Source organism: Nocardiopsis protaetiae (genome assembly GCF_045446735.1).
GTDB classification, from domain to species: Bacteria; Actinomycetota; Actinomycetes; order Streptosporangiales; family Streptosporangiaceae; genus Nocardiopsis; species Nocardiopsis protaetiae.
In genome coordinates this window covers 1-44,044 of the sequence record NZ_JBJJBV010000020.1, presented here as the reverse complement: position 1 = coordinate 44,044, position 44,044 = coordinate 1, and the positions used below count along the sequence as shown (strand labels likewise).

Genomic DNA, 44,044 nt, shown 5'->3' with positions numbered 1-44,044 from the left:
GGGCTCGGCCGCGCCGGCCCACCGCCGACCCGCTACGGCAGGAGTGCCGGCTGGTCCACGACCCACAGCCACGTTCCGTCCGGCTGGCGCCGGGCGATCTCGACGCTCACGTCGCCGTTGGTCTGTTTGGCCACGGTCAGCGCCAGGTCGTCGCCTACCAGGGCCGCGTGCTGTTCACCGTGCTCCAGCACCGGGGCGGCCGCGGCGAACTGCTCGAACACCTTGCGGATCTCCGCGTGCCCGGTCGCCAGGCTGCCCGGCGGGAACGCCAGCACGGCGTCCGGCTCGTACAGCGCCACCAGCCCGTCGACGTCGCCGGCGTTGCCGCGTTCGATGAAGTACCTGCCCAGGTCGTTCGGCTCGGTGGCCGCTTTCTTGTTCGTCATGCAGACCAGTCTCACCACAAATCACGACATCCTCTGTCAGGTATTTCTGTAAGGTTTTCTCCATGCGCGCGGATCGGTTGGTGTCGCTGGTTCTGCTGCTGCGTCAGCACGGCCTCCTGTCGGCGACCGCGCTCGCCCGCGAACTGGAGGTGTCCACCCGCACCGTTCTGCGCGACATCGAGGCGCTGTCCGCGGCCGGTGTCCCGGTCTACGCCGAACGCGGTCGGCACGGCGGTTTCGCGCTGCTGCCCGGCTTCCAGACCGAGCTCACCGGCCTGAACCACGACGAGGCGCTCGCCCTGCTGGTCGCCGGATCGCGGCGCGGGGCGCAGGCCTTCGGCCTGGGTTCGGCGCTGGCCTCGGCCATGCGCAAGGTGGTCGACGCGCTGCCCGAAAGCGATCGGGCCACCGCGGCCGGTGCGGCCCGGCGGCTGCTCATCGACCCGGAGACCGACCTCCTCGAACGCCGGCTCACCGCCGAGGAGGTGCCCGACGCCGTGGTGGCCCAGATCCGGCGCGCGGTGTTCGCCGGGCACCGGCTGCGCATCCACTACGCGGCCGCCGACCGGGCGCCGCAGTGGCGCACGGTGGATCCGATCGGCCTGGTCACCGTGCGCGAACAGGGTTATCTGCTGGCCACGCGGGCCGGCGCGGATCGCACCTACCGGTTGTCCAGGGTCCTGGCCGCCGAGGCGCTCGACGAGCCGGCGCAACGCCCGGACCGGGTGGACCTGGACCGGGTCTGGCAGGAACGCGGCGCGCGGTTCCGGACCGGCGGCGACCAGGTCACCGTGTCGGTCCGGGTGACCCCGGAGCGGCGGGAGGAGCTGACGGGCACCGCGCTGGACGTCCGCGAGGCGGGCGAGGTCCGCGAGGTGGAGGGCGCGGACGCGGACGGCCGCCTCCGGCTGGAGGTGACCTTCCAGGACCCCCGGCATGCCGAGTGGGCGCTGTGGCAGCTGGCCGCGGACGCTGAGGTCCTGGCGCCGGAGTGGTTGCGCACCCGCCTGCACGACCGCGCCGCCGCGATGGCCGCCCGCTACGGAACACCGCCCTGAGAGACGGTGCCGAGGCGTGTTCCGTGCATGCTTCCGATCGGTTCGGCGCTCGTGCCGGGTGACGCGAGCGGCCGTCCGAGCGCAGGCCGCCGCGGGAGGCGGACCGGCGGCCGCGGCGCGGCCCGGGAGGCCCGGGAGGCCCGGGAGGCCCGGCGAGAGCCGACGGACCCCGGTCGGCACACACGGACCCCGGTCGGCACACGGCGCGGGGCCCCGGGATCACTCCCGGGGCCCCTCTCCCACGTCGGCCTCTGGCGTCAGCCCTTGACGCAGACCACCTGGCGCAGGTGCGCGACCACGCGCACCAGGTCGGTCTGGGCGGCGATCACCGACTCCAGGTCCTTGTACGCGGCCGGGATCTCGTCCACGACCCCCGCGTCCTTGCGGCACTCCACACCCTCGGTCTGGGCGGCCAGGTCGGCGGCGGTGAACGTCTTGCGCGCCTTGGTCCGGCTCATCCGGCGCCCGGCGCCGTGCGAGGCGGAGTTGAACGAGTCCTCGTTCCCGAGCCCCTTCACGATGTACGTGCCCGTCGCCATGCTGCCCGGGATGATGCCGTACTCACCCGCGCCCGCGCGGATCGCGCCCTTGCGGGTGACGAGCACGTCCACCCCGTCGTAGGTCTCCTCCGCCACGTAGTTGTGGTGGCAGGAGATCCACTGCCCGAACCCGGTGCCCGGCATCTGCTCGGCCAGCACCTTGCAGGCCAGCCCCATCATGACGTCGCGGTTGCGGCGGGCGTAGTCCTGGGCCCAGTACAGGTCGCGGCGGTAGGCGTCCATCTCCGGGGTCCCGGTGAGGAACACCGCCAGGTCGCGGTCGGGCAGGTCCTGGTTGTGCGGCAGGGCGCGGGCCTGCCCGATGTGGTGTTCGGCCAGCTCCTTGCCGATGTTGCGCGACCCCGAGTGCAGGACCAGCCAGACCGTGTCGTCGTCGTCCAGGCACACTTCCAGGAAGTGGTTGCCGCCGCCGAGGGTGCCCATCTGGCGCAGCGCCCGCTCGCGGCGCGGGTGGACGGCCTCGGCGAGGTCGTCGAACCCCTGCCAGAACGTGTCCCAGCGCGCGCTGCGCAGCCCGGGGACGGCGGCGGGGTCGACGGCCTCGTCGTGGAAGTTGAACCCGACGGGGATCGCGGCCTCCAGGGCCGAACGCAGCTTGCCCAGGTCGTCGGGCAGGCGGGAGGCGGTGAGGTCGGTGTGCACGGCGGTCATGCCGCAGCCGATGTCCACGCCGACGGCGGCCGGGCTGACGGCGTCGCGCATGGCAATGACGGATCCGACGGTGGCTCCCTTGCCGAAGTGGACGTCGGGCATCACGGCCAGGCCGTGCACCCAGGGCATGCCGCTGACGTTGCGCAGCTGGTTCAGGGCGGCGTCTTCGACCTCGTCCGGGCGGGCCCACATGCGGATGGGGATCCGGGCACCGGGGATCTCGGTATAGGACATGACAGGCCACCTCCCTTTCACGAACGGCCTGTTCTCACGGGTCGGGCGCGGTCACGCCCCGCATCATTGAGCCGTAGAAGGGCCTGTCCGTCCACTGGTTTTCCCGTGGCGAGGCCCCGGATCGGCCAGTCGGCCAGTCGGTCAGTCAGCCGGCCGGGCGGTCGGGCGGTCGGCCGCCGACCGCGGCCACGGGCCGGCCGGTCGGCCGAACACCCGTCAGGCACCCCCACCCGTGCGGCGGCCCTCGCTCCGGGCGATCACCCGGACACGGAAAGGCCCCATTTCCGACACCCCGAGAACCCCGCCCCCCAAAGATGTCGCACGAGCAGACGAACAAGGACGGTCACGCCATTTTAGTATTCGGACATCAAATCCATGACAGCACAGCATAAAAACGGTCACAAAACATATATCATCACCCTTGCCAGCATTTTCGCGGCGGTATACGATGTTCGGGCTTCGCAAGTGCGAGGCATCCCAGGACGAGGTGATGCACTTGCGAGCCCTGATCACATCCCTGACGCTGGCGACCGCCATGCTGACGGCCTGTAGCGGCACCGGCGACAATGGAGACCCGAAAAACAACTCCCCCGAAGAAACCACCGGGGAACGGGAGGAGACCTCCCAGGATCGGGAAGTCGAAATCCACTCGATCACCGATACGGGCTGGGAAACGGTCCCCCCGCACGGCGTCATCCTCACCCAGAACGCGGCGGGCGGCTGCGTGGTCCTGCGCCGGACCTCGGACGGCGAGGTCGGCGAGGTGGCCCGTTTCGACCCGCCGGCCGAGAGCGCCGAGCTCCAGCCGTGCCACGAGCGGGACAGTTTCAACCGGGACTACACCGTCATGCTGGCCGTGGACAAACCGCAGTTCAACCAGGACGTGGTGGTCGCCGTCGGGGCCGACGGCACGTCGCTGCCCATCGGCTCCTCGCCCTCGGGCACCCAGCTCTCCCCCGTGTTCCATCCGGGCGACGACCGGGTCTACTACTGGTCGGTCGACGGCCTCGAACACGAGCTGCGGTCGGTCAACGCCGACGGCACCGACGACCGCGGCCAGGACGACTTCACGAGATCGGTCTCGGACGGGTACGACGAGACGGCGAACGTGCTGCCCAGCGACCACTTCACGTTCTTCGGCGGCGAGATGTTCAACACCACCTACCTCGCCGACGCGACCGTCGAGCGGGCGACGACGCTGGAGGACGGTTCCCTGGCGGTGTACCGCGACGAGGGTTCCCCGGCGTTCCGGGTGGGGCCGGTCGCGACGCTGCGGACGAACCCGGAGTACACCACCACGGGCACGGGCCACACCTTCACCCCCAAGGCGATGGTCGACGCCACCACGGTGGTGGGCGCGAACGGGTCGGAGATCTTCGTCGGCCGCATCGACGGCGCCGCCCGGACCGTCGAGGTCCAGGCCCTGGTGCAGCCCGATCAGCCGCTCTCCGACATGGCGCGCGTTCCGTTCGTCGCCGGCGACGGCGCGGTCTACTATTCGGTGGTCACCACCCTCGAACCGAATCAGCCGCAGTATTCCTATCTCGTCGAGGTGGGTTTGCGCGATGCCACGGCCACACCGATCCTCGGAATCGAACTCACCGATGGCGGAAACGGCTATGCCGTTCCCATCGAGGTTCGTTAGAAAACCCTCCGGCCCGCACCCCGTAAGGCTCCGCGGAAAAGGCACGGAGTCCGGTCCTCCGCTCCCCGAGAGCGCGAAGGCCCCCCATCGGGAACACGGTGCGTGTCGCCATCGACCCGCTACGGAACCGACGTGTTCCGATGAAATCCATATCAGAAGAATTCCTCCGGGGAGAAACATGCGTACACGCGCCCTTGGCCTCACGACCGCCCTGATCGCCGCTTTCTCGTTGACGTCCTGTAGCGGCGGACCGCAGGGGACGCCGGAGGAGTTCATCGACTACCTGGCCGCCCAGGGGGTCGGTGAGAAGTACCTGGAGGACGCTCGGCCCGAGGTCGTCGAGCGTGACGGCCGCGAGGTCTATTACGTCAACATCAAGGTCCACAGCAACTGCGACCTCGGCATCGTGGGCGACACGGAGGGCGCCTACTTCGAGAAGGTCGGCATGCTCAACCTGCAGACCGAGACCGGCGAGTACGTCCCGGTGGTCGACATCTCCTCGGAGGGTTCCGAGAGCAGCGACACCATGAGCCTGGGCCGGGTCTGCGGCATGGTGTAGGAAGGCCCGATGGCGAGGGGCCCGGCAGAGAAGAACACCGTGGAGAAGGGCCCGGTGGAAAGGGGCACGGTACAGAGCGCTTCCCTTCGCTCCACGTGCCCTTCACGCAGGCCGCCACCGATGGGGAACGGTCCTCCGCGTCGATCCCTGACCTCTGCACGGGAGAGGACAGGAAACCCCCAGCGCACCGGGCGGCCCGCGCAGGCCACCGCTGATGGGGGCGGTCCCTCCAGGTCGCCCCCTGGCTTCTGCACGGGAGAAAGCAGGGACCTCCAGCGCTCCGAACGGCTCGCACGGGCCGCCGCCGAGCCGGGTGCTCCCGCCGCCCCCGTGCGGGCGCGGGCCGGACGCCCGGCCCGGCCGCCCCTCAGCCGCCGATCGCGGACATGGGCCGGGCGGGCTGGAGGAACCCCGGGTCGTCGATGCCGTGCCCGGGGAACTTGCGGGCGACCGCCGCCGTCCAGCGTTCGGCGATCTCGGCGTCGGTGGCGCCCTCCCGCAGCGGGGTGCGCAGGTCGGACTCCTCGCGGGCGAACAGGCAGTTGCGGATCTGTCCGTCGGCGGTGAGCCGCACCCGGTCGCAGGTCCCGCAGAAGGGCCGGGTGACCGAGCCGATGACGCCGACGGTGGCCTCGCGCCCGTCGGGGAAGGTGTGCCCGAGGACCCGGAAGAGTTCGGCCGGGGCGCTGCCGCGCGTGTCCGGGTCGGCCTCGGCGAGGTCGAACGCGGCCCCGAGCCGGTCGAGGATCTCGTCGGCGGTCACCATGTCGTCGCGCCGCCAGCCGTGCTGGGCGTCCAGCGGCATCTGCTCGATGAACCGCAGCTCGTAGCCGTGCTCGATGCAGTAGCGCAGCAGGTCGGCGGCCTCGCCGTCGTTGACGCCGCGCATGAGCACCGCGTTCACCTTGACCGGGGTGAGCCCGGCCTCGGCGGCCGCGGCCATGCCCTCGATGACGTCGTCGAACCGGCGGCGGCGGGCGAGGGTCTCGAACACGTCGGGGCGCAGGGTGTCCAGGGAGACGTTGACGCGGTTGAGACCGGCCTCGGCCAGGGCGGGGGCCATCCGGGCCAGGCCGATGCCGTTGGTGGTGAGGGCGGTGTGCGGGCGGGGGCGCAGGGCGGCGGTCCCGGCGATGATGGCGGGCAGGCCGCGGCGGAGCAGGGGTTCGCCGCCGGTGAAGCGGACCTCGGTGATGCCCAGGCGGGTGACACCGATGTCGATGAGGCGGAGCAGTTCGTCGTCGGTGAGGAGTTCCGGTTTGGGCAGCCACTCCAGGCCTTCGGGGGGCATGCAGTAGGTGCAGCGCAGATTGCACCGGTCGGTGAGTGAGACCCGCAGGTCCGTCGCCACTCGCCCATAGGAGTCGGCCAGCACGGGCGTCACCCTCTCCAGTCGAAGTCGTCGAGCAGAACGCCACCGGCACCACTCGCGGGATACCCGAAGGGATACCCACCTGTTCAGCCTAGAAGATTCACTTTCGTGTGGAGTAGTCCCGATCACACCCTTTGAACTATTTCGTCGGCGCGCACGAGAGGACCCCGCCGTTTCCGGAGCATCCTCCGGACGCGGCCCCCGCCCCGCCGGGCGAAGCCCCTGCCCCGCCGCCGCCCCCGGGTTCCGTGCCGGAACCGGGACCGGGCACCCTGACCGGGCACGTCACCGACCACGGTGCCGCGTCCAGGAGACGGCGCCGGACGGCCCCGCCCGGGGCTCCGCCGACGGAGCGGGACCGTGTTCTAGGGTGTCGAACGCCACGGGCGACCATCTCCGCGATCGTCGCAGACGCGCAGGCCGATGAGGAGGCAGGACACGGTGATCACCACACGCACATGGGGACTGGCAGGCGGACCGAACGGCTCGGGCAGGCTGGCCGCCCGCGCCTGGGCCCCCACCGAGGGCGAACCCGCCTGGCTGGCCGTCCTGGTCCACGGCTACGGCGAGCACCTGGGGCGGTACGAGCAGGTCGCCGCCGACCTGGTGGCCGCCGGGGCGGTGGTCTACGGCGCCGACCACCGGGGACACGGCGGCTCCTCCGGCGAGCGTGTGCTCATCGACGACTACGCGGAGGTGGTCCAGGACGTGCACCGGGTCGTCACCCAGGCCCGGACCGCCTACCGTTCGCTGCCGCTGGTCCTCATCGGCCACTCCATGGGCGGCCTCATCGCCTCCCGCTACGCCCAGACCCACCCCGGGGAGCTGACCGCGCTGGTGCTGTCCGGCCCCGTGCTGGGCCGCTGGGAGGTGCTGGAGGCGCTGGCCGCCGCCGAGGAGATCCCCGACATCCCCATCGACCCCGCCACCCTCTCCCGCGACCCGGCCGTCGGCGAGGCGTACGTGGCCGACGAGCTGGTGTGGCACGGCCCGTTCAAGCGGACCACGGTGAACGCGATGCTCACCGAGATCGACCGGGGGCTCAAGGCGGGCTCGCTCGGGGCCCTGCCCCTGCTGTGGGTGCACGGCTCCGATGACCGCCTGGTGCCGTTGGCCGGGACCCTCACGGGCATCGAGGCGGTCCTCGGCTCGGACTTCACCGCCCGGATCTTCCCCGGGGCCCGCCACGAGGTGTTCAACGAGACCGACCGCGACGAGGTGATCGGCGAGGTCGTGCGCTTCGCCCACCGCTTCACCGCCTGAGGCGCCCCGCCGCCGGGCCTGGGACCGGCACCGGCCCCGGGCGCTCCTGCTCCTGCCTCCCGCTTCCCGCACGGCCGCGGTCGCGGCTGCGGCCGTGCACAACACCCGGCCCGGCCGCGCTGCCGCCCCACCCCGGCCCCGCCGGTCAGACGTACAGCTGGCCGTGGGGCTGGGCCGGGTGGGCCAGGGTCTCGGCGTAGGCGGCCGCCAGCCGGTCCACGGCGTCGGCGAGCACGTCCGGCGGGCGCGTGTAGGACAGCCGCAGGTAGCGCTCCAGGGTCCCGTCCGACCCGAACACCGGCCCCGCCGCCGGGTGCACCCCGTGCCGGACCGCCGTCGCCGACAGCGCGCTCGCCACCGGCTGCGGCAGCGCCGCCCACAGCACCAGGCCGCCGCCGGGCACGTTGGGCCGCCAGTCCGGCAGCCGGTCGCGCAGCGCCGCCAGCAGGGCGTCGCGGTTGCGGCGCAGCCAGCGGCTGCGTTCGGCGCGGATGCGCATCACGTCGGCCAGCAGGTGGGTGGTGGTGAGCTGGTCCAGCACCGCCCCCGCCAGGTCGAAGCGCTGGCGCACCGCCATCAGCCGGGCCACCATCGGCGGGGTGGTGCGGATCCAGCCCACCCGCAGCCCGCCCCACAGCAGCTTGCCCACCGAACCGACCGTGATGACCCGGCCGTCGGTGTCGTGGGCGGCCACCGGTGCGGGCAGGTCGCCGGAGTCGATGGCCAGCTCGGCCACCGACTCGTCGACCACCAGGTGGGCCCCGGCCCGGCGCGCCTCGCGCACCAGCACCCGCCGTTCGTCGTCGTCCATGAGGGCGCCGGTGGGGTTGTGGAAGTCGGGGATGAGGTAGGCCAGCGAGGGCCGCCACTGGCGGAACGCGTCCACCAGGTACTCCATGTCCCAGCCCTGCGGGGTCACCCCCACGGTGCGCACCCGCGCCCCGCTGCGGCGGACCGCGTCCAGGGCGTGCGGGTAGGTGGGCGACTCCACCAGGACCTCGTCGCCCGGCTGGACCAGCAGGTCCAGGAGCAGGGCCACCCCCTGCTGGGAGCCGTTGGTGACGAAGATCTGCTCGGGGGTGGTGGGCAGTCCGCGTTCGACGTAGCGGCGGGCGATGGCGTGGCGCAGTTCGGGCAGCCCGTACGGGTAGTAGCCGAGGCCGCCCACGTGCGCGGCCAGCTGCTCTGCGGCCCGGAACGCGGCGTCGCGCAGGCCCTCCACCGCCGGGGGTCCGGCCACGCCCAGGTCGATGTGCTCGACGGCCCCGGACAGGAACGGGGACGGGGAGGGGTCCCCCGGGCCGGCGTCGGGCAGCACGGTCCAGCTGCCCGCGCCCTGACGGCTGTCCAGGAACCGGTTGTCGCGCAGCCAGGAGTAGGCGGCGGTGACGGTGTTGCGGCTGACGCCCAGGGCGGTGGCGAGGTCGCGTTCGGCGGGCAGGCGGGTGTTGGTGGGCACCCGGCCGTCCAGGACCAGGCCGCTGACGGCGCGGGCGATGGAGAGGTAGTAGGGGCGTTCCACCGGGGCCTCGCCGATGAGGCGGGCCAGCAGGCGGCCGTTGATCCGGCGGGTGCCGCCGCCGGCCGTGGAACGCTCCGCCGTTCGGAGCACGCCGCCCTGTCGTGACGCCATGGTCGCACTCCCCCGTGCTCGTTTCCGTGGATGTCCGCGCGCCCTCGTGGGGCCACTTTCTGGAATTGGCACTTTGAGTAAGGTGCCACATGGGCCAGGATACCGATGTGGCACCACTGCGGCACGGGGGATCGCGGTGGCGCCGGAAGGTGCCCCGGGTTCCCGGAGGAGTCCGCACCGCCCGATCCGATGATCCCCCCTTTTCCCGAAAGGACGGGTCCGTGGACGAACGGCGCGACCTCGACCCCGCTGAGTCCGGCCCCGGCGGGTTCCGCCCCGAGGGGTCGGAGGGCCCCGGCGCCCCGGCCCCCGCCCCCCGCGCCTCGCCGCTGGGCCGGGTGATGATCACCCCGCTCCTGCCCCGGCCGCGGCTGCGCCGCCTGGTGCGGCTGTACGTCGGCCTGTCCCTGTACGGGCTCAGCATCGCCCTGCTCATCAAGTCCGACCTGGGGGCCATGCCCTGGGCCGTACTGGACCAGGGACTGGCCCTGCGCACCGGGCTGTCCATCGGCACGTGGACGATCATCATCGGGGCGCTGATCATGCTGCTGTGGATCCCGCTGCGGCAGAAGCCCGGGATCGGCACGCTGAGCAACGTGGTCATGGTGGGCGCGACCGCGGACCTGTTCCTGTGGCTGCTGCCCGAGACCGGGACGCTGTGGATCCGCGTCGGCGAGCTGCTGCTGGGGATCCTGGTGTGCGCGCTGGCCACCGGCTACTACATCGGTGCGGCGCTGGGCCCGGGCCCGCGCGACGGGCTGATGACCGGCCTGGCCGAACGGGGGCTGTCGGTGCGCCTGGCCCGCACGGTGATCGAGGTGACGGTGGTGATCACCGGGTTCCTGCTGGGCGGCACGGTGGGTGTGGGGACGCTGGTGTTCGCGGTGGCGATCGGCCCGCTCACCCAGATCTTCCTCCCCCTGTTCCGGATGTCCGAGAACCACCCGGAAACACCGATCCGATCGGGGAACCGGTGACCCCGTAGCCATTAGTTGATCACCACGACATAACTTCTGCCCTGACAAACTCCCCCAATTGACCACATACCGCCCTGCACTCTCCGATGCACGTGCAATTGCGGGTGGCGCACCCCCCGGCGAGGGGGGAAGATGGGGAACCGCGGTGAACGGAAAGGACCGTTTCGGAGCGGCTCCTCTGAGTCGACCTTTGTGTCAGCCCCGACCTGGGCACATACCCGGGTACAGGGGAAGACGGCACGTGGTTGCGAGGGGAGCGGCCGTGATCCGAACGGCGCCCCTGCCCGCGGTGGGCACCGCCCCGCCGGAACGGGCCGGGAGAAGCACCCCGACGGGGCGTGCACACGGGCGTGCGCGCAGCGGGCCGCCACGGAGCACCGCACCACCCCCCGTCCGGAGGCGAGAGTGCCAGCGCCGACCGCAAGGACTCATGACGACGTGTTGGGGGTGAGCCGCGTGCCCGGCTGGATTGAAGACTACGCAATGATCGGCGACATGCAGACCGCCGCGCTGGTCGGGCGCGACGGTTCCATCGACTGGGCGTGTCTGCCCGATTTCGACTCCTCCGCCTGTTTCGCCGCGCTGCTGGGCGACGAGCAGAACGGCAACTGGATCCTGCGCCCCGCCGACGGCGACCCCCGGGCCACCCGGCGGCGCTACCGGGGCGACACCCTCATCCTGGAATCGGAGTGGGACACCGAGACCGGGACGGTCCGGGTCATCGACTTCATGCCGCCCCGCGGCGGCGCCCCGCACATCGTGCGCATCGTGGAGGGGGTCAGCGGCCGGGTCACCATGAGCACGGTCATGCGGCTGCGGTTCGACTACGGGCACGTGGTGCCGTGGATGCACCGGGCCGGGACCGAACTGGTGGCGATCGCCGGGCCCGACGCGGTCTGGCTCAGCACCCCCGTCAGCCTCCAGGGCCACAACTTCACCCACGACGCGACCTTCACCGTCACCGCCGGCCAGCGGGTGCCCTTCGTCATGACCTGGCACCCCTCCCAGGTGGAGGAGTCCGACCACCTCGACGCCGAGAAGGCGCTGTCGCGCACCGAGCGGTTCTGGGAGAAGTGGGTGGAGCAGTGCACCTACGAGGGCCCCTACCGCGAGGCCGTCATCCGCTCCCTCATCGTGCTCAAAGCGCTCACCTACCGGCCCACCGGCGGCATCGTCGCCGCGCCCACCACCTCCCTGCCCGAGGAGATCGGCGGCGTCCGCAACTGGGACTACCGGTACTGCTGGCTGCGCGACGCCACCATCACCCTGGAGGCGCTCATCCGCTCCGGGTACAAGGACGAGGCGCTGGCCTGGCGCGAATGGCTGGTCCGGGCGGTCGCCGGCGAACCCCAGCTGATGCAGATCATGTACGGGATCCGGGGCGAGCGGCGGCTCACCGAGTGGGAGGCCGAATGGCTGCCCGGGTACGAGGCGTCGCGGCCGGTGCGCATCGGCAACGCCGCCGTCGGCCAGTACCAGCTGGACGTGTACGGCGAGGTCATGGACGTGCTGCACCTGGCGCGGCGGCACGGGATCCGCGGCGGCGACTACCTGTGGGGGTTGCAGCGGTCCCTGGTCAACTACCTGGAATGGTGCTGGGACGAACCCGACGAGGGGTTGTGGGAGGTGCGCGGGCCGCGCCAGCACTTCGTGCACTCCAAGGTGATGGCGTGGGTGGCGGCCGACCGGGCGGTGCGCAGCATCGAGGAGTTCGGCAAGGAGGGGCCGATCGAACGGTGGAAGGCCCTGCGGGACACCATCCACGCCGAGGTGTGCGAGTACGGGTACGACCCGCAGCGCAACACGTTCACGCAGTACTACGGCAGCAAGGAGCTGGACGCGGCGCTGCTGCTGATCCCCGAGGTCGGGTTCCTGCCCTATGACGACCCGCGGGTGATCGGGACGATCGAGGCGGTGCGCAAGGACCTGATGGTGGAGGGGTTCGTGCTGCGGTACCGGACGGACCTGGAGAACTCGGCCGACCAGCTGCCGGGGGACGAGGGTGCGTTCCTGGCGTGCAGTTTCTGGATGGCGAACGCGCTGCTGTCGATCGGGCGCCAGGACGAGGCGCGGGAGCTGTTCGAGCGGCTGCTGGCGCTGCGCAACGACGTGGGGCTGCTCGCCGAGGAGTGGGACCCGCGGATCGGGCGGCAGGTGGGGAACTTCCCGCAGGCGTTCAGCCACGTGCCGCTGGTGACGACGGCGCTGAACCTGGCCGACCGGCAGGGCGGCTGGCGCGCCGAGTAGGTGTGCGTGGAGGTGCCCCGCGGCCGGCCGGAAGCGGCCGCGGGGCACCGGTGCGCGCGAGGGCGGGTCTCGACGCACGCCGAGCTGACCGCGGAGCCGATCGGGGCACGGGTGTGCGCGGGGCGGGTCAGGCGGTGAGGGTGGGGTCGGCCCAGACGGGGTAGATGCCGCGGCCGTCGCTCTCCACCTCGATGCGCAGGCGCAGGGCGTCGCGCACGTCGACGTCGATGTCCAGGGTCTCGCCCAGCTTGAGCGTCTCGGTGACCTCGGCCTCGCCGTCGACGTAGACGGTGAAGGTGGTGGTCGCCGAGGCGCTGGAGGTGTCGTCCACGCCGATGGTGGCGGTGAAGGCGGTCCACTTGCGGCCGAGGTTGTAGTCGGCCCAGCCGGTGCAGGTGTCGTTGTACTCCTCGCAGTTGACGGAGATGAGCGCCCGGCTGTAGGCCTGCCCGTCGACCTCGGCGCGGCCGGTCTCCGGTCCCCAGTAGCCGTCCTGGTCGACGATCGGCATCTGGGTGAGCAGGGTGGTGTCTCCTGCCGTCGGGGTGCCGGGGTCGTCGCCGGGGTCGGTGTCCGGCTCGGAGGCGTCGTCCTTGGGGGCGCCGGTGGGCTGGGCGGCCATCGGCGGTGCCTCCTCCGCGGTCTCGGAGGCGGCGGCGGGCGGCTCGGCGGGGTCGTCGGCGGCGACCTGCTGGGCGCCGTCCGACAGGAAGGGCAGGCCGCGGTCCATGACCACGTAGGTGAGGGCGGAGCCGCCGATCATGCAGAGCACGGCCAGGGCGGCCAGGCCGATGAGCAGGGGCTTGCGCGACTTCTTCCCGGGCTTGGGCGGCTCGGGGGCGGGCTGGTGGCCGAAGGCGGGGAAGGCGCCGGTGCCCGTGGGGGGCGGCGGCGGACCCCAGGCGGGCTGGGGCTGTGCGGGCCGGGGTTGCGCGGGCGGCGGGCCGCCGTAGGCGGGGCCGGAGTGCATCGGGCCCGAACGGACGGGGCCGGAACCGGGCGGCGGCATCGGCGGGCGCGCCATGCCGCCGGGCGGGGTGGGACCGCCGGGACGGCCGGGCGGCGGCCCGGCGGGGGCGGGCGGGGCGCTCGGCTGCGAGGGGCCGGAGGTGGGGCGCAGTGGCGCGGGGCGCCCGCGCATGCCGCCGACCGGCCGGTGCGGCATCTCCTCGACCCCGGGGCCGTCCTGGGGCAGGACGGCGGTCGACTCCGTGTCCGAGGACACCGCGGGTGTCCCGGACGCAGGAGTCCGCCCGGCCGCGGGCGTACCGAACGCCGGGGTCCCTGCCGCGGGCGTCCCGGCCCCAGGCGTCCCGAACTCCGGAGCAGGTCCGGCCACGGGTGCCCCGGTCGGCGGGGGCGGCGGCAACACCACGGTCGCGTCCGTGCCCTGCCCGCCGGGAACAGCGGGGACACCCGAGGCCGGTGTGCCGCCGGGGACGGCCGGGGCAGGTGCGCCAGCGGAGACAGCCGGGCCCTGGGCGCCGCCGGAGGTGGCTGCGCCCTGTGCGCCGGGGTGGGCGCCCGGGACCTGCGAGGTGCCGGGACCGGACGGGACACCCGAGGCCGGAGTGCCGACCGAGGCGCCCGGGGGCTGCGGGCCGCCGGGGGGACCTGCGGCAACGCCGGAGGTAGGCGAGAGAACAACCGTCGCATCCATACCCTGCGCACCACCAGCAACAGCCGTGGCCGAAGCATCAGCCGAGGCGGCCGTGCCCTCTGGGGCGCCCGTGCCGGATGGGGCTCCCAGGGCCGGAGCGCCGGTGGGGACACCCGAGGCCGGAGTGCCGACCGAAGCGCCCGAGACCTGTGGGGCGCCGGAGCCGGATGGGACACCGGAGGCCGGAGTGCCGACCGAGGTTCCCGGGGGCTGCGGGCCGCCGGGGGGACCTGCGGCGGCGCCGGAGGTAGGCGAGAGAACAACCGTCGCATCCGTACCCTGCGCACCACCAGCAACAGCCGCAGCGTCGGCCGCAGCGGCCGGGGCCTGCGCGGCACCGGAGGCGGATGGGACGCCCGGGGCTTCTGGGGTTTGCGGGCCGCCAGGGGGCGGCGAGAGGACAACCGTCGCGTCCGTGGCCGACCCGCTACCGGGGGCGTCCGGAGCTGAGGCGGCGGAGGCTTCTGGGGTCTGCGGGTTATCGGAGGCCGGGGCGTCGGGTGAGGCCTGGGAGGCGGGTGGGGGACCGGCGACGGCCGGGCCCTGGGGGAGGCCGTCGGGGGCGGCGGGTCCGGGGAGGACGGCGCTGAAGAGCGAGGCGGCGAACACGGCCGAGGTGCCCGGGTCACCCGCCGGGTCGCTGCCCGGGCCCGTCCAGGGCACGGAGGTGGCCAGGGTGCGCAGCGCGCCCACCCAGGCGGAGGCCTCGGGCCGGTCGGCCGGTTCGGCCGAGAACATCGACACCACCAGGGCGCGGGTGCGCTCGTCGGCGTCGGCGAGCAGCGGCAGCGCCGCGAAGCGTTCGCGCAGCTGCTCCGGGGCGGTCGGCGGGTCCTCGCCGGTCAGGGCGTAGAACGCGACCGCGCCGAACGCGTAGCGGTCGGTGGCCGGGCTGTACTCCCCGCTGAAGATCTCCGGCGCCGCGTACCCCGGCGTGAACCACGGCCGGGCCGTCATGTGCCGGGCCGCGATCCGGCTCAGCCCGAAGTCCACCAGCGTCGCCTGCCCGTCGGCGTCGATCATGATGTTGCCCGGCGACAGGTCGCCGTGCACCACCGGCCGTCTGGACGGCGTGGCCCGCCCCGCGTGCAGCAGGTCCAGCACCTGGGCGACCTGCTCCAGGTACCGCAGCACCTCCCGTTGCCCGCGCTCCCCCTCCTGGGCGTGCTCGGCGCGCCAGTCGCGCAGGTCGAGCCCGTCGACGTGGTTCATCACCAGGTACAGGCAGCGGTCGGTCTGCTCCCCCGCGCGGTCCTGCGGGTGTTCGGGCGCGCCCTCGAAGTGCTCGCGGACCCCCACGACGCCGAGCCGGTTGATGAAGCGCAGCAGTTCCGCCTGTTCGGCCCAGCGGGAGCTCAGTTCGGCGAACTGCGCGGAGTCGGCGGTGATGTCGGCGTTCAGCGCCTTGACCACGACCGGTTCCGTCTGCCCCGCCAGAGTGACCTCGGCGAGGTAGAGGGTCGCCTCGCCGCCGCGCCCCACAGAGCGGACCAGGCGATACTTGTCCGGCTGGGAGTCCGGACCGACGTAGAGACTCAGGCTCACGACTGTGGTACTCGATTCCACGTGGGGGCTGCGACATGGCCCTCGGCGGGGGTTCGGCCTGCGGGCAGGGGGGACCACATTAACGCGGACAACTGTACTCTTACGCCCTGTACGGCCCCATTGGCCGTGAACGGCCGTGGGAGCGGCGTACGGACTCCGGGACGGTGAGGAACGGGAATGGCCGAGGAACGGATTCTGGGCGGCCGCTACCGTCTGCTCTCCCGTCTGGGCCGGGGCGGCATGGGCGAGGTGTGGCGGGGCGTCGACGAGCTCCTGGACCGCCCGGTCGCGGTCAAACTGGTGCGCGCCGAGCGGGGCGAGTCCGACGAGGCCGCCGCCCGGTTCCGCCGGGAGGCGCGGGTGACCGCGCGCCTGGCCGGCCACCCCAACATCGTCATCCTGCACGACTTCGGCCAGGAGTCCGACGGCTCGGTGTACACGGTCATGGAGCTGGTCGCCGGGCGGCCGCTCGCGGACGTGCTGCGCGACTCCTCACCGCTGCCTGTCGAACGCGCCGCCGACCTGATGTCCCAGGCCGCTTCCGGGCTGGGTGCGGCGCACGCCGCCGGGATCGTGCACCGCGACGTCAAGCCCGGCAACCTGATGGTGATCGGCGAGCGGGCCGAACTGTACGGCGGCACCCTGAAGGTCCTGGACTTCGGCATCGCCGCGCTCACCGCGTCGGAGCAGAGCCGCCGCCTCACCCAGACCGGCCGGGTGCTGGGCACCCCCCTGTACATGGCCCCCGAACAGGTGCGGGGCGAGCGGGTGGGCCAGGCGGGCGACCTGTACTCGCTGGGCGCGATCCTGTACCAGATGCTCACCGGCGAGCCCCCGTTCTCCGGCGACGACCCGCTGGCGGTGCTCCGCGGCCACCTGCGCAAGAAGCCGCGCCCGGTGGCGTCCCTGCGCCCCGAGCTGCCCGGGCCGCTGGCGGAACTGGTGGACTCCCTGCTCGCCAAACAGGCCGAGGACCGGCCCGCCTCCGCCGAGGAGGTGCGCGAGCGGCTGTCGCCCTTCGCGGTACCCCGGCCCTCGCGCCCGGTGGTCGGGCCGGAGACCGGGTCGCTGCCGGTCCCCGAGACCCGCCCCTACACGAAGGTCGCGCCGACCCGCAGGCACACCGAGCGGGCCCCCGACCGGAGCCCCGCGCGGGCCGATGACCGGGGCGGTGAACGGGGTGACCGCCGGGCCGGTGCCCGTGCCGACGAGCGCGCCGACGACCGGTCGGCGCTGCGTTCGCTGGTGGCGCGGGCCCAGGAGACGGCGGGCGAGGGCCGGTACGCGGAGGCGGCGGCGCAGCTGCGTCCGCTGCTGCCCCGGCTGCGCACCGCGTTCGGGCCCGACGACCCCGAGACGCTGCGGGCCCGGCGCCGGGAGGCCTACCTGACGGGCAAGGGCGGCGCGTACGCGCGGGCGGCGGAGTCGATGGAGGCGCTGCTGCCGGACATGCTGCGGGTGCACGGCCCCCGCCACCCGGAGACGCTGACGGTGCGCTACTACCTGGCGACCAACGCGGGCCGGGCGGGCGACCACGCCAAGGCGGCGCGGGTGCACGCCGAACTGCTGCCGGACCTGGCGGCCATCTACGGCTCCGACACCGAGCGTGTGCTCACCACCCGGCTGTACCTGGCGTTCGAGACCGGGGAGGCGGGCGAGCCGGACCGGGCGGTGGAGGTCCTTGAGGGGCTGATCCCCGAACTGGAGCGGGTGCTGGGCGAGGACCACCCGACGACGCTGCGGGCCCGCCACTACCAGGCCGCCTACCTGGGGCACGCGGGCGACCCGGCGGAGGCGGCCCGGCGGTACCGCAAGCTCGTGGCCCGGCACGTTCGGCTGTTCGGGGAAGAGGACCCGGAGACCGTGCGCGTGGCCGCCCACCTGCGCCGCTGGCACGCGCTGGCCAAGCGGGACCGGCCCAAGGCCTGAACCCTCGCACGTCCATGCCTTCGATCGCGGGTCCTCATCGACGAATTGTGTCGTTCCACCCCTGACCGGTGCTCTTCATCTCTATCGTCAGGTCGCATGGAACGCGATAAGGCCGTGCCGCCGCCGGGTCTCGTGCTGCTTCTCGGGATCGAAGTCGGCCTGGACGAGGACGTCCTCTCGATCAGGGATCCCGCCCTGCACACCCTCACCGTTGAGCATCTGCCGACGACGGTGGAGTTGGGGGCCGCGCTCATCCCTGCCCCCACCCTCGTCGGGGAGAACGAGGACGACCACCTCAGACTGGAAGTCCTTCGTCCTTCGGGGAGCGCGGCGCTGAGTCTGAGCGATGCGCTGACAAGCTCGGCTCCCCATCGGAACCGGCTGTGGGCCCGCACTCTACGAGTGGTGGTCGACGAAATCGGTATCTGGCAGGTCTCCGCCAGAGTCGGGGAGGCGCAGGCCCACCGACCGCTCAACGTGGTGACGGGGGGCGGGAGCTGATGCCGCCGCGTTTCACAGACCATCTGCGCGCGAGGATGCGGCGAAGGCGTATCACCGAGGAGGACGTCCGGACCGTTCTCCAGCGTCCGATGGACGAGGTCTACGACCCCGAGAACCGTTCCTACAAGCTGTACGGGCGGACCACGGACGGGCGCAAGATCTACATCGCGATCAAAGACACGACCTTGGGTACGGACAACCCTGTGATCAAGAGTGTGGTGGAGGTAGGTTGACTTGCATGGCAGCGGACACAGGCCGGAACATCACCATCGACCAGGAAGCCGATGCCGGATACCTGACCCTCGATGACAGCCCGGTGGAGAAGACCGTCGATCACGGGGGCTTCCTCATCGACCGCTCTCCCGGCGGCCGACCGGTCGGCGTCGAGGTACTCACCCTCCAACGCCCTCTCGACACCGAGGCCGTGATGGAGGCGCTCACCGAGGATGGGGCGGTTGTGGACGCGGAGATCCGGTACTGGGTCGAATCGTTCGCCGCTCAGATCCGAGACCTGGACGATCGAGTCCCGGCACCGGTGCCAACGCTGCGTAACCGGCCTGAACGATCGCGTTGGGGTTCCACGCCCCCTCTGGAAGAGACGCCATTCCTGACCGTCGCCGAGGTCGCCACGATCATGCGGGTGTCGAAGATGACGGTGTATCGCATGGTGCATTCCGGTGTGCTGCCCGCCATAAGGGTCGGCCGTTCCTACCGTGTGCCCGAACGGGCAGTTCACGACTACCTTCGGGAGGCGAGTGCCGACCTTCGGGCACTCGGCTGATCGTCTGCCCTCACGCCGTTGGGGGTGTCCGTTCGGGGGTCGATCGACCGGAACGGCCGTGGATGTCGCCGCCGAACGCTAATGTTCTGGCCATGGCCACCAAGGACCTCAACGAAATCATGGAAGCCGGGTGGGCGAAGGCCCTGGAACCGGTCGCACCGCAGATCACCGCCATGGGTGACTTCCTCCGGCAGGAGGTCGCCGAAGGGCGTACCTACCTGCCCGCCGGCGAACACGTCCTGCGCGCGTTCCAGCAGCCGTTCGACGACGTGCGCGTGCTCATCGTCGGGCAGGACCCCTACCCCACGCCCGGCAACCCGGTGGGGCTGAGCTTCTCCGTCGCCCCCGGCGTGCGGCCGCCCGCGAGCCTCAAGAACATCTACAAGGAGATGAACGAGGACCTGGGTCTGGAGATCCCCAAGACGGGCGATCTCACCCCGTGGACGGAGCAGGGCGTGCTGCTGCTCAACAGGGTCCTGACGGTGCAGCCCGGTTCGCCCGCCTCCCACAAGGGCAAGGGCTGGGAGGCCATCACCGACCAGGCCATCCGGGCGCTGGCGGAGCGGGGCGGGCCGCTGGTGGCGATCCTGTGGGGGCGCCAGGCGCGCGACCTGCGGCCGCTGATGCCGGGGGTCCCGTGCGTGGAGTCGGCGCACCCGAGCCCGATGTCGGCGCGGAACGGGTTCTTCGGATCCAAGCCGTTCAGCCGGACGAACGCGATGCTGGAGGAGCAGGGCGCGAAGCCGGTGGACTGGAGCCTGACCTAGCAGCCCGCGCTCTCGCGCACATCCCCCATCACCCATACCCCTGTTGACCTGCGGACTCGGCACCGACCCCCGGTGCCGGGTCCGACCCGTGTTCCGCCCCCGACGACGGAAAGGTCCCCCCACGTGGCCAAGAAGCTCTCCTACGCGGATGCCCTCAAGATCCTTGGCAAGAAGGACTCCGACGCCTGGGACCTCGCCGAGCGGCTCGCCGACGGCGGCCTGGGCCTGCTCGGGGTCCCCGACCTGTTCGGGCTGCGCGGCCTGCTCGTGAGCAAGGGCCGCGAGGCCGTGGAGGGCATCCGCGAGCACCTCCGGGGCCAGAGCCGCCTGACCCGCACCGAGCGCATCCTCGCCGCGGAGCGCATCCTCGCGGCGGTCGCCTTCCTGGAGGCCCTGGACGAGGTCTGGGAGGCCGCCGGCGCCCCGCTCTCCCTGGCCGAGCTGGGCCTCTCGGAGGAGGACCGGGCCGCCCTGTTCGAGCCCCTGCTCTCCCCCGGCCGGCCCGGCCGGGTCGCCCTCCCCTACCGCTGGAACCTCGACACCTCCCGGCGGGCCCTGGAGGCCGCCCCGCCGGAGGGCACCGACCCGCCCGAGGCCCCCGGGGCGCACGCACGCGCGTCCCGGGCGGAGGAGCCTGCCCGGCAGGAGTACTTCTTCGGCCTGGCCGAGGCCTTCCAGAACGCGGTGCCGCGGGTGGCCGCCGCCCGCGAGCACGGTCTGGACTCCCCCGCCCACCCCCTGCTGGTGGCCGTGGGCCGGGACCTGGGCCTGCGGTCGGCCGAACGCTACGAGGAGCTGCACCGCGCCCTCGCCGTCGACGTCCCCGAGTTCGCCCTGTGGGCGCACCAGCTGGAGCACCAGCGGACCCGCGCCGCCGTCGACGACGGCCTGAGCGAGCTGCGCCGCCTGCTGGCCACCGTGGCCTCGGACCGCCCCGTGGACCGGCGCCGCGAGGAGCTGTTCGCCGCCCACCGCGCGGTGCTGGAACGCCCCGTGCTGCGCGCCTCCGACGTTCCGCCCGGGCTGGTGCTGCCCTCGCTGGCCGAGGCCTACATCCCCCCGCGCGGGCGCATCGCGACCATCACCGCCAACGCGGTCCCCTCCTCCGAGCAGTGGTGGTCGCTGTACCCGCCGGTCGACGACCTGGGCTCGTTCATCGCCGCCCACCTGACCCACCCCGACGCCACCGACCGCCCGACGGTGGTGCTGGGGCACCCGGGGGCGGGCAAGTCCAAGTTCACGGAGGTGCTGGCGGCCCGGCTGCCCGCCTCCGACTTCCTGCCGGTGCGGGTGGAGCTGCGTTCGGTCAGCCCCAACTCGCCCATCCACATGCAGATCGAGGAGGGCCTGGCCGCCGCCCTGCACACCCGCGTCTCCTGGCGCGAGCTCGCCGACTCCGCCGACGGGGCCCTGCCCGTGATCATCCTGGACGGGTTCGACGAACTCCTCCAGGCCACCGGTGTCGACCGCTCCGACTACCTCGAACGCGTCCAGGAGTTCCAGCAGCAGCAGGAGGCCATGGGCCTGCCCGTGGTCGTCATCATCACCACCCGCACCGTCGTCGCCGACCGCGCCCGCTTCCCCCAGGGCACCACCGTCATCAAGCTGGACCCCTTCGACGAGCCGCGGATCGGCCGCCTGGTGGGGATCTGGAACCGGGCCAACGCCCGGACCGCGGACACGAACAGGGCCGTGGGCGCGAACGGGGACGGGAACGCGAACGGGGACGGGAACACGAACGGCGCCCTGACCACCGAGGCGGTGCTGCGCTACCGCGACCTGGCCGAACAGCCGCTGCTGCTGATGATGCTGCTCATCTACGACGCCGAGGACGGCGCGCTGCGCCACACCGACCGGCACCTCACCCACGGGGAGCTGTACGAGCGCCTGCTCACCATGTTCGCCCGCCGGGAGGTGGACAAGCACCACTCCGGCCTGGGCCGGGACGACCTCGCCGAGGCGGTGGAGGGCGAGCTGCGCCGCCTGGAGGTGGCGGCGCTGGCCATGTTCACCCGGCGCAAGCAGAACGTGAGCGCCGAGGAGCTGGACGGCGACCTGGCGGTGCTGCTGCCCGACGCCGCCCTGGACCCGGACGACGCGGGGCTGCACGGCCGGATCGACCCGGCCCACCAGGTGCTGGGCCGGTTCTTCTTCGTGCACGAGGCGCGGGCCAGGACCGGGGACGGGACGGCGAGCACGTTCGAGTTCCTGCACGCCACCTTCGGCGAGTACCTGGTGGCGCGGACCGTGGTGGCGGCGCTGGAGGAGCTGGACGCCTCGCGTTCGCGGACCTCTCGGCGGCGCGGCCGGGCGCGGCGGATCGACGACGGGGAGCTGTACGCTCTGCTGTCGTTCGCGTGCCTGCCGGGGCGGGAGAAGGTCCCGGACTTCCTGGAGGAGCTGCTGGAGCGGCGGTTCGCCGAGGACCCGGGGCTGCGCGGGGACTACGCGGACCTGCTCGTCGAGCTGTTCCGGGAGGCGCCGTTCCCGGCGGCCAACCGCTCCTACACCGAGTTCGAGCCGGCGCGGCTGCCGGTCACCGTCCGGCAGGCCAACTACACGGCGAACCTCGTCGTGCTGCTGGTCCTGGTGCGCGAGGTCGACGACCCGGTCGACCTGCGGGAACTGTTCCCGGAGCCGGCGCTGCAACTCACGGAGTGGCGCAACCTCGTGGGTGTGTGGCGCTCCCTGGACAGCCCCGAATGGTTCAGCATGCTGAACACCGTACGCGCGCGCCACCTGGGATCCTGGAATCGCGAGGAAAGCCACAGCCTGCTCACCCGGGAGACCGGAGACCCCGTGAACATCGGTGAGTGCATCGGGTTCGAGCTGTACATGGATCTGGAGGTCCCCCCGGACGTCTACGACCCCTACCAGATGACGATCGCGTTCGACCGGACGATCTCCCGGATGCTGCGCTCCACCTCCATGCGCGTCAACGGCAGCGGGGCCCGAACCCTGTTGGGCCTGCTCCCCTATTTCAGCGAGGTCCACGGCGACCTGGGAGCCTGGTTCCTGGACCCCGACGGCGACAGCGCCTGGCTGGAGCCGCACGAGATCCTGAAACTGCGCCTGGCCGCGCCCCACGTCGACCCCGAGGGCCGGCTGAAGTCCTACCGCCGCATGCTCACCTCGACCCAGCTGGGCAGGTTGGAGCTGATGGTGCTGCGGCAGGCGGCCGAGGACCTGCGCTGGCCGGGCGGCGGGGACGACGCGGAGTACTCGCCGCTGCGGCGCATGGTCCGGGAGTACCTGTCCGGGGTCGACTCGGTCGTCACCGGGAACCGGCTGATGAAGGACTCCGTGGCCCCCGTGCTGGCGCTGTTCCCCTCGGGGTTCCTCCCGGACGAGCTGGTGAGGCGGATCATCGCCATCGTCGACCAGGAGAACCCCCAGCGCGGGAGGCGCCAGCGGACCCCCGCCCACCTGCGCTGACGGGACGGCCCCGGACCCGGACCCGTTGTCCCGGCACGCGGGACGGCGGCCCGGGTGGCGGCGCGCACAAGCCGGGAGGGTGCGCGAGGGCCGCCCCACGGCGGATGCGGGTCGGGACGGCCCGCCCAGCACGAGGAGTCCCCGCCCTCCGGGCCGTTCGGCGGACGGGGCCGTCACCCGGCCCGGCCCGGCCCGCCCGCGCCAGGCGGGCGGGCGGGCGGGAGCGCTCAGCGGGTGGCGGCCGCCGTCACCCGTTCCACCAGGGCGGGCAGCACTTCGCCGATGGAGTCGTGCACGACCGCCGACGCGAAGTCGTCGTAGGGCGTCTCCTCGCCGTTGACGATGACCAGGGACGCCCCCGCCATCATCGCCATGTCGCACAGCCCCGCCACCGGGTGGACCGTCAGCGACGTGCCCACCGCCAGGAACACGTCGCAGTCGCGGGTGGCGTGCGTCGCCGCCAGGATGACGTCCGGGTCCAGGTTCTGGCCGAACGAGATCGTGTCCGACTTCTGGATGCCGCCGCAGGCCGTACAGCGGGGGTCGGACTCCTCGTCCAGCCGGGCCAGCACCTCGGGGGTGGGGGTGCGCCGCCCGCAGGACATGCACCGCACCCACAGCATCGTCCCGTGCACCTCGACCACCCGCTCGTCGGGCACCCCGCCGAGCTGGTGCAGGCCGTCGATGTTCTGGGTGATGAGCGCGCGCAGCCGCCCGGTGCGGTCCAGGTCGGCCAGGGCGCGGTGGGCGGCGTTGGGCTCGGCGCCCCACACCCGGTGGGCGCGGCGCTGGGCCCACACCTGGCGCCGGACGTTCACGTCGCCCATGTAGATGGTGATGTCGGACTGGGCCTGGGCGTCGGGGTCGGTGGTCCACACGCCGTGCGGTCCGCGGAAGTCGGGGATGCCGGAGTCGGTGGACACTCCGGCGCCGGTGAGGACCGTGATGCGGCCGGCCGCCTCCAGGAGTTCGGCGGCCCGCTCGAACGCCTGGGGATCGGCGAACGCTGTGGAGTCTGCTGTCATCGCGGCCCTACCTCAATCTTGCGGCGACTTGGTGTCGGCTTTCCCTCGGCTTGGTGGTGGGCGGCCCCGTACACCCCTTGCACACCCTAGCCTCGGAAAGCACACCAGGGCGCGCAGGACCGACACCCCCTCGATGCACACGAGAAGGGCAAAGGGTGCGAAAATCAACACGATCATGAAGCAGCCGTCCTACATCCTCGTGGTCAACGGGACCAAGGTGCAGCGCCCTGTGTTTCTGCTGGGTGCTCCCCACTCCGGTGTCCCCGAGATCGCCCGCGCCCTGTCCCGCGCACCCGGGTTCCATATGAGCGCGGGTTCCTCGGGTGTGCTCAACGCCGTCTACGCCGTCGCCCGAAGACCCTCGCTGGCCTTGGAGAAGGTCGCGGGCACCGCCAGCCTGCTGCGCGAGGCGTACGCGGAGTCGTGGCAGCTGACTCCGCTGACCTGCCCGCGCTGTGCGGGGCGGTGGGAGCGGGTGCCCGCCAACGCCGCCGCCGAACCCTGCGAGCACAGCCCGGAGGTGAGCCGGTACGGGGACGCCAGCCCGGACCTGCTGTTCAGCGCCAGGGCGCTGCACGCGGCCTTCCCCGACGCGCTGTTCGTGCAGATCATCCGGGACGGGCGGGACGCCATCGCGGAGATGCTGGACGACGAGCGCTCACTCGCCTGGCTCAAGCCGAGCTTCATGAAGCTGGACCACGAGTTCCCCAACCACTTCTTCGGGCTGGAGGACTCCTCCGACCTGGAGACGTTCGGGGAGGGGTCGCTGGAGGCCAAGTGCGCGATGCGCTGGCGGGGCGCGGTGCGCATGTCGGCGGCGCTGCGCCGCGACATCGACACCGACCGGCTGCTGACGCTGCGCTACGAGGACCTGCACGGCGGCGAGGTGCAAACCGCCAAGAAGCTGCGGGAGTTCACCGGGGTGCGGGTGTCGGCGACGGAACTGCTGATCGAACGCTCCTGGCGGGTGGGGACGTGGCGGGACCGGCTGTCCCGGGACCAGCACGCGGACGTGGTGGAGGTGGCGGGGCTGGAGCTGTCCCGCCTCGGCTACCTGTGACCTGAACCGTGCCCTGATCGTTCGGGCCCGGCTCAGGGCGCGCCGTGGGCGGTGACCAGGGCGTCGGCCGCCGCCCGCGCGGTGCGGACGGCGTCGGGCACACCGGTGACAGTGCGGGCGAGGACGGCCCCCTCGTGCAGCATGGTGAGGGAGTCGCCGAGCGCTTCGGGGTCACGGGCTCCCGTCCGGCGGGCGAGGTCGGCGTACAGGGCGCGCAGCCAGCGCTTCTGTTCCTGGACCACGGCCCGGCCGGGGTGGTCGGGGTCGGCGATCTCGGCGTGGGCGTTGACCATGGAGCAGCCGCGCGGGCTCTCCCGCGCCACCCACTCCTCCAGGGCGTCGAACGTGGCGGCGACGCGTTCGCGCGCGGTGGCGGCGGACTCCAGGCGCGATTCCAGGTGGGCGCGCCAGCGGGCGTCGCGGGCGCTCAGGTAGCGGGCGACCAGGGCGGACTTGGAGCCGAACCGGTCGTAGATGGTCTTCTTGGTGACCTCGGCGCGTTCGGCGATGAGCTCCATGCCGACGGTGTTGATGCCGCGGGAGTAGAACAGCTCCTCTGCGACGTCGAGGATGCGGCGGGCCGCCGGGGTGAGCGGACGGTCGGCACGGTCGGCGGTACCAGCGGCGGCGCGGGTCCCGGTGGCGGTCATGGCTCCCCCTGCGGGTTGCGGATGAACGAGTACTACATCGCGAGTATACCGACCGGTGTGTTTACCTGGGGGCGACGGATGCACACGAGACGTTCGGAGGTCGGCGGATGCGACGCTCGTTCGCCCCGGTCCTGCTCGCCGCGGGCCTGGTGGTGATGTGGAGCTCGGGGTTCGTGGGGGCCGAACTCGGCACCCGGCACGCCCCCGCAGAGACCCTGCTGGCCTGGCGGTTCCTGGCGATCGCCGCCCCGCTGGCCGCCTGGGCCCTGTGGACCCACGTGCGGTCGCGGGACACACGGCCGCCGGAGCCCGACCCGCGGACGGCCCTGCCGCCGGACGGGCGGCCGCAGGGTGAGGCGCCGGAGCCCCGCCCGCGGGACAGACGGCGGCCGGCCACCGGGACGGGCACAGAACCGCCACCGGACGCGCGACTACGGGGTGGGTCACCGGAACCCCGCCCGCAGGACGCGCGGCCGCGGGCCGCCGGGCCGGGCGCCGGACCGCAGACGGAGCCCCGCCCGCGCGGCGGACGACCCCGGGGCGAACAGGTGCGCGGCGCCCGGTCCGTGGCCGGGCGGATGACCGGGCGGGACGTGGCCGGGCACGCCGCCGTGGGGGCACTCGCCCAGGCCGGGTACCTGTACGGGGTGTTCGCCGCGGCCGGGGCGGGGGTGGCCGCCGGGACGGTCGCGCTGATCGCGGCGCTGCAACCGCTGGTGGCGACGGCCCTGGCGGTACCGCTGCTCGGGGAGCGGGTCCGGCCCCGGCAGGTCGCCGGGCTGGCGCTGGGCCTGGCCGGGGTGGGCCTGGTGGTGGGCGCCGACCTGCGCACGCCCGGCGCCGCTCCCTGGTGGGGGTACGCGCTGCCGGTGGGGGCGATGCTGTCGCTGGTGGCGGCGACCCTGCTGGAGCGGCGGCTGCGGCCGGGCGGGTCGGCGGTGCAGGCGCTGGCCGTGCAGTGCGGGGTGAGCGCCGTCCTGTTCACCGCCCTGGCGGCGGGGACGGGGAGGCTGGCCCCGCCCGCCGACCCCGGGTTCTGGGCGGCGGTGGCCTGGGTGGTGGTGCTGTCGACCGTCGGCGGCTACGGCCTGTACTGGGCGGCCCTGGCGCGGTTCGGGGTGGCCCGGGTGTCGGCGCTGCTGTACCTGACGCCGCCGACGACCCTGCTGTGGTCACTGCTGATGTTCGGCGACCCGGTCGGCGCGGCCGCCCTGGCGGGCCTGGCCGTGTGCGCGGCGGCGGTCGCCCTGGTGGCGGGTTCCGGCCGCGGTACCGGCGGCACCGGCCGTGCCCGGCCCGCGGCGCTCAGGCGGGCGAGCGCTCACGCAGGTCACCGGGGTCCTCCGAGGCCGGGGCCGCGGTGACACCCGGTCCGGACGACTCCTCGATGCTCTCCAGCATCTCCCGGGTCTCGTCGTCCTCCTCCAGCTCCGCGGCGTCGTGGACGTCCGGGACGACCGCGGTGCACACGATCTCCACCAGCGCGTCGGGGTCCATCAGGTCGGTCACCCCGAGCACCGTCATCGGCGGGTAGTGGCGGCCCATGTGGCGGCGGTACACTGACCCGATGGTGTTGCTGCTGACCCGGTACGAGCGCATGGCGGTGGTGTAGATGCGCATGTCCACCACGTGCGCGGGTTCGGCCCCGGCGGCGCGCAGCGCCTCCACCACGTTGCCGAGCGCGCGGTCGAACTGCTGGACCACGCCGTCCCCGGTCACCACCCCGTCGGAGCGGCGGGCGGTCTGGCCGCCGATGTAAATGACCCGGCCCGGTGTCACCACCAGGGCGTGGGCGTACCCCACGGGGTCGGCGAGGGTCAGCGGATTGACGATCTGGTGCGGTGTGCGGTCCACCGGCGGGGCCCTTCCGGTCACGGGTCGGCCCACCGGCCGCGTTCGGGCGGGCTCCCCCACTGGGGGTGGCTCGGACGGGCGGCTACGATGAGCACATGTCGATCACTTTCCTGCTGTCCGCGTTCGCCCTCGTCGCGGTGCTCGCGCTGTTCGCCGCCATCTTCATCGGCGGCATCGTCTACGTCGTGCGCATGAAGCGCCAGGGCACCGAGGCCACCCTGCTGGGCGCGCGCAAGCGCCGCGAGCTGCGGCAGGGCTAGGGCCGCGGGGCGGCGGCGGTCAGTCGCCGTCGAACTCGTCGGGGTCGGGGCCGGTCCTGGTCCCGTTGTCGAGCGCGGCGATGCGGTCCATCTCCTGGTCGGTGAGCTCGAAGTCGAAGATGTCGAAGTTCGCGCGGATGCGCTCGGGCGTCGCCGACTTGGGGATGACCACGTTGCCGAGCTGGATGTGCCAGCGCAGCACCACCTGGGCGGGCGTGCGCTCGTGGTCCTCGGCGATCCCGATGATGGTGTCGTCGGTGAGCAGGCGCCCGTGCGCGAGCGGGCTCCACGCCTCGGTCACGATGCCGTTGGCGCGGTCGAACTCGCGCAGCCGCGACTGCGACAGCAGCGGGTGCAGCTCGATCTGGTTGACCATGGGCGTGATGCCGCCCTCCTCCATGACCCGCTCCAGGTGCGGGACCTGGAAGTTGGACACCCCGATGGCGCGGGCCCGGCCCTCGGCGTACAGGTGCTCCAGCGCCTTCCAGCTCGGAACGTAGAGGTCGCGGGCGGGCAGCGGCCAGTGGATCAGGAACAGGTCCAGGGTCTCCAGGCCCAGGCGTTCCAGGCTGGCGTCGAAGGCCCGCAGGGTGGCGTCGAAACCCTGGTCGGGGTTGGCGAGCTTGGACGTGACGAACAGGTCCTCGCGCTCGATGCCCGAACGCCGCAGCGCCTCGCCCACACCGCGTTCGTTGCCGTAGGCGGCCGCGGTGTCGATACTGCGGTAGCCGGCCTCCAGCGCCGTGGTGACCACGTCGACCACCCGGTCGTCGGGTACCTGCCACACGCCCAGGCCCAGCTGCGGTATGCGCAGCCCGTTGTTGAGCGTGAGCTCGGGAACCGTCATCGTCCTCATCGCCGTCATCCCCCGTCGGCCCACAACGCCCTCGCCGCCCGCCGAAGGGCCGTCGGCGGGCCCGCGGCCTCCCCCAGGCCGCACACTTGGCATACTGCCACGGCGGACCGGTCGCGCTCCGGTGGCTGCACCGCCGCCGTACGGGCTTTTTACCCGGGAGGCCGCTGATCGCACCGCCGATCCGGCGGAGAACGTCATCGAACGGCAGTGCCGGGCGCCCGAGATCCAAGCTCAGACGGCATGCAGGCGCCTTCCGAGAGGCGGCGGACCGCACCGGGCGGCGACAATGCACGGGTGTGCCCGGCGGTCCGCGGCCACGCGGGCAGGGCCCGCCGTGCCGACCGGCGGCGGGTCGCGGGCGTGCGGTACCGGCCGGTGGCGATGGGAGGGGCGGATGGGGCGGGAGCGGCGGGCCGCGGTGGGTGCGGAGCTGATGCGGGACCGTGCCGCGCTGGTGGAGCGGATCGTGGCCGAGGTGCACGCGGAGGTGCCCGCCTACCGGGCGCTGCACGGGTCGCAGCTGGCCGAGGTGCGGGCGATCACGGCGTGGCTGGTGACCCGTTCCCTGGAGCTGTGGGTGGCCGGCGCGAAACGGCTGACCGCGGAGGACGTGGAGCGGCTGCGCGGCATCGGCCGCAGCCGGGCGGCCGACGGCCGGTCGATCGGCGCGGTGGTGCGGGCGCACCGGGTGGGATCGGTGGCGGCGGTGCGGGCGGTGGCCGAGTACGCGGGCGACAGGCTCGACACCGCCGACGTGTTCGCTCTGAGCGAACTGTGGATGACCTCCATCGACCAGATCTCCGAGAGCCTGGCCGCCGGGCACGCCGAGACCGCCCGCCGGATGGACGCCGACCTGGAGCGGGCGCGGCGCGCCTTCCTGGACGACCTGCTCATCGGCCGCCAGGCCTCGCGCGGCGCCATCCGCGACCGGGCCCGCACCCTGGGCATCGCCCCGCCGGACCCGGGCGTGCTGGTGGTGGCCGAACCGGTCGGCGACGAGGGGCCGGTGACGGCGTCGAGCGCCCTGGAGCTGGCGGCCCGGGTGGAGCCCGCGGGCGGCGAGCCCCTGGTGACCACCCGGTCCGGGCGGGTGGTGCTGCTGCTGGCCCCCGACGACGCCGACCGGGCGGCGCGGGCGCTGGACGGCGGAACCTGGCGGGGCTGCGTCCCGGCGGCGCGGCCGCTGGCGGACGTGTCGGCGGCCTACCGGCTGGCCGACGGGGCGCTGGAGACGGCGCCGCCGCACGCGTTCGGGTCCGCCGGGTCCGGAGGATCCGGCGGGCCGGGCGGGCTGCTCGGCGAGGCCGACGCCTGTGTGCTGGCGCTGCTCAACGGCGGCCCGATCACCCCCGACGCGGTGCGCCGGGCGGTGCTGGGGCCGCTGCTGACCGAGTCGGGCGCGCACCTGCTGGAGACGCTGCGGGCGTACTTCCGGGAGGGTGCGGCGACCGTGGCCGCCGACGCCCTGCACATCCACGCCCAGACCCTGCGCTACCGGCTGCGCCGGGTGCGGGAGCTGACCGGGCACGACCCGCACCGGCCGTGGTCGCGGTTCGTGCTGGAGACGGCCTGCGCGATCGCCCCCTGACCGGGGGTCGGGGGTCACTCCAGGGGCCGCCCGATGACCTGGTCCCGGTAGGCCTGGAACTCCTCCCAGGATTCCCCGCCCCCCTCGTCGGAGAGGAACTCCCCGTCGGAGCAGTCGACGGCGCGGCAGTCCAACAGGTGGGCCAGGGAGAGGGCGGTGGACACGACGTCCCCGCCGCCGCGGATGTGGAGCATGATGCTCTCGACCGGGTCTTTCGTTCCCATGTTCAGTTCCATCGACCATCCGGACCGCTCGTCGCGGAGCAGGCCCCATGCGGGATCGGACAGGTCCGCACCGGGAAAGGCGGAGCGGATCCTGCCCAGGACCTCGGACACCGGGCCGATCGGCGAAACCTCGTAGTCATCGGGCAGGCCGGCGACGGACACGGCGTCGTTCGGAAAGCGCATCAGCAGGACGTCCCAGCTCACGGGGTCTCCTCGGTCCGGGGGTGGAGGTACGGGCCGACCGTAGCGGGCGGGTACGACGGACGGGCTCGGGCCGCTGCCCCGGTGGGGCGGCGGGTCGGCCGAGCGGGTGCGGCAAACCGAATCGGCCGGGGAGATCCCCGGTGGGCGGGTCCGGGCCGGTGGAGCGGGACCCGGTGGGGCGGGACTCGGTGGGGCGGCAGGGCGGGTGCGGCAGACCGGACCGGCCGGGGAGGTCCCCGATGAACGGGTCAGAGCCGGTGGGGCGGCAGGGCGGGTGCGGCAGACCGGATCGACCGGGGAGATCCCCGGCGGGCGGGTCCGGGCCGGGGACCCGGTGGGGCGGCGGGTCGGCCCAGCGGCCGGGCGAGTACGACGGGGCCGGTGTCCGGAAGCGGCCGTGGGCGCGGCACGTGGGTGGGTAGGAGTCAGGGGTCCCCGCAGCCGCACCCCGAAAGGCCCGGTATGTCCGCCTCCCCTCCACAGCTGCACGGCCCCGCGTTCGAGGCCGACCCGCACCCCGCCTACCGGTGGCTGCGCGAGCACTCCCCCGTGCACCGCGTGGACCTGCCCGGCGGGGCGTGGGCGTGGATCGTCACCCGGTACGACGACGCCAGGGCGGTGCTCGCCGACCCCGACATGCTCAAGAGCCCGCACGCCGGCAACGAGGTCTGGCGCAAGGCCGGGCTCGGGCTGCCCTACGACCACCGGCCCTCGCTGATGCTCAGCATGGTCAACGTGGACGCCCCCGACCACACCCGGCTGCGCAGGGCGGCGGGCGCGGCGTTCACCCCGCGGCGGGTGCGGACGCTGGTGGAGCGGGCCGAGCGCGTCACCGCCGGCCTGCTGGACCGGATCACCGCGGACGGCGCGGGCGAGGCCGACCTGGTGCGGGACCTGGCCTACCCGCTGCCCATCACGATCATCTGCGACATCCTGGGCGTGCCCGAGGCGGACCGGGCGGAGTTCCACCGGCAGGCCGCGGTCATCGACTCCTCCTCGTACGAGGAGATGGAGGCGATCGCCGCCACCACCGACTGGTTCGACTCCTACCTGGGCTCCCTGGTGGACACCCGGCTGGCCGCGCCCTCCGACGACCTGCTGGGCGACCTGGTGGAGGCGCACCGGCGCGGGGAGATGAGCCGCGACGAGGTCACCTCGGCCGCGTTCCTGCTGCTGGTGGCCGGGCACGAGACCACGGTGGCGCTCATCGGCAACCTGTTCCACCTGCTGCTGCGCCACCCGGAGCAGCTGGAGCGGCTGCGCGCCGACCGGGACCTGGTGGGCCCGGCCATCGAGGAGGCGCTGCGGATGGAGAGCCCCTTGCAGAACGCCACCTGGCGGTTCCCGCGCGAGGCGACCACCGTGGGCGGGGTGGAGCTGGCGGCGGGCGAGCCGGTCCTGGTGTCGCTGCTGGCGGCCGGGCGCGACCCGGCCCGGTACGCGAACCCCGACGCCTTCGTGCCCGAGCGGGGCGAGGCGCACCTGGCGTTCGGGCACGGCGCCCACTTCTGCATCGGGGCGCAGTTGGCCCGGATGGAGGCGCAGGTGGCGGTGAACGCGGTGCTGGACCGGCTGCCGGGGCTGTACCTCGCCGCCGACGGGGATCTGCGCTGGTGGCCGAGCATGATCATGCACGGGCTGTTCGCGCTGCCGGTCCGGTTCGACCCGGCCTGACCGGGCCCGGGGCCGAGGACCCAGGACCGAGGGCCGACCGCATCCGGGCCCTGCGCCCCTCCCCCGCGCCCGCTGGGCCCGGCAGGCTGGAGGTGGAGGGAACGGAAGGCGGGAAACCAAGAAGCACCGAAAACTTACCCCTGATTGGTCCGTTATGCGGGCTTCGCGGGGGGTAGTGGGCGGAGACTGGCAGGCGGGGTTCCGGCAGGCGCTCTCCGCCGCGAACACGAGTCACATCGACTGGAGGGGGACCAGAGGTGACGACCGCAGACAACAAGTCCGAGACCGCGCCCAAGCCCAGGAGCAGCCAGCCCTGGCTGCACCAGAAGGGCAAGGAGATCCAGGAGTTCGGCACGGTCCGCCAACTCCCGGTGGGGCTGTCCTACGACGCGCGCATGTACTCGTGTCAGCGGCTCAACCAGGTGCTGTGCGACACGCGGATCCTGCACGACCTCTACAAGAAGCACCACTGGCTGATGCGCGGCCAGACCTTCTACCAGCTGCACCTGCTCATGGACAAGCACGCCGAGGAGCAGCTGGAGCTCATCGACGCCCTCGCCGAGCGCGTCCAGACCCTGGGCGGTGTGGCGGTCGGCGACCCCCGGCACGTCGCGGAGATCACCAACATCCCGCGCCCGCCGAACGGGGTCGAGGAGGTCCCGGCGATGCTCTCGCGCCTGTTGGAGGCGCACGAGACCATCCTGGAGGAGGCGCACGACGCGGCGACCCGGGTGCAGGAGCTGGGCGACGACGGCACCAACGACCTGCTGGTGTCGGACGTCATCCGCAAGAACGAGCTGGAGGCGTGGTTCGTCGCCGAGCACCTGGTGGACACGCCGCTGGTGCACTCCTGACGGACCGGACGTGCGGGGCCGGGCGGTACGCCGCCCGGCCCCTTTCCGTGTGTCCCGGACCGGCGGGACCGGCCCGCGCCGACCCCGCGCGGCCGGGGTAGGTGCGGAGCGCCGCCCGAGTCTCCCGGTATCGGACCCGTGTGGCCGGTCGCGCGGGGCACCTCCACATAGCCGCCCCGGGCAAGGCGTCCCACGAACGCTCGGCATGGGCCCGCCGCCGCTCAGCGCGGAGCACCACCGCGGGGCCGCCCCGGGCGGGGCATCCCCATGAACGCCCGGCACGAAGTCCGCGGCCGGTCGGTGCGGAGCGCCGCGGGCCGCCCCGAACGGAGCCGGTGGGACCGCTCAGCGCAGGGTGAGGACGATCTTGCCGGTGGTCCGCCCCTCCCGGCTCAGCCGGTGGGCGTCGGCGGCCCGCTCCAGCGGGAAGGCCTCGGCGACCAGCGGACGCAGCAGGCCTTTGTCGGCCAGGTCGGCGATCCGTTCCAGGGCCGCGTGGTCGGGGGCGACCATGACGGTGGTGCCGCGCACCCCGCGGGCCGCGGCGGCCGCGGCGATCCCGGGCAGGGCGAAGGGGTTCTCCAGCCCGATGTAGAGGCCGCCCGGGCGCAGGACGCCCAGCGAACGCTCCAGGTAGTCGCCGCCGACCCCGTCCAGGACCACGTCCACCCCCGACACGGCCGCGGTGAAGTCGGTGCCCGTGTGGTCGACGAGTTCGTCGGCGCCCAGGGCGTACAGGGCGTCGTGCTTGGCGGCGCGGGCGGTGCCGATCACGTGGGCGCCGCGCGCCTTGGCGATCTGCACGGCCAGGTGGCCCACGCCCCCGGCGGCGGCGTGGACCAGGACCCGCTGCCCGGGTTCGACGCGGGCGGCGTCCACCAGCGCCTGCCAGGCGGTGAGGGCGGCCAGCGGCAGGGCGGCGGCGTTCACGTGGTCGAGCGCGGCCGGTTTGCGGGCGAAGTGCTGGGCGGGGGCGACGACCTCGTCGGCGTACGCGCCGGGGGTGTCGGGGAAGTTCGGCATCCCGTACACCTCGTCGCCCACGGCGAACCGGGTGACGCCGGGGGCGACGGCGGTGACCGTGCCCGAGACGTCCCAGCCCTGGCCGAAGGGGAGGGTGTACCAGTACCCGCTCTCGCGCATCTTCCAGTCGGTGGGGTTGACGCCGGCCGCGTGCACCCGGACCCGGACCTGGATCGGCCCGGGGTCGGGGACGGGCACCTCGACGAGGTCCAGGACCTCCGGTCCGCCCAGGGAGGTCTGGCGTACGGCGCGCATCTGCTCTGTCATGCCGCCAGGTTTCCAGCTACGGTATCCCCTGTACAGAAGGCACTTTCAAGAGCTGTAGGTACCCCGTGTATACCACCCCCGACCTGCGCGAACTCGGCGGAGCCAACGCCTACCTGCGCAGTTGCGCCTCGCGCAGCGCCCTGGACCTGCTGGCCAACAAGTGGGTGTGCCTGGTGGTGGGCGCGCTCGCCCCGGGCCCGATGCGGTTCGGCGCGCTGCGCCGCCTGCTGGACGGGATCACCCAGAAGATGCTCACCAAGACCCTGCGCGACCTGGAGCGGGCGGGGCTGGTGGACCGTGCCGTGTACCCCACGACGCCGCCGCAGGTGGAGTACTCGCTGACGCCGCTGGGCGAGAGCCTGGGCACGCTGATGGGAGCGATCCGCGGCTGGGCCGAGGAGCACATGGACGAGGTGGAGGCGGCCCGCGCCCGCTACGACGAACGCGCCGCCCGCCCGGTGGAGCCGCTGGCCCGGGAGGCCGCCCCGCCCCCGCAGCGGCGCTGAACGGTGGACCGAGGCCCCTCGTAGGGCGGACATGGCGTCCGAACAGTGAGCCGCCGGCCCGGGAGTCCACCTCGCCCCGGCGGCAGAACTGAGGCGGTGGGCCGCCCGCTGTCGCGGCACCGCTGGGCCACGGGGTTTGGCCCCCCGCACCCCGCCGTACGGCGGACATGCCGCCCGCCCCCGCCCGTGCAACCGCTGCCCGCGGACGCCCCGGCGGCCCGCCGCCGAGCGGGCCGCCGGGGCGGGAGGGCGTCAGCCCGCGACGGGCAGGGCGGCGGCGACGAGGTTGCGCTCCTTGCGGCCCAGGCCGCCGAAGATGAGGCGCAGCCCCTGGTCGCCCTCGGGGTGGGAGACCACGAAGGACGAGTTGAGGATGCGCTCCTTGACCGGTGTGCGGACCAGTCCGGCGCGCGGGATGGTCATCAGGTGCGCCCGGGGGCGGGAGAACATCGGGTCGGCCTGGAAGATGTACAGGTTGAGATCGGTCACCGCCAGGTACATGGGCGTGGGGACGGGGATCACGGCCATCCCGCCGCTCAGGGCCGCGGAGACGGCGGCGAACGCGGCCGTCCGGGCGACGGAGACGGAGCTCAGGTTGACGAGGGTCGTCACCTCGACCTGCTCCCCGGGGGCGAGCATGGGGTCGAGGGTTTCCAGCAGCAGGCGGCGGCGTCGGCCGTTCACGTGGGGTGCTCCAGGGGAGAGTGCCGGCCGGAGGGGTGTTCCCGCTCCGGCGTACGGGGATCCGGCCCGGAGCGCGGCCGGTCCCCGGGGAGCGGGCCGGGGTGCGGGACTGCGCGGGGTCCCGGGCACAGGGGATCACCAAAACACACTTTGACATACATAACGGACATCTTTCGCTGATCTCGGCGTTCTCTGCGTCACGCCCCGGGGGAAGCGCACCGCTAGATTGGTGGGCCCGCTTCCTCACGACCCCCTGGAGGACCACGTGCCCCGCATCGGCATCACCGGACACAGCGATCTCGGCGAAGAGACCACCGCCCTGGTGCGGCGGGCCCTGGACCGCGAACTGGCGGAGTTCGGCGGCGGCCCCGAGCTGGTCGGGGTGTCCTGCCTGGCCAAGGGGGCGGACCAGGTGTTCGCGGAGTCGGTGTGGGAGGCGCGCGGGACCCTGGAGGTGATCCTGCCGTCGGTCGACTACCGGGAGACCAAGGTGGCGGCGGAGGACCTGTACCGGTTCGACGGGCTGCTGATGCGCGCCGCGGCGGTGCGGTTCATGCCGTTCCGCACCGCGGGCGAGGAGGCGTACGAGGCGGCCAACACCGCGGTGCTGGCCCGGGTGGAGCGGCTGTTCGCGGTGTGGGACGGCAAACCCGGCACCGGGAAGGGCGGCACCGCCGACGCGGTGGCCAACGCCCGGCGGCACGGGGTCCCGGTGCACGTGGTCTGGCCCGAGGGCGCCGTCCGCGGCTAGCCGGGCGGGAGGCCGTCTGCGGGTGGCCCGCCGGACGGCCCGGCGGACGGCGGGGGACGCGGCCCGGCAGGCGTGCGACGAGGGCGGCGGCAAGCGGGCGGGCGGTCCGGTGGCCGGCGGGAGCGGCCCGGCAGGCGGCGGCAAACGGGCGGGCGGTCAGAGGCGGCGGACGGGCAGGCGGCGGCAGACGGGCGGCGGGCGGACAGCGGACGGGCGGTCAGGCCCAGCCCTGGGCGGTGGACACCAGCGAGATGTCGCGCAGGTGCACGCCCCGGGGCCGGTCGATCGTGTACAGGACCACCTCGGCGACGTCGGCGGGCAGCAGCGCGTTCTCCCGGAACCGCCGGTAGTCGGCGTCCAGGGGGCTGTACTCGATGGACTCGGTCATCGGCGAGACCACGTAGCCCACGTGCAGGTTCCGCACCCGGATCCCCGTCTTGTGGCATTCGATGTGGAGCTGGTCGGCGAAGGACTCCAGGGCCGCCGCGGCGGCGCTGAAGACGACGGATCCGGCGAACGCGATGCCGGAGGAGATCGCGCCGACGACCACCACGTCCACCGGCCGGTCGGTCTCCTGGGCGGTGCGCACCAGCCCGGGGATCAGTCCCCGGACGACCGCGATGGCGCTGGTGGCGTTGTTGGTGAAGTTGCGGGTCCAGAAGTCGGCGTCGCGTTCCTTGAAACCGGCGAAGGCGGCGTCCCCCGCGCTGAGCACCAGAGTGTCCAGGCCCGGGTTCTCCTCGACGATCCGGGCGGTCAGCGCCCGGGTCGCCGCCTCCTCGGCGAGGTCCTGGCGGTGGGCGGTGAGGCGTGCGCGCTCCACCTCCAGCGGGGCCCGGTCCACCGCGATCACCCGGTCTCCGCGGGCCAGCAGGGCGTCGGTGACCGCCGCCCCGATGCCCGAGGCGGCGCCGGTCACGACCGCCGTGCGGGATGCGTTCATGCCGTCCTGCCTTCCGTGGCCGGGCCCTGGGACCCGCGGGTCTCCTCCAGGGCCCGGACCAGCCCGTCGGTGTCCACCGGCCCCGTGTACAGCACGCCGTTGACGAAGAACCTGGGCACCGTGGCCAGGCCCATCGACCGCGCGTCCATGTCGTCGTCGTCCACCCGCGCCCGCCACTGGCCGCGGCGCAGGTCCTCCTCCATCCGCGCCCGGTTGGCGCCCACGATCACGGCGGCGCGGCGGATCTCGCGCAGGTCGACCGTGGCGTCGATGCAGGCCCGGTCGAGCTCCCCGCGCATCGCCCAGAACAGGTTCGGGGACTGGGCGGCGACCGCCTCGATGGCCTGTGCCGCCTGGTAGGCGATGAGGTCGCCCAGGGTGTTGTGCCGGAACACGTAGGAGACGGAGTCGCCCAACTGTTCCAGGACCTCGCCGACCACCTCCGAACCCATGGCGCCGGCCGGGTCGCCGAAGCGGCCGTACTCCACCAGGGTCATGGGGGCGCCCGGGTCGCCCGCGATGTGGTCGCGTCCGGGGTCCACCGGCCGGGACAGCCGCACCCGGTCCGGGGCGTGCGCGGCGTCGTAGCGGGCGGTGAGCGCCAGCGCGGCCATCCCCAGCAGGCCCGCGATCAGGGAGGCCGTGAGCACGCCGATGCGCGCGTCCGACTGGGCCGCCGGGTCGTCCAGGGCGAGGTCGACGATGAACAGGGAGATCGTGAAGCCGATGCCGGTGAGCATCGCGCCCGAGGCGACGTGGCGGATGTGCACGCTGGAGGACAGCTCCCCCAGGCGCAACCGGGTGGCCAGGACGGTGGCGCCCAGCACGCCGACGAACTTGCCGACCACCAGGCCCAGGATGATGCCCCAGGTCAGCGGGGAGGTGAAGGCGCGGGCCAGGGACTCGCCGGTGATGAGGACCCCGGCGTTGGCCAGGGCGAACACCGGGACCACGAAGAACGCCACCACCGGGCCCAGACCCAGCTGGAACCGGTCGTTGACCGACACCGAGCTGAGCACCCCGTCGGCGGCGTCGCGCCCGGTGCGCGCCTGCGGGGTGCGGCGGAACACCTGGGTGAGCTCCTCGGCCCGGCGGATGCTCTCCCGGGTGGGCGGGTAGACGGGCAGCAGCAGCCCCAGCAGCACCCCGGCGATGGTGGCGTGCACACCCGAGACCAGGACCGCCAGCCACAGCACCGCGCCGACCAGGACATAGGTGCGGGCGCGCCAGGCGCGCATCCGCTGGACCAGGTAGACGACCCCGCAGACGACGGCGGCGCCGATGAACCCGGCCGCGTTCAGGGTGTCGGTGTAGACGAACGCGATGACCAGCAGGGCGCCGACGTCGTCGACGACCGCCAGCGCCACCAGGAACGCGCGCAGCTGGACCGGGACGCGGTCGCCGAACACCGCGAGCAGCCCGATGACGAACGCGGTGTCGGTGGAGATGACGATGCCCCAGGCGTGGGCGACCGGGCCCGGGGCGTTGAGCAGCAGGAACAGCAGCGCCGGGACGACCAGCCCGGCGACCGCGGCGATGACCGGGACGCTGGCCCGCCGCCACTGGCGCAGCTCGCCCATGACGAAGTCGCGTTTGACCTCCAGGCTGACCATGAGGAAGAAGAGGGCCATCAGGCCGTCGTTCACCCAGTGCTGGAGGCTCAGGTCGAGTTCCATGGCGCCCAGGGTGACGGTGAGGTGGGTGTGCCAGAAGTCGTCGTAGGTGGTGCCGCCGAGGTTGGCCCAGAGCAGGGCGAGGAGGGTGGCGGCGAGCAGTAGTAGCGCGCCGAGGATGTCGTCGCCGGGCAGGGCGGCGCGCAGGCGGCGCAGGCGTTGGGGGAAGCGTTCGATGGCTTCGGCCAGCCTGGTCAGCCCGGTCAGCGCGGTCGTCCTGGTCGCGCCGGTTCCCCCGGTCGGCCCGGATGCCCTGCTCGCCCCGGGTGCCCCGTTCGCCCCGGTCACAGGGTCTCCGTGGGGCTGATGGTGACCTCGGCGAGGTTGACCCGGGCCGGGAGCCCCGTCATGAACATGAGCAGGTCCGCGACGTGTTCGGTGGGGACCAGCGACACCTCGCCGCGCAGGCGGCCGTGGATGGCGGCGGACGCGGGGGAGGCGGAGGGGCTCGTGCCCGCAGCGGATTCGGTGAAGTAGGGGGCCACGTAGTGGACGCGCACGCCGCGTTCACCGAACTCGGCGCGCAGGTGGCGGGAGAGCTGGACGATGGCGGTGGCGATGGCGGAGAAGACCGCGTAGTCGCGCTGGCGGTTGAGGGCGTGGGCGGAGCCCATGAGGACCAGGTCGGCCTTCCAGCCCTGCCGGGCCGTGGACAGCAGGTCGTCCGAGAAGGTCTGCGCGGTCTGGAGGAGGGCCTTGATGTTGGTCTCCAGCATGGCGTTCCACTCGGCGGGGATGGCCTCCTCGAAGGGGGCGGCGCTGAGGACGCCCGCGCCGACCACGACGAGGTCGGGCGGTCCGAACTTCTCAAGGACGGCGTCCCGGGCCTCGACGAGGTCGAAGGGGTCGGTGACGTCGGTGCGGTGGAAGCAGGTGTTCTCCTCCTCGCCGACGTGGGCGCGCAGGGCGCGCAGGCGCTGCTCGTTGAGGTCGAGCATGGCGGTGCGGGTGCCGTGGGCGACCAGGGCTTCGCAGACCGCCCGGCCGACGGCGCCCGTGGCGCCGGTGACGACGGCGACGCGCTGACCGCGCGGTCCGGGGTCGGTGGCAGGGCTCATGGGACCGGTCCCCTCGTGCGGCTCCGATGCGGCCCGGCCGGGCCGCGGTGGTCCTCGGTTCAGTCTCACAGCCGGGCGGGGGCGGGGGGCGCAACGACACGTGGGGGCGGTGCCGGGCGGGGCGGAGGCGGGGGCGAAGGCAGGGGCGGGGCGGAGGCGGGGGTGCAGCGAACACGTGCGGGGCGGTTCCCGGGAGGCGCTCACCGTGTCCTCAGGATTCTCTCAGTGCGAGCCCGTACCTTGCGGTCGAGGAGGCCCCGGAGGGCGGGGCCGTGACGGACGGGGGACGCATGAGGGGACACAGGGACGGGGAACCCACGAACGGGGACGTGTTCCGGGGGCCGGTGGTCGACCGGCGGCGGGCGATCGCGCTGGGGGGCGGGGCCGTCGCCGCGGGGGTGGCGGGGGCTACCGGGGTGGCGGGATGCGCGGCCGACACGGCCGGGGGCGGCTCGGGCGCGGCGGCCACCCCGTCGCCGAGTGCTTCGGAGGGGGTGTGCGTGCTGTCGCCGGAGGTCACCGAGGGGCCGTACTACCTGGACGGGCAGCTGGTCCGGGAGGACATCACCGAGGGTAAGCAGGGGTTCCCGCTGGCGCTGGCGATCACGGTGGTGGACTTCGAGAACGGGTGCACGCCGCTGACCGGCGAGGGGGTGGCGGTGGAGATCTGGCACTGCGACGCCTGGGGCTACTACTCGGGGTACACGGAGGCGAGCCCGGGCGGGCAGGTGCCGGCGGAGGACGGGGAGGGCGACGAGCAGTCGTTCCTGCGCGGGATCCAGCCGGTGGACGGGGAGGGGACGGCGCGGTTCACCACGATCGTGCCGGGGTGGTACAGCCCGCGGGTGACGCACGTGCACCTCAAGGTGCACACGGAGGGGGAGATCGACACCACCTACGAGGGCGGGACGACGGTGCACACGGGGCAGCTGCTGTTCGCCGACGCGTTCTGTGCGGAGGTGGCGGAGCGGGAGCCGTACTCCGAGCACGTGCTGGAGCTGACGCCGGTCGAGGAGGACCAGGTGTTCCAGGAGGCGCAGGCGGTGGAGGGCGAACCGGACAGCATGGTGGTCACGCCGGTGCCGGTGACGGAGGGGACGCCGGAGGACGGGTACACGCTGACGGTGGTGGTGGGCGTGACCATGGACGCGTCGGCGGGTGGGGGCGGTGGGGCCCCTGGTGGCGAAGGGGGCGAGGGCGGCGGCGGGACGCCGCCGGAGGGCGGCCCTGGGGGTGGGGAGCCGCCGCAGGGCGGGACTCCGCCCGAGGGTGGCACTCCCCCGTCCCCGCCGGAACAGTGACGAGGTGCGTCCGGGGACGCCGGGGCGCCCGTCAGGGTCGGACGTGCCCGGCGGACGCCGGGCCCCGGCGGTGCCCCGCCTCGCGGGCTCGGCGGCGGCACACGGCGGGCCCCGGTGATCTCTCGCATGACGCCCGGTGATGGTCGGTGTGCGTTCGAACGCCCTGGTGCGGGAGGCCCGACGAGAGACGGTCCAGCGACCACGGCCCTGCGGGCCGAACGCGCCTCAGGTCAGGACCAGCCACTGCCGGCCGTCGATCAGCTCGCGGACGGTGTCCAGGTGCCCGGCGTGGAAGGCGGTCTCGGTGATGACGTGCAGCAGTACGTCCCGGAGGGTGTGCAGGTGCGGGTCGCCGAAGAGGTGCTGCGGCCACCAGACCAAAGGCGCGTCGGGGGGTGTGGCGGCGATGACGGCGTCGGCGAGCGCGGTTTCGGCGCGGTAGCGGTCCAGGACCTCGGCTGGCGGGACGCCGGGGTCCACCCGCCAGGCGTCGGCGGTGTCGTTCAAGGCGGCGATGACGTCCGGGTCGCCGGTGAGGACGGCGCGGAACCAGAAGCGTTCGACGTCCAACGCCAGGTGCTGGACCAGCCCCAGGCAGGTCCAGCCCGAGGGCAGCACCGGCCGGTGCAGGTCGGCGGCCGACAGGCCGTCGAGCGCGGCGAGGACGTGGCCGCGCTGTCGGGTGAGGGCGGTGAGGAGAGCGCGGGTCTCGGGGTCGGCGGGAAGCGTCATGGCGGGGTCTCCCGGGGGTGTCGGCGCGGTGCGGCCGACGCTACCCCGCGGGGCCGACAGCCCGGCAGCCCCTTCACCGACCGCACCGGCCACTCCGCCGCCCGGAGCACACGTGGACGCCGGGTGCCGCCGATGGTCATGGAACGAGAGCGCCCCAGCGGTGGACATGCGGCGGTGATCCGCCGGTAGCGGCCACGCCCGTCAAGGCAGGCCGGAACCGTGGTCCGGTGATCGGACCACGGCCTACCGGACCCGGTTCAGCTCGCCATCTCGGTGCGGGACGACCACTCGTAGACGGAGACCGGCCCCTCCGAGGTGTCGGCTCGCCTCTGCGTCGGGATGAAGTGCTCGTACCCGTTGCGGAACGGCAGCTTGAGCTCGTCACCGGGTCGGTCGACGGACACGATCTGCTCGTTGAGCTCCTCGGGGCCGCCTTCGAGCATTGCCTTGCCTTCGGTACCCATAACCGCAGGTTCTCACGGCGCACCGACCTTGACCAGGGGCGACACCCGCCTGTGGACGAACGGGCCACGGCCCGCGCCGCCGGCACACCGCCTCCCCTCCGGGTCATCGCGTTGGACGACCGTCAGCCGAGGCCATCCGGAACGATGCGGAGTTTCTCCGCGATGCGCGCGAGGGCCTTCTGGTCGGTCGCGTTGAGCGAGTCCAGGACGATGCTGCGCACGGAGCGCAGATGGGTGGGTGCCGCCTGGTGCACGATGTCGAAGCCGACGTCGGTGAGTTCGGCGAGGGTGTAGCGGCCGTCGGAGGGGTCGGGGGTGCGTACGACCCAGCCGCGCTGTTCACAGCGTTTGACGACGTTGGACAGGCGGGAGAGGGATCCGCTGGCGAGGAAGGCGAGCTCGCCCATGCGCAGTTTGCGCTGTGGGGCCTCGGAGAGGTGGCTGAGCACGAGGTACTCGAACAGGGTGAGGCCGTTCTCCTGCCGCAGCGGCGACTCCAGCTTGCTCGGCAGCAGTAGGACGAGGGAGATCAGCCCCGTCCACGCCGCTTTCTCCTGCTCGTCGAGCCACCGCAGCTCGCCGTCATCCCCGTGCTCGCCCGTGCCGCTCACTGGCTCTTCCGCACTGCTCATGGACCTTCCCATCCTTCCGCCGGAGACCGTCATCACTTGACGCTTGAAGTCATCACTTGCTAGTTTAACTTTACGCGTGAACTCACCAAAGAGGAAACGCACCCCAGGGAGAGGGAGCACCATGAGCACCGTTACCTTCGGCGTCACCCCGGGCTTCGGCGAGAAGCTGCACGCGGCCCTCGGCTACAGCGGGGCCGTCCGCGTCGGCGACCGTGTCGAGATCTCCGGCCAGGCCGGGGTGGATGACGACCTGGTCATCCCCGACTCGCTGGAAGAGGAGATCGTCCAGGCCTTCGACAACGTGGAGCGCACACTCGCCACGGTCGGCGCGACCTGGAAGGACGTCATCCACGTGAACTCGTACCACAAGGTCGCGCCGGGCGATGACGTCATCGGTGAGGACCACAACGCGGTCATGGCCGAGCAGTTCCGCCGCCGCCTCGGCGGCCGCGCGCCGATCTGGACCGAGACCGGCGTCACGGTCCTCGGCCTCGCCGCCATGCGCGTGGAGATCCGCGTCACCGCCATCGTCGGCTCCGGCAACTGAGCCACCGCCGG

General features: G+C 73.2%; 40 protein-coding genes and 1 pseudogene. 23 read left to right on the top strand and 18 right to left on the bottom strand.

The annotated features are described in order from the left end of the window. Nucleotides 1-32: 32 nt before the first annotated feature. A complete protein-coding gene (locus ACJOT3_RS05450; RefSeq protein WP_406969428.1) occupies nt 33-386 on the bottom strand; it encodes a YybH family protein in 354 nt (117 codons plus the stop codon). 62 nt (nt 387-448) lie between these two features. Here ACJOT3_RS05450 and ACJOT3_RS05445 point away from each other — a divergent pair, with 62 nt between their 5' ends. Continuing rightward, nucleotides 449-1,444: a helix-turn-helix transcriptional regulator gene (locus tag ACJOT3_RS05445; RefSeq protein ID WP_406969426.1), complete on the top strand. Its 996-nt coding sequence runs from the start codon at nt 449-451 to the stop codon at nt 1,442-1,444. Between the two features lie 257 nt (nt 1,445-1,701). On the opposite strand, the gene ACJOT3_RS05440 is transcribed toward ACJOT3_RS05445, so the two are convergent. Then, a complete protein-coding gene (locus ACJOT3_RS05440; protein WP_406969424.1) occupies nt 1,702-2,889 on the bottom strand; it encodes an RtcB family protein in 1,188 nt (395 codons plus the stop codon). A 448-nt stretch (nt 2,890-3,337) separates the two neighbouring features. Here ACJOT3_RS05440 and ACJOT3_RS05435 point away from each other — a divergent pair, with 448 nt between their 5' ends. Then, nucleotides 3,338-4,534, top strand: coding sequence for a hypothetical protein (locus ACJOT3_RS05435; RefSeq protein WP_406969422.1), 1,197 nt, complete (start codon nt 3,338-3,340; stop codon nt 4,532-4,534). A 178-nt stretch (nt 4,535-4,712) separates the two neighbouring features. Then, a complete protein-coding gene (locus tag ACJOT3_RS05430) occupies nt 4,713-5,093 on the top strand; it encodes a hypothetical protein (protein ID WP_406969420.1) in 381 nt (126 codons plus the stop codon). A gap of 367 nt (nt 5,094-5,460) precedes the next feature. Here the strand turns inward: ACJOT3_RS05430 and moaA are convergent, their stop codons facing one another. Continuing rightward, complete coding sequence (moaA, locus tag ACJOT3_RS05425) at nt 5,461-6,468, bottom strand: GTP 3',8-cyclase MoaA (protein ID WP_406969438.1); 1,008 nt, start codon at nt 6,466-6,468, stop codon at nt 5,461-5,463. 438 nt (nt 6,469-6,906) lie between these two features. On the opposite strand from moaA, the gene ACJOT3_RS05420 reads away from it, so the two are divergent. Next, complete coding sequence (locus tag ACJOT3_RS05420) at nt 6,907-7,728, top strand: alpha/beta hydrolase (protein ID WP_406969418.1); 822 nt, start codon at nt 6,907-6,909, stop codon at nt 7,726-7,728. A 145-nt stretch (nt 7,729-7,873) separates the two neighbouring features. Here the strand turns inward: ACJOT3_RS05420 and yczR are convergent, their stop codons facing one another. Further along, the gene (gene yczR, locus ACJOT3_RS05415) at nt 7,874-9,361 is read right to left on the bottom strand and encodes a MocR-like transcription factor YczR (protein WP_406969416.1); all 1,488 of its coding nucleotides are present in this window, start codon (nt 9,359-9,361) and stop codon (nt 7,874-7,876) included. A gap of 341 nt (nt 9,362-9,702) precedes the next feature. On the opposite strand from yczR, the gene yczE reads away from it, so the two are divergent. Next, on the top strand, nt 9,703-10,338 hold the full coding sequence (gene yczE / locus ACJOT3_RS05410; RefSeq protein WP_406969436.1) for a membrane protein YczE: 636 nt from the start codon (nt 9,703-9,705) through the stop codon (nt 10,336-10,338). 441 nt (nt 10,339-10,779) lie between these two features. Further along, a complete protein-coding gene (locus tag ACJOT3_RS05405; RefSeq protein WP_406969434.1) occupies nt 10,780-12,585 on the top strand; it encodes a glycoside hydrolase family 15 protein in 1,806 nt (601 codons plus the stop codon). A gap of 127 nt (nt 12,586-12,712) precedes the next feature. Here the strand turns inward: ACJOT3_RS05405 and ACJOT3_RS05400 are convergent, their stop codons facing one another. After that, nucleotides 12,713-15,790, bottom strand: coding sequence for a protein kinase domain-containing protein (locus ACJOT3_RS05400; protein ID WP_406969414.1), 3,078 nt, complete (start codon nt 15,788-15,790; stop codon nt 12,713-12,715). 177 nt (nt 15,791-15,967) lie between these two features. Here ACJOT3_RS05400 and ACJOT3_RS05395 point away from each other — a divergent pair, with 177 nt between their 5' ends. From ACJOT3_RS05395 to ACJOT3_RS05365, 7 genes and pseudogenes are all read left to right on the top strand, one after another. Continuing rightward, complete coding sequence (locus ACJOT3_RS05395; RefSeq protein ID WP_406969412.1) at nt 15,968-17,719, top strand: serine/threonine-protein kinase; 1,752 nt, start codon at nt 15,968-15,970, stop codon at nt 17,717-17,719. Between the two features lie 96 nt (nt 17,720-17,815). Beyond that, nucleotides 17,816-18,220, top strand: coding sequence for a hypothetical protein (locus tag ACJOT3_RS05390; RefSeq protein WP_406969410.1), 405 nt, complete (start codon nt 17,816-17,818; stop codon nt 18,218-18,220). Further along, a complete protein-coding gene (locus ACJOT3_RS05385; protein ID WP_406969408.1) occupies nt 18,220-18,453 on the top strand; it encodes a DUF4258 domain-containing protein in 234 nt (77 codons plus the stop codon). The genes ACJOT3_RS05390 and ACJOT3_RS05385 overlap by 1 nt, the downstream gene beginning before the upstream one ends. Nucleotides 18,454-18,458: 5 nt before the next feature. Continuing rightward, nucleotides 18,459-18,602 (top strand): annotated as a pseudogene (locus tag ACJOT3_RS05380) (DUF2283 domain-containing protein); the annotation flags it as partial. Nucleotides 18,603-18,764: 162 nt separating this feature from the next. Next, nucleotides 18,765-19,001, top strand: a complete 237-nt coding sequence (locus ACJOT3_RS05375) for a helix-turn-helix domain-containing protein (protein ID WP_406969432.1) — start codon at nt 18,765-18,767, stop codon at nt 18,999-19,001. 92 nt (nt 19,002-19,093) lie between these two features. Beyond that, nucleotides 19,094-19,768 carry a uracil-DNA glycosylase gene (locus ACJOT3_RS05370; RefSeq protein WP_406969406.1) on the top strand — a complete coding sequence of 225 codons (675 nt, stop codon included), beginning with the start codon at nt 19,094-19,096 and terminating at the stop codon, nt 19,766-19,768. 123 nt (nt 19,769-19,891) lie between these two features. Next, nucleotides 19,892-23,203: an NACHT domain-containing protein gene (locus ACJOT3_RS05365; protein WP_406969404.1), complete on the top strand. Its 3,312-nt coding sequence runs from the start codon at nt 19,892-19,894 to the stop codon at nt 23,201-23,203. A gap of 227 nt (nt 23,204-23,430) precedes the next feature. Here the strand turns inward: ACJOT3_RS05365 and ACJOT3_RS05360 are convergent, their stop codons facing one another. Further along, nucleotides 23,431-24,228 carry an SIR2 family NAD-dependent protein deacylase gene (locus ACJOT3_RS05360; RefSeq protein ID WP_406969402.1) on the bottom strand — a complete coding sequence of 266 codons (798 nt, stop codon included), beginning with the start codon at nt 24,226-24,228 and terminating at the stop codon, nt 23,431-23,433. A gap of 175 nt (nt 24,229-24,403) precedes the next feature. On the opposite strand from ACJOT3_RS05360, the gene ACJOT3_RS05355 reads away from it, so the two are divergent. Beyond that, nucleotides 24,404-25,288 (top strand): sulfotransferase family protein, encoded by an 885-nt coding sequence (locus ACJOT3_RS05355; RefSeq protein ID WP_406969400.1) that lies wholly within the window; start codon nt 24,404-24,406, stop codon nt 25,286-25,288. 32 nt (nt 25,289-25,320) lie between these two features. Here the strand turns inward: ACJOT3_RS05355 and ACJOT3_RS05350 are convergent, their stop codons facing one another. Then, the gene (locus tag ACJOT3_RS05350; RefSeq protein ID WP_406969398.1) at nt 25,321-25,938 is read right to left on the bottom strand and encodes a TetR/AcrR family transcriptional regulator; all 618 of its coding nucleotides are present in this window, start codon (nt 25,936-25,938) and stop codon (nt 25,321-25,323) included. Nucleotides 25,939-26,045: 107 nt separating this feature from the next. Here ACJOT3_RS05350 and ACJOT3_RS05345 point away from each other — a divergent pair, with 107 nt between their 5' ends. Then, a complete protein-coding gene (locus ACJOT3_RS05345; protein ID WP_406969396.1) occupies nt 26,046-27,302 on the top strand; it encodes a DMT family transporter in 1,257 nt (418 codons plus the stop codon). Here ACJOT3_RS05345 and ACJOT3_RS05340 read toward each other — a convergent pair. Continuing rightward, the gene (locus tag ACJOT3_RS05340; RefSeq protein WP_406969393.1) at nt 27,244-27,792 is read right to left on the bottom strand and encodes a RidA family protein; all 549 of its coding nucleotides are present in this window, start codon (nt 27,790-27,792) and stop codon (nt 27,244-27,246) included. The genes ACJOT3_RS05345 and ACJOT3_RS05340 overlap by 59 nt on opposite strands. Nucleotides 27,793-27,887: 95 nt before the next feature. Between ACJOT3_RS05340 and ACJOT3_RS05335 the strand changes: the two genes are divergently transcribed. Next, complete coding sequence (locus tag ACJOT3_RS05335) at nt 27,888-28,052, top strand: hypothetical protein (protein WP_406969391.1); 165 nt, start codon at nt 27,888-27,890, stop codon at nt 28,050-28,052. Nucleotides 28,053-28,071: 19 nt separating this feature from the next. On the opposite strand, the gene ACJOT3_RS05330 is transcribed toward ACJOT3_RS05335, so the two are convergent. Beyond that, nucleotides 28,072-28,899 (bottom strand): aldo/keto reductase, encoded by an 828-nt coding sequence (locus ACJOT3_RS05330; protein ID WP_406969389.1) that lies wholly within the window; start codon nt 28,897-28,899, stop codon nt 28,072-28,074. Between the two features lie 403 nt (nt 28,900-29,302). Here ACJOT3_RS05330 and ACJOT3_RS05325 point away from each other — a divergent pair, with 403 nt between their 5' ends. Beyond that, a complete protein-coding gene (locus ACJOT3_RS05325; RefSeq protein WP_406969387.1) occupies nt 29,303-30,496 on the top strand; it encodes a PucR family transcriptional regulator in 1,194 nt (397 codons plus the stop codon). Nucleotides 30,497-30,510: 14 nt separating this feature from the next. On the opposite strand, the gene ACJOT3_RS05320 is transcribed toward ACJOT3_RS05325, so the two are convergent. Next, entirely contained in the window at nt 30,511-30,924 is a 414-nt protein-coding gene (locus ACJOT3_RS05320) for a hypothetical protein (RefSeq protein ID WP_406969385.1), read from the bottom strand. Nucleotides 30,925-31,386: 462 nt separating this feature from the next. Here ACJOT3_RS05320 and ACJOT3_RS05315 point away from each other — a divergent pair, with 462 nt between their 5' ends. After that, complete coding sequence (locus ACJOT3_RS05315; RefSeq protein ID WP_406969383.1) at nt 31,387-32,598, top strand: cytochrome P450 family protein; 1,212 nt, start codon at nt 31,387-31,389, stop codon at nt 32,596-32,598. 257 nt (nt 32,599-32,855) lie between these two features. Continuing rightward, complete coding sequence (locus tag ACJOT3_RS05310; RefSeq protein WP_406969381.1) at nt 32,856-33,452, top strand: Dps family protein; 597 nt, start codon at nt 32,856-32,858, stop codon at nt 33,450-33,452. A 345-nt stretch (nt 33,453-33,797) separates the two neighbouring features. Here ACJOT3_RS05310 and ACJOT3_RS05305 read toward each other — a convergent pair whose 3' ends face one another. Continuing rightward, entirely contained in the window at nt 33,798-34,742 is a 945-nt protein-coding gene (locus ACJOT3_RS05305) for an NADP-dependent oxidoreductase (RefSeq protein WP_406969379.1), read from the bottom strand. A 65-nt stretch (nt 34,743-34,807) separates the two neighbouring features. Between ACJOT3_RS05305 and ACJOT3_RS05300 the strand changes: the two genes are divergently transcribed. After that, nucleotides 34,808-35,248, top strand: a complete 441-nt coding sequence (locus tag ACJOT3_RS05300; protein WP_406969377.1) for a winged helix-turn-helix transcriptional regulator — start codon at nt 34,808-34,810, stop codon at nt 35,246-35,248. A gap of 252 nt (nt 35,249-35,500) precedes the next feature. Here the strand turns inward: ACJOT3_RS05300 and ACJOT3_RS05295 are convergent, their stop codons facing one another. Next, nucleotides 35,501-35,932 carry a hypothetical protein gene (locus ACJOT3_RS05295; RefSeq protein WP_406969375.1) on the bottom strand — a complete coding sequence of 144 codons (432 nt, stop codon included), beginning with the start codon at nt 35,930-35,932 and terminating at the stop codon, nt 35,501-35,503. Between the two features lie 265 nt (nt 35,933-36,197). Between ACJOT3_RS05295 and ACJOT3_RS05290 the strand changes: the two genes are divergently transcribed. Next, on the top strand, nt 36,198-36,683 hold the full coding sequence (locus ACJOT3_RS05290; protein WP_406969430.1) for a hypothetical protein: 486 nt from the start codon (nt 36,198-36,200) through the stop codon (nt 36,681-36,683). Between the two features lie 217 nt (nt 36,684-36,900). Here ACJOT3_RS05290 and ACJOT3_RS05285 read toward each other — a convergent pair whose 3' ends face one another. Genes ACJOT3_RS05285 through ACJOT3_RS05275 form a run of 3 tightly spaced genes read right to left on the bottom strand, consistent with a single transcriptional unit; the run spans nt 36,901 to nt 40,357 of the window. Next, the gene (locus tag ACJOT3_RS05285; RefSeq protein ID WP_406969372.1) at nt 36,901-37,626 is read right to left on the bottom strand and encodes an SDR family oxidoreductase; all 726 of its coding nucleotides are present in this window, start codon (nt 37,624-37,626) and stop codon (nt 36,901-36,903) included. Beyond that, complete coding sequence (gene nhaA / locus ACJOT3_RS05280) at nt 37,623-39,587, bottom strand: Na+/H+ antiporter NhaA (RefSeq protein ID WP_406969370.1); 1,965 nt, start codon at nt 39,585-39,587, stop codon at nt 37,623-37,625. The genes ACJOT3_RS05285 and nhaA overlap by 4 nt, the downstream gene beginning before the upstream one ends. Then, entirely contained in the window at nt 39,584-40,357 is a 774-nt protein-coding gene (locus ACJOT3_RS05275) for an SDR family oxidoreductase (RefSeq protein WP_406969368.1), read from the bottom strand. Before ACJOT3_RS05275 ends, nhaA begins: the two co-directional genes overlap by 4 nt. 290 nt (nt 40,358-40,647) lie before the next feature. Here ACJOT3_RS05275 and ACJOT3_RS05270 point away from each other — a divergent pair, with 290 nt between their 5' ends. After that, complete coding sequence (locus ACJOT3_RS05270; protein WP_406969366.1) at nt 40,648-41,658, top strand: intradiol ring-cleavage dioxygenase; 1,011 nt, start codon at nt 40,648-40,650, stop codon at nt 41,656-41,658. Between the two features lie 225 nt (nt 41,659-41,883). On the opposite strand, the gene ACJOT3_RS05265 is transcribed toward ACJOT3_RS05270, so the two are convergent. The 3 genes from ACJOT3_RS05265 to ACJOT3_RS05255 form a co-directional block, all read right to left on the bottom strand. Next, entirely contained in the window at nt 41,884-42,390 is a 507-nt protein-coding gene (locus ACJOT3_RS05265) for a DinB family protein (protein ID WP_406969364.1), read from the bottom strand. Between the two features lie 257 nt (nt 42,391-42,647). Then, nucleotides 42,648-42,854, bottom strand: coding sequence for a DUF5988 family protein (locus ACJOT3_RS05260; RefSeq protein WP_406969362.1), 207 nt, complete (start codon nt 42,852-42,854; stop codon nt 42,648-42,650). 122 nt (nt 42,855-42,976) lie between these two features. After that, the gene (locus ACJOT3_RS05255; RefSeq protein WP_406969360.1) at nt 42,977-43,486 is read right to left on the bottom strand and encodes a MarR family winged helix-turn-helix transcriptional regulator; all 510 of its coding nucleotides are present in this window, start codon (nt 43,484-43,486) and stop codon (nt 42,977-42,979) included. 121 nt (nt 43,487-43,607) lie between these two features. Between ACJOT3_RS05255 and ACJOT3_RS05250 the strand changes: the two genes are divergently transcribed. Then, nucleotides 43,608-44,033 (top strand): Rid family hydrolase, encoded by a 426-nt coding sequence (locus ACJOT3_RS05250; protein WP_406969358.1) that lies wholly within the window; start codon nt 43,608-43,610, stop codon nt 44,031-44,033. Nucleotides 44,034-44,044 lie beyond the last annotated feature (11 nt).

Excerpts from the sequence above, each read along its gene's own strand:
- ACJOT3_RS05450 (WP_406969428.1), bottom strand. The coding sequence starts at position 386 with ATGACGAACAAGAAAGCGGCCACCGAGCCGAACGACCTGGGCAGGTAC.
- ACJOT3_RS05445 (WP_406969426.1), top strand. The coding sequence starts at position 449 with ATGCGCGCGGATCGGTTGGTGTCGCTGGTTCTGCTGCTGCGTCAGCAC.
- ACJOT3_RS05440 (WP_406969424.1), bottom strand. The coding sequence starts at position 2,889 with ATGTCCTATACCGAGATCCCCGGTGCCCGGATCCCCATCCGCATGTGG.
- ACJOT3_RS05435 (WP_406969422.1), top strand. The coding sequence starts at position 3,338 with ATGTTCGGGCTTCGCAAGTGCGAGGCATCCCAGGACGAGGTGATGCAC.
- ACJOT3_RS05430 (WP_406969420.1), top strand. The coding sequence starts at position 4,713 with ATGCGTACACGCGCCCTTGGCCTCACGACCGCCCTGATCGCCGCTTTC.
- yczR (WP_406969416.1), bottom strand. The coding sequence starts at position 9,361 with ATGGCGTCACGACAGGGCGGCGTGCTCCGAACGGCGGAGCGTTCCACG.
- yczE (WP_406969436.1), top strand. The coding sequence starts at position 9,703 with ATGATCACCCCGCTCCTGCCCCGGCCGCGGCTGCGCCGCCTGGTGCGG.
- ACJOT3_RS05395 (WP_406969412.1), top strand. The coding sequence starts at position 15,968 with ATGGCCGAGGAACGGATTCTGGGCGGCCGCTACCGTCTGCTCTCCCGT.
- ACJOT3_RS05390 (WP_406969410.1), top strand. The coding sequence starts at position 17,816 with ATGGAACGCGATAAGGCCGTGCCGCCGCCGGGTCTCGTGCTGCTTCTC.
- ACJOT3_RS05385 (WP_406969408.1), top strand. The coding sequence starts at position 18,220 with ATGCCGCCGCGTTTCACAGACCATCTGCGCGCGAGGATGCGGCGAAGG.
- ACJOT3_RS05370 (WP_406969406.1), top strand. The coding sequence starts at position 19,094 with ATGGCCACCAAGGACCTCAACGAAATCATGGAAGCCGGGTGGGCGAAG.
- ACJOT3_RS05360 (WP_406969402.1), bottom strand. The coding sequence starts at position 24,228 with ATGACAGCAGACTCCACAGCGTTCGCCGATCCCCAGGCGTTCGAGCGG.
- ACJOT3_RS05355 (WP_406969400.1), top strand. The coding sequence starts at position 24,404 with ATGAAGCAGCCGTCCTACATCCTCGTGGTCAACGGGACCAAGGTGCAG.
- ACJOT3_RS05350 (WP_406969398.1), bottom strand. The coding sequence starts at position 25,938 with ATGACCGCCACCGGGACCCGCGCCGCCGCTGGTACCGCCGACCGTGCC.
- ACJOT3_RS05345 (WP_406969396.1), top strand. The coding sequence starts at position 26,046 with ATGCGACGCTCGTTCGCCCCGGTCCTGCTCGCCGCGGGCCTGGTGGTG.
- ACJOT3_RS05335 (WP_406969391.1), top strand. The coding sequence starts at position 27,888 with ATGTCGATCACTTTCCTGCTGTCCGCGTTCGCCCTCGTCGCGGTGCTC.
- ACJOT3_RS05330 (WP_406969389.1), bottom strand. The coding sequence starts at position 28,899 with ATGACGGTTCCCGAGCTCACGCTCAACAACGGGCTGCGCATACCGCAG.
- ACJOT3_RS05325 (WP_406969387.1), top strand. The coding sequence starts at position 29,303 with ATGGGGCGGGAGCGGCGGGCCGCGGTGGGTGCGGAGCTGATGCGGGAC.
- ACJOT3_RS05315 (WP_406969383.1), top strand. The coding sequence starts at position 31,387 with ATGTCCGCCTCCCCTCCACAGCTGCACGGCCCCGCGTTCGAGGCCGAC.
- ACJOT3_RS05305 (WP_406969379.1), bottom strand. The coding sequence starts at position 34,742 with ATGACAGAGCAGATGCGCGCCGTACGCCAGACCTCCCTGGGCGGACCG.
- ACJOT3_RS05285 (WP_406969372.1), bottom strand. The coding sequence starts at position 37,626 with ATGAACGCATCCCGCACGGCGGTCGTGACCGGCGCCGCCTCGGGCATC.
- ACJOT3_RS05275 (WP_406969368.1), bottom strand. The coding sequence starts at position 40,357 with ATGAGCCCTGCCACCGACCCCGGACCGCGCGGTCAGCGCGTCGCCGTC.
- ACJOT3_RS05270 (WP_406969366.1), top strand. The coding sequence starts at position 40,648 with ATGAGGGGACACAGGGACGGGGAACCCACGAACGGGGACGTGTTCCGG.
- ACJOT3_RS05265 (WP_406969364.1), bottom strand. The coding sequence starts at position 42,390 with ATGACGCTTCCCGCCGACCCCGAGACCCGCGCTCTCCTCACCGCCCTC.
- ACJOT3_RS05260 (WP_406969362.1), bottom strand. The coding sequence starts at position 42,854 with ATGGGTACCGAAGGCAAGGCAATGCTCGAAGGCGGCCCCGAGGAGCTC.
- ACJOT3_RS05255 (WP_406969360.1), bottom strand. The coding sequence starts at position 43,486 with ATGAGCAGTGCGGAAGAGCCAGTGAGCGGCACGGGCGAGCACGGGGAT.
- ACJOT3_RS05250 (WP_406969358.1), top strand. The coding sequence starts at position 43,608 with ATGAGCACCGTTACCTTCGGCGTCACCCCGGGCTTCGGCGAGAAGCTG.